Annotated in this window: 49 protein-coding genes and 1 pseudogene (2 of these 50 running past the window's edge); 31 read left to right on the plus strand and 19 right to left on the minus strand. The window is 72.4% G+C overall.

The window, feature by feature from the left end:
- A protein-coding gene (locus tag ACFVYF_RS25115) for an acyl-CoA dehydrogenase family protein (protein WP_389458778.1) crosses the window boundary here: on the minus strand, positions 1 to 11 show its start. It extends 1,624 nt beyond the left edge of the window; 11 of the gene's 1,635 nt are visible here — the first part of the coding sequence; the start codon lies at positions 9 to 11; its stop codon lies off the left edge, out of view.
- A 17-nt stretch (positions 12 to 28) separates the two neighbouring features.
- On the opposite strand from ACFVYF_RS25115, the gene ACFVYF_RS25120 reads away from it, so the two are divergent.
- Positions 29 to 1,198: a YihY/virulence factor BrkB family protein gene (locus ACFVYF_RS25120; RefSeq protein ID WP_389458780.1), complete on the plus strand. Its 1,170-nt coding sequence runs from the start codon at positions 29 to 31 to the stop codon at positions 1,196 to 1,198.
- Positions 1,199 to 1,214: 16 nt separating this feature from the next.
- On the opposite strand, the gene ACFVYF_RS25125 is transcribed toward ACFVYF_RS25120, so the two are convergent.
- The gene (locus ACFVYF_RS25125; protein WP_389458782.1) at positions 1,215 to 2,057 is read right to left on the minus strand and encodes an NAD(P)H-binding protein; all 843 of its coding nucleotides are present in this window, start codon (positions 2,055 to 2,057) and stop codon (positions 1,215 to 1,217) included.
- A 103-nt stretch (positions 2,058 to 2,160) separates the two neighbouring features.
- On the opposite strand from ACFVYF_RS25125, the gene ACFVYF_RS25130 reads away from it, so the two are divergent.
- Together ACFVYF_RS25130 and ACFVYF_RS25135 are read left to right on the plus strand one after the other, a co-directional pair.
- A complete protein-coding gene (locus ACFVYF_RS25130; protein ID WP_389458784.1) occupies positions 2,161 to 3,096 on the plus strand; it encodes an AraC family transcriptional regulator in 936 nt (311 codons plus the stop codon).
- A 46-nt stretch (positions 3,097 to 3,142) separates the two neighbouring features.
- A complete protein-coding gene (locus ACFVYF_RS25135) occupies positions 3,143 to 3,865 on the plus strand; it encodes a helix-turn-helix domain-containing protein (RefSeq protein WP_389458997.1) in 723 nt (240 codons plus the stop codon).
- Here the strand turns inward: ACFVYF_RS25135 and ACFVYF_RS25140 are convergent.
- Positions 3,862 to 4,266, minus strand: coding sequence for a VOC family protein (locus tag ACFVYF_RS25140; RefSeq protein WP_389458786.1), 405 nt, complete (start codon positions 4,264 to 4,266; stop codon positions 3,862 to 3,864). The two genes, ACFVYF_RS25135 and ACFVYF_RS25140, sit on opposite strands and share 4 nt — an antisense overlap.
- A gap of 131 nt (positions 4,267 to 4,397) precedes the next feature.
- Here ACFVYF_RS25140 and ACFVYF_RS25145 point away from each other — a divergent pair, with 131 nt between their 5' ends.
- Positions 4,398 to 5,057: a ThuA domain-containing protein gene (locus ACFVYF_RS25145; RefSeq protein WP_389458788.1), complete on the plus strand. Its 660-nt coding sequence runs from the start codon at positions 4,398 to 4,400 to the stop codon at positions 5,055 to 5,057.
- On the opposite strand, the gene ACFVYF_RS25150 is transcribed toward ACFVYF_RS25145, so the two are convergent.
- Positions 5,049 to 6,815 (minus strand): sulfatase, encoded by a 1,767-nt coding sequence (locus ACFVYF_RS25150; protein WP_389458790.1) that lies wholly within the window; start codon positions 6,813 to 6,815, stop codon positions 5,049 to 5,051. The genes ACFVYF_RS25145 and ACFVYF_RS25150 overlap by 9 nt on opposite strands.
- Positions 6,816 to 7,142: 327 nt before the next feature.
- On the opposite strand from ACFVYF_RS25150, the gene ACFVYF_RS25155 reads away from it, so the two are divergent.
- Entirely contained in the window at positions 7,143 to 9,077 is a 1,935-nt protein-coding gene (locus tag ACFVYF_RS25155; protein ID WP_389458791.1) for a carboxylesterase/lipase family protein, read from the plus strand.
- Positions 9,078 to 9,141: 64 nt separating this feature from the next.
- Here ACFVYF_RS25155 and mmuM read toward each other — a convergent pair whose 3' ends face one another.
- Entirely contained in the window at positions 9,142 to 10,077 is a 936-nt protein-coding gene (mmuM, locus tag ACFVYF_RS25160) for a homocysteine S-methyltransferase (protein ID WP_389458793.1), read from the minus strand.
- A gap of 45 nt (positions 10,078 to 10,122) precedes the next feature.
- Entirely contained in the window at positions 10,123 to 10,248 is a 126-nt protein-coding gene (locus ACFVYF_RS25165) for a hypothetical protein (RefSeq protein ID WP_389458795.1), read from the minus strand.
- A 423-nt stretch (positions 10,249 to 10,671) separates the two neighbouring features.
- On the opposite strand from ACFVYF_RS25165, the gene ACFVYF_RS25170 reads away from it, so the two are divergent.
- Positions 10,672 to 11,454: an isocitrate lyase/phosphoenolpyruvate mutase family protein gene (locus tag ACFVYF_RS25170; RefSeq protein WP_389458796.1), complete on the plus strand. Its 783-nt coding sequence runs from the start codon at positions 10,672 to 10,674 to the stop codon at positions 11,452 to 11,454.
- Between the two features lie 132 nt (positions 11,455 to 11,586).
- Positions 11,587 to 12,009 (plus strand): NUDIX hydrolase, encoded by a 423-nt coding sequence (locus tag ACFVYF_RS25175; protein WP_389458798.1) that lies wholly within the window; start codon positions 11,587 to 11,589, stop codon positions 12,007 to 12,009.
- 52 nt (positions 12,010 to 12,061) lie between these two features.
- On the opposite strand, the gene ACFVYF_RS25180 is transcribed toward ACFVYF_RS25175, so the two are convergent.
- The 4 genes from ACFVYF_RS25180 to ACFVYF_RS25195 all read right to left on the minus strand — a co-directional run bounded on the left by ACFVYF_RS25180 (position 12,062) and on the right by ACFVYF_RS25195 (position 15,716).
- Complete coding sequence (locus ACFVYF_RS25180; RefSeq protein WP_389458800.1) at positions 12,062 to 12,787, minus strand: hypothetical protein; 726 nt, start codon at positions 12,785 to 12,787, stop codon at positions 12,062 to 12,064.
- A 69-nt stretch (positions 12,788 to 12,856) separates the two neighbouring features.
- Complete coding sequence (locus ACFVYF_RS25185) at positions 12,857 to 14,239, minus strand: hypothetical protein (protein WP_389458802.1); 1,383 nt, start codon at positions 14,237 to 14,239, stop codon at positions 12,857 to 12,859.
- Between the two features lie 60 nt (positions 14,240 to 14,299).
- Positions 14,300 to 15,139, minus strand: a complete 840-nt coding sequence (locus tag ACFVYF_RS25190) for an alpha/beta fold hydrolase (RefSeq protein ID WP_389458804.1) — start codon at positions 15,137 to 15,139, stop codon at positions 14,300 to 14,302.
- On the minus strand, positions 15,132 to 15,716 hold the full coding sequence (locus ACFVYF_RS25195) for a TetR/AcrR family transcriptional regulator (protein WP_389458999.1): 585 nt from the start codon (positions 15,714 to 15,716) through the stop codon (positions 15,132 to 15,134). The genes ACFVYF_RS25190 and ACFVYF_RS25195 overlap by 8 nt, the downstream gene beginning before the upstream one ends.
- A gap of 331 nt (positions 15,717 to 16,047) precedes the next feature.
- On the opposite strand from ACFVYF_RS25195, the gene ACFVYF_RS25200 reads away from it, so the two are divergent.
- Together ACFVYF_RS25200 and ACFVYF_RS25205 are read left to right on the plus strand one after the other, a co-directional pair.
- A complete protein-coding gene (locus tag ACFVYF_RS25200; RefSeq protein WP_389458805.1) occupies positions 16,048 to 17,757 on the plus strand; it encodes a PHP domain-containing protein in 1,710 nt (569 codons plus the stop codon).
- On the plus strand, positions 17,754 to 18,266 hold the full coding sequence (locus ACFVYF_RS25205; protein WP_389458807.1) for a hypothetical protein: 513 nt from the start codon (positions 17,754 to 17,756) through the stop codon (positions 18,264 to 18,266). The genes ACFVYF_RS25200 and ACFVYF_RS25205 overlap by 4 nt, the downstream gene beginning before the upstream one ends.
- Positions 18,267 to 18,357: 91 nt before the next feature.
- Here the strand turns inward: ACFVYF_RS25205 and ACFVYF_RS25210 are convergent, their stop codons facing one another.
- Entirely contained in the window at positions 18,358 to 19,629 is a 1,272-nt protein-coding gene (locus ACFVYF_RS25210) for an FAD-binding protein (RefSeq protein ID WP_389458809.1), read from the minus strand.
- A 220-nt stretch (positions 19,630 to 19,849) separates the two neighbouring features.
- Between ACFVYF_RS25210 and ACFVYF_RS25215 the strand changes: the two genes are divergently transcribed.
- The 9 genes and pseudogenes from ACFVYF_RS25215 to ACFVYF_RS25255 all read left to right on the plus strand — a co-directional run bounded on the left by ACFVYF_RS25215 (position 19,850) and on the right by ACFVYF_RS25255 (position 30,649).
- Complete coding sequence (locus ACFVYF_RS25215; RefSeq protein ID WP_389458811.1) at positions 19,850 to 20,203, plus strand: VOC family protein; 354 nt, start codon at positions 19,850 to 19,852, stop codon at positions 20,201 to 20,203.
- 151 nt (positions 20,204 to 20,354) lie between these two features.
- Positions 20,355 to 21,029: a pyridoxamine 5'-phosphate oxidase family protein gene (locus ACFVYF_RS25220; protein WP_389458813.1), complete on the plus strand. Its 675-nt coding sequence runs from the start codon at positions 20,355 to 20,357 to the stop codon at positions 21,027 to 21,029.
- A gap of 61 nt (positions 21,030 to 21,090) precedes the next feature.
- On the plus strand, positions 21,091 to 22,422 hold the full coding sequence (locus ACFVYF_RS25225; protein WP_389458815.1) for a radical SAM protein: 1,332 nt from the start codon (positions 21,091 to 21,093) through the stop codon (positions 22,420 to 22,422).
- Positions 22,423 to 22,548: 126 nt separating this feature from the next.
- Positions 22,549 to 24,030 carry a cellulose binding domain-containing protein gene (locus tag ACFVYF_RS25230; RefSeq protein WP_389458817.1) on the plus strand — a complete coding sequence of 494 codons (1,482 nt, stop codon included), beginning with the start codon at positions 22,549 to 22,551 and terminating at the stop codon, positions 24,028 to 24,030.
- A 640-nt stretch (positions 24,031 to 24,670) separates the two neighbouring features.
- On the plus strand, positions 24,671 to 25,786 hold the full coding sequence (gene rsgA, locus ACFVYF_RS25235) for a ribosome small subunit-dependent GTPase A (protein ID WP_389458819.1): 1,116 nt from the start codon (positions 24,671 to 24,673) through the stop codon (positions 25,784 to 25,786).
- Between the two features lie 45 nt (positions 25,787 to 25,831).
- Positions 25,832 to 26,764: pseudogene (locus ACFVYF_RS25240) on the plus strand (IS5 family transposase).
- Positions 26,765 to 26,910: 146 nt separating this feature from the next.
- Positions 26,911 to 28,242 carry a lanthionine synthetase LanC family protein gene (locus ACFVYF_RS25245; RefSeq protein WP_389458821.1) on the plus strand — a complete coding sequence of 444 codons (1,332 nt, stop codon included), beginning with the start codon at positions 26,911 to 26,913 and terminating at the stop codon, positions 28,240 to 28,242.
- A 287-nt stretch (positions 28,243 to 28,529) separates the two neighbouring features.
- The gene (locus tag ACFVYF_RS25250) at positions 28,530 to 30,134 is read left to right on the plus strand and encodes a DNA-3-methyladenine glycosylase 2 family protein (protein WP_389459001.1); all 1,605 of its coding nucleotides are present in this window, start codon (positions 28,530 to 28,532) and stop codon (positions 30,132 to 30,134) included.
- Between the two features lie 2 nt (positions 30,135 to 30,136).
- Positions 30,137 to 30,649, plus strand: coding sequence for a methylated-DNA--[protein]-cysteine S-methyltransferase (locus ACFVYF_RS25255; RefSeq protein ID WP_389458823.1), 513 nt, complete (start codon positions 30,137 to 30,139; stop codon positions 30,647 to 30,649).
- Here ACFVYF_RS25255 and ACFVYF_RS25260 read toward each other — a convergent pair whose 3' ends face one another.
- Positions 30,650 to 31,018: a PPOX class F420-dependent oxidoreductase gene (locus ACFVYF_RS25260; RefSeq protein ID WP_389458825.1), complete on the minus strand. Its 369-nt coding sequence runs from the start codon at positions 31,016 to 31,018 to the stop codon at positions 30,650 to 30,652.
- Positions 31,019 to 31,149: 131 nt separating this feature from the next.
- Here ACFVYF_RS25260 and ACFVYF_RS25265 point away from each other — a divergent pair, with 131 nt between their 5' ends.
- A complete protein-coding gene (locus tag ACFVYF_RS25265) occupies positions 31,150 to 32,595 on the plus strand; it encodes a GDSL-type esterase/lipase family protein (protein ID WP_389458827.1) in 1,446 nt (481 codons plus the stop codon).
- Between the two features lie 35 nt (positions 32,596 to 32,630).
- Here the strand turns inward: ACFVYF_RS25265 and ACFVYF_RS25270 are convergent, their stop codons facing one another.
- Together ACFVYF_RS25270 and ACFVYF_RS25275 are read right to left on the minus strand one after the other, a co-directional pair.
- Positions 32,631 to 33,113, minus strand: coding sequence for a DUF456 domain-containing protein (locus ACFVYF_RS25270; protein ID WP_389458829.1), 483 nt, complete (start codon positions 33,111 to 33,113; stop codon positions 32,631 to 32,633).
- A 36-nt stretch (positions 33,114 to 33,149) separates the two neighbouring features.
- Positions 33,150 to 34,139, minus strand: coding sequence for a winged helix-turn-helix transcriptional regulator (locus ACFVYF_RS25275; RefSeq protein ID WP_389458831.1), 990 nt, complete (start codon positions 34,137 to 34,139; stop codon positions 33,150 to 33,152).
- A gap of 284 nt (positions 34,140 to 34,423) precedes the next feature.
- Between ACFVYF_RS25275 and ACFVYF_RS25280 the strand changes: the two genes are divergently transcribed.
- The 4 genes from ACFVYF_RS25280 to ACFVYF_RS25295 all read left to right on the plus strand — a co-directional run bounded on the left by ACFVYF_RS25280 (position 34,424) and on the right by ACFVYF_RS25295 (position 40,419).
- Positions 34,424 to 34,861, plus strand: a complete 438-nt coding sequence (locus ACFVYF_RS25280) for a hypothetical protein (protein WP_389458833.1) — start codon at positions 34,424 to 34,426, stop codon at positions 34,859 to 34,861.
- A gap of 977 nt (positions 34,862 to 35,838) precedes the next feature.
- Entirely contained in the window at positions 35,839 to 37,590 is a 1,752-nt protein-coding gene (locus ACFVYF_RS25285; RefSeq protein ID WP_389459003.1) for a protein phosphatase 2C domain-containing protein, read from the plus strand.
- Between the two features lie 64 nt (positions 37,591 to 37,654).
- On the plus strand, positions 37,655 to 39,397 hold the full coding sequence (locus ACFVYF_RS25290) for a pyruvate dehydrogenase (RefSeq protein WP_389458835.1): 1,743 nt from the start codon (positions 37,655 to 37,657) through the stop codon (positions 39,395 to 39,397).
- Positions 39,398 to 39,996: 599 nt separating this feature from the next.
- Positions 39,997 to 40,419 (plus strand): ATP-binding protein, encoded by a 423-nt coding sequence (locus ACFVYF_RS25295; protein ID WP_389458837.1) that lies wholly within the window; start codon positions 39,997 to 39,999, stop codon positions 40,417 to 40,419.
- Positions 40,420 to 40,491: 72 nt separating this feature from the next.
- Here ACFVYF_RS25295 and ACFVYF_RS25300 read toward each other — a convergent pair whose 3' ends face one another.
- Together ACFVYF_RS25300 and ACFVYF_RS25305 are read right to left on the minus strand one after the other, a co-directional pair.
- Complete coding sequence (locus ACFVYF_RS25300) at positions 40,492 to 41,529, minus strand: DUF2637 domain-containing protein (protein ID WP_383285940.1); 1,038 nt, start codon at positions 41,527 to 41,529, stop codon at positions 40,492 to 40,494.
- Positions 41,530 to 41,844: 315 nt separating this feature from the next.
- A complete protein-coding gene (locus ACFVYF_RS25305) occupies positions 41,845 to 42,678 on the minus strand; it encodes a (2Fe-2S)-binding protein (protein ID WP_389459005.1) in 834 nt (277 codons plus the stop codon).
- A 228-nt stretch (positions 42,679 to 42,906) separates the two neighbouring features.
- On the opposite strand from ACFVYF_RS25305, the gene ACFVYF_RS25310 reads away from it, so the two are divergent.
- Complete coding sequence (locus ACFVYF_RS25310) at positions 42,907 to 43,746, plus strand: GntR family transcriptional regulator (protein WP_389458839.1); 840 nt, start codon at positions 42,907 to 42,909, stop codon at positions 43,744 to 43,746.
- 570 nt (positions 43,747 to 44,316) lie between these two features.
- Complete coding sequence (locus tag ACFVYF_RS25315; RefSeq protein ID WP_389458841.1) at positions 44,317 to 44,556, plus strand: hypothetical protein; 240 nt, start codon at positions 44,317 to 44,319, stop codon at positions 44,554 to 44,556.
- Positions 44,557 to 44,577: 21 nt separating this feature from the next.
- Here ACFVYF_RS25315 and ACFVYF_RS25320 read toward each other — a convergent pair whose 3' ends face one another.
- Both ACFVYF_RS25320 and ACFVYF_RS25325 read right to left on the minus strand, forming a co-directional pair.
- Positions 44,578 to 45,351, minus strand: coding sequence for a hypothetical protein (locus tag ACFVYF_RS25320; protein WP_389458843.1), 774 nt, complete (start codon positions 45,349 to 45,351; stop codon positions 44,578 to 44,580).
- A 149-nt stretch (positions 45,352 to 45,500) separates the two neighbouring features.
- Positions 45,501 to 47,174 (minus strand): PucR family transcriptional regulator, encoded by a 1,674-nt coding sequence (locus ACFVYF_RS25325; RefSeq protein WP_389458845.1) that lies wholly within the window; start codon positions 47,172 to 47,174, stop codon positions 45,501 to 45,503.
- A gap of 411 nt (positions 47,175 to 47,585) precedes the next feature.
- On the opposite strand from ACFVYF_RS25325, the gene ACFVYF_RS25330 reads away from it, so the two are divergent.
- The 5 genes from ACFVYF_RS25330 (at position 47,586) to ACFVYF_RS25350 (ending at position 54,481) form a co-directional block, all read left to right on the plus strand.
- Positions 47,586 to 48,476: an FAD binding domain-containing protein gene (locus ACFVYF_RS25330; protein WP_389458847.1), complete on the plus strand. Its 891-nt coding sequence runs from the start codon at positions 47,586 to 47,588 to the stop codon at positions 48,474 to 48,476.
- A complete protein-coding gene (locus ACFVYF_RS25335; protein WP_389458849.1) occupies positions 48,476 to 49,057 on the plus strand; it encodes a (2Fe-2S)-binding protein in 582 nt (193 codons plus the stop codon). The genes ACFVYF_RS25330 and ACFVYF_RS25335 overlap by 1 nt, the downstream gene beginning before the upstream one ends.
- A gap of 2 nt (positions 49,058 to 49,059) precedes the next feature.
- Positions 49,060 to 51,444 carry a xanthine dehydrogenase family protein molybdopterin-binding subunit gene (locus ACFVYF_RS25340; protein WP_389458851.1) on the plus strand — a complete coding sequence of 795 codons (2,385 nt, stop codon included), beginning with the start codon at positions 49,060 to 49,062 and terminating at the stop codon, positions 51,442 to 51,444.
- Between the two features lie 332 nt (positions 51,445 to 51,776).
- Positions 51,777 to 53,234 (plus strand): NCS2 family permease, encoded by a 1,458-nt coding sequence (locus tag ACFVYF_RS25345; protein ID WP_389458852.1) that lies wholly within the window; start codon positions 51,777 to 51,779, stop codon positions 53,232 to 53,234.
- 95 nt (positions 53,235 to 53,329) lie between these two features.
- Entirely contained in the window at positions 53,330 to 54,481 is a 1,152-nt protein-coding gene (locus tag ACFVYF_RS25350; RefSeq protein ID WP_389458854.1) for an XdhC family protein, read from the plus strand.
- A 236-nt stretch (positions 54,482 to 54,717) separates the two neighbouring features.
- On the opposite strand, the gene ACFVYF_RS25355 is transcribed toward ACFVYF_RS25350, so the two are convergent.
- Complete coding sequence (locus tag ACFVYF_RS25355; protein ID WP_389458856.1) at positions 54,718 to 55,164, minus strand: SRPBCC family protein; 447 nt, start codon at positions 55,162 to 55,164, stop codon at positions 54,718 to 54,720.
- A 389-nt stretch (positions 55,165 to 55,553) separates the two neighbouring features.
- Here ACFVYF_RS25355 and ACFVYF_RS25360 point away from each other — a divergent pair, with 389 nt between their 5' ends.
- Positions 55,554 to 56,458, plus strand: partial view of a cytochrome P450 gene (locus tag ACFVYF_RS25360; protein WP_389458857.1) — the 5' portion only. Its footprint extends 310 nt past the window's final position; only the first 905 of its 1,215 coding nucleotides appear in the window; the start codon lies at positions 55,554 to 55,556; its stop codon lies beyond the right edge, outside the window.

Genomic DNA, 56,458 nt, shown 5'->3' on the forward strand with positions numbered 1-56,458 from the left:
CTGGCTGCCATACGGATACGGTAAGGACGTGCACCAGGCAAAAGAAACACCTGAACGGCCTTCCCCGGGCCGTCTTCACCGCGCCCGCGCGCTGTACCGGAACGTGTCGAAGCGCAGGACCGCCTGGCTGCTGATCAAGGACACCGTCAACTCGTGCATGGAGTACCGGATCCTGGGACTGGCGGCGGAGGCGGCGTTCTTCACGCTGCTCTCCGTGCCTCCGCTGCTGCTGAGCATGATCGGACTGCTCGGCTATGTGGACGACTGGACCGGCGCCGACACCATCGCGAGCCTGGAGAACAACCTCCTGGAGGCGTCCCGCACGGTCCTGTCCGACAAGGGTGTCGCCCAGATCGCCCAGCCGATCCTCGACGACGTGATGAAGGGCGGCCGCCCCGACGTCATCTCCCTCGGCTTTCTGTTCGCCCTGTGGTCGGGCTCCCGCGCGGTGAACGTCTTCATCGACACCATCACCGTCATGTACGGCCTCGACGGCACCCGCGGGATCGTGAAGACCCGGGTGATGTCGTTCCTGCTGTTCGTCGTGGCGCTGCTGATCGGCTCGGTCGCGCTGCCGCTGATGGTGGCCGGGCCGGACGCGGTGGTGAAGATCGTGCCGTGGTCGACGACCGTCGTGCAGGTCCTGTACTGGCCCGTCGTCATCGTCCTGTCCATCATCTTCCTGACGACGCTCTACCACGTGTCCGTGCCGGTCCGCTCGCCCTGGATCGAGGACGTGCCGGGCGCCCTGGTGGCCCTCGCCATGTGGGTGCTCGGCAGCTTCCTGCTCCGCATCTATCTGACCAGCACCGTCGAGGGTCCGACGATCTACGGATCGCTCGCCGCGCCGGTCGCCGTCCTGCTGTGGATCGGTGTGTCCGCCTTCGCGGTGCTGGTCGGCGCCGCCGTCAACGCCGCCATCGACCGGGTCTGGCCGGCCGCCGCCACGGCCGCCGCCCGCGCCGCCAACGAGCGGCTGCGGGAGGCCCAGGTCGCCGAGTACATCGCCCGCGCCTCCGCGGCCCGCTCGACCGATCCCGACCCGGACCCGGGCGACCCGGACATGCCCTCCGAGTTCCCCGAGCGCTGGTCCCGCTTCCTGCCCCCGGAGGACGTGACGTCCCGGCTGCGGACGCACGCCAAGAACACCCACCACCACCCGCACCAGCGCGGGGACGAACAGCCCCCGGAACACTGAGCCGCCGAGCGCCCCTTCACCCCTTCCAGACCCCCGCCTCCGCGGTCTCCCGCACGAAGTCCGAGAACTCCCGCGGCTCGCGGCCCAGGATCTGCTGGACACCGTGGGACAGGTAGGCGTTGCGCCCGTCGAGCAGGCTCTCGAAGAGCTCGACGAGGAACTCGGTCTCCTCGGGCGGCACCCCGAACCCGGCCAGGGTGGACCCGTACTGACGTGCCGTCACCGGCGTGTACGTCAGCTTGTTGCCCGTCGCCTCCGCGATCTCCGCGACCGCCGTACGGAAGGACAGCAGACGCGACCCGGAGACGGCGAGTTCCTGCCCCACATACCGGTCGCCCGCCGTCAGCGCGGCCACCACGACATCCGCGATGTCCCGCACGTCGATGAACGGCTCCTCCACCTCACCGGCCGGGAACACCAGCTCCCCGTGACGCAGCCCCTCCACGAGCGGACCCTCGCTGAAGTTCTGCGCGAACCACGCGGCCCGGACGATCGTCCAGTCGGCGCCCGACGCCCTGAGCGCCTCCTCGGCCGGCCGGGCCCGCTCCTCACCGCGCGACGACAGCAGCACCAACCGCCGTACGCCGAGTGCGACCGCCTCCCGGGCGAGCGCGCCGACCGCATCGGCGGCGGACGGGGCACCCACGTCCGAGGGATAGACGAGATAGGCCGCGTCGGCGCCGCGCAGCGCGTCCGCCCACGTCGTCCGGTCGTCCCAGTCGAAGCCGTGCGCGCGGGACGCGGCCCGCACCGTGAGACCCGCCGCCCGCGCGGCCTGGGCGACCCGGCTGCCGGTGCGCCCCGAGGCCCCCGTCACCAACACCGTCATGTCCCGCGTACGTGCCGTGTTCTGTGTCATGCGGCCAGTCAACTGCCGTGCCCCCACAGGGACCATCGCTGAACGGCTCATTCCCATAAGCGGACGTCTACGGCAGTTCCCCCGGGGCGTCTACGCTGACGCCATGGACGCACTCGCAGGCCTGCTGGAAGGCCCACGCGCGCGTGGCGCCTTCCTGATCCGCGCGTGCTTCGACCCGCCCTGGTGCGTGCGGATCGAGGACCGTGCCCCGCTGACGATCATGCTGGTGGTCCGCGGCGAGGCCCGGATCATGCCGGACGACGGGGAGCCGCTGGTCCTGCGGGCCGGGGACCTGGCCATCGCGCGCGGCCCGGATCCGTACAGCTGCGCCGACGCGCCGGGGACCGCGCCGCAGGCGGTGATCCTGCCGGGCGGCGAGTGCACCTATCCCGACGGGCGATCCCTCAAGGGCCACTGGGACCTCGGGGTGCGCAGCTGGGGCGACCGGCTGGACGGCTCCACGGTGCTGCTGATCGGCACGTACATGATGCAGGGCGAGGTCAGCGCACGGCTGCTGGACGCCCTGCCGCCACTGCTGTCGCTGACGTCCGACGACTGGGAGTGCTCGCTGCTGCCGATCCTCGCCGAGGAGATCGTGCGGGACGAGCCCGGCCAGGAGGTGGTGCTCGACCGGCTGCTCGACCTGCTGGTCATCGCCGCGCTGCGGGCCTGGTTCTCGCGTCCCGAGGCCGAGGCCCCCGCCTGGTACCAGGCGCTCGCGGACCCCGTCGTGGGCCGGGTGCTCCGGCTGGTCCAGGACGACCCGGCGCACCCCTGGTCGGTGGCCACGCTCGCCGCCAAGGCCGGGGTCTCACGGGCCGCGCTGGCCCGCCGCTTCAGCGAACTCGTCGGCGAACCCCCGATGACGTATCTGACCGGCTGGCGGCTCGCCCTCGCCGCCGACCGGCTGCGGGACACCGAGGAGACCATCGGGGCGATCGCCCGCCAGGTCGGCTACGGCAGCGCGTTCGCGCTGTCCAGCGCCTTCAAGCGGGTCTACGGCGTCAGTCCGCAGGAGCATCGGACGCGGGCGGCGTAGCGTGACACGCGTGGTTGTCGAGCGTTCCGCAACGGCTCCGGGATACATGGAACGGGCCTCCCGGCTGGCCGGCGCGGTCGTGTGGTCCCGCCGGCCGTCCGGCGCCGGGGCCACGCCTGTGCTGCCCGACGGCTGCATGGACCTCCTCTGGCACGAGGGCCGGCTGCTCGTCGCCGGACCCGACACCCGCGCGTACGTCCCCGCCGGACCGTCCGGCCGCTGGGCCGGCGTGCGCTTCTTCCCCGGTACGGCACCCGCCCTCCTCGGCGTACCGGCGCATGAACTGCGCGACCGGCGCCCGGAGTTGGCGGACCTGTGGCCCGCCGCCGAGGTGCGGCGCCTGACCGCGCGGGTCGACGCGGCGGCCGACCCCGTGACCGCGCTGGAAGACATCGCCCTGGAGCGGGCGGCCGGCACACCGCCCGCCGATCCGCTGCTGAGGGCACTCGTGGCGGCTCTGGACGCGGGCCGCCCGGTCGCCGCGACCGCCGACGAACTCGGCCTCGGCGCACGCCAGTTGCACCGCCGCTCCCTCGCCGCGTTCGGCTACGGACCGAAGACGCTGGCCCGCGTTCTGCGACTGCAACGCGCCCTCGCGCTGGCCCGGAACGGGGTGCCCTTCGCCGACACCGCGGCCAGGTCCGGGTACGCGGACCAGGCCCATCTGGCGCGGGACGTAAGGGAGTTGGCCGGCATGCCGCTCAGCGAACTGCTCGGACGCGAGGGTCCGAGCGGCACCCCTGGTCAGCTGCCGAACGATACCTCCTAGCCGGCGTCCGGAAGCGGTGCGAACAGGTCCACTCCGTTGCCGTCGGGGTCGTGGACGACCGCGTACCGCATCCCCCAGAAGGCGTCCCACGGCTTGAGCTCGCCGTGGTGTCCCGCGCCGACCAGCTCCCCGAACACGGAGTCGACCTCGGCCGGGTCGTCGCAGCGGAAGGCGAGGCCGACCCGGCCCCCGGCACGGGCCGGCGGCTGCCAGTCGGCGTGGAAGGACCGGATGGTCGCCTCGGTGTCGAGCGCCAGCCGGAGCCCGCCGGGCAGCTCCGCCTCGACATGCGGCTGGTCCTCGGAGCCCTCGGGGAAGACCAGACCGAGCCGGCGGTAGAAGGCAAGGGTGGCGGCCATGTCGGAGACGACGAGGCCGATCACATCGAATCGTGGAGTCATGCGGACACGGTAGGCAGGCCGCGGGCGCCGGGTCTTGAACGAATCGGACACCGGCGGGGCGGTAAACCCCTGGGCGACTGACTGATCCATCCGGCACCCCGTACCCCGTACCCGGCGCCTAGGCTCGGCGCATGGCCTTCAGCGTCCTCGTGTACACCCGCACCACGGACTACCGGCACGACTCCATCCCGGACGCGGTCGCCGCCGTGCGCTGTCTCGGGGCCGCGCGCGGTTTCGGCGTCCACGCGAGCGAGGACCCCGGTGTCTTCGAGGCGCCTCTCGACGCGTACGCGGCGGTCGTCTTCCTCTCCACCAGCGGGGAGGTGCTGACCCCGGAGGGGCGGCTGCGCCTCACGGCGTACGTCGAGTCGGGCGGCGGTTTCGCCGGCGTGCACGCGGCGGCCTGTACCGAGTACGACTGGCCGTACTACGGCGAACTGCTCGGGACCCGGTTCGCCCGCCACCCCGACCACCAGCCGGGCAAGGCCGTCGTCGAGGACCACACGCACCCGGCGACCCGGCACCTGCCGCCCGTCTGGGAGTTCACGGACGAGTGGTACGACTTCCGCAGCAGTCCGCGCAGTTCGGTGCGCGTTCTCGCCTCCGCCGACGAATCCTCGTACACCGGAGGCGGGATGGGCGCGGACCATCCGCTCGTGTGGTGCCGGCGGCAGGGCGCGGGCCGGGTCTTCTACACCGCGCTCGGACACGCCGCGGAGGCGTACGAGGACCCGGACTTCCGCGCCCATCTGCTCGGCGGGATCAGCTGGGCGGCCGGCGTCTCACGATGACGGCGTCGAGCCGTACGCCGTCAGGAAGCGGTCGCGGAAGGAGCTCATCTTCCAGACCGGGGCGTCGTGCTTCGGCTGCAGTCCGTCCGTCCAGCCCCAGTCGGCGATCTTGTCCAGCACCTTCGGGTCGTGGGCGACGATCGCGCACGGCACATCACGGCTGGCCTGGTTGCCGCTGACCTTGGCCATCGGCTGGTGGTCGCCGAGGAAGACCAGAACGGTGTTCTTGTTGCCGTACTTGACCACGTAGTCGATGAGGCTGTTCACCGAGTACTGGATGGACTTGCCGTACTCCTGCTTCACCTTGGTGGAGTCGTAGAAGACGTCGGCGGGCTTCTTGCCGGCCTTCTGGATGGCGTTGTAGACCGAGCCGTCCCCGACCTGGTCCTGGGGGATCGTCTTGGGGATCGGGGCCCAGGGCTGGTGGCTGGAGGTCAGGATGATCTCGGACATCAGCGGCTTGTCGTGCTTCTTGCCGTGCTCCAGCCGCTCGAAGGCGGTCAGGGCGTACTGGTCGGGCATGGTCGACCAGCTGAACTTTGGTCCCTGGTAGCCGAGTTCGCGTGAGTCGTAGAGGTGGTCGAGGCCGTAGAACTTGGCCTCCGGCCAGTTCTTCTGTACGCCGGGCATGATGCCGACCGTGCGCCAGTCACCGGTCTTCTTGAAGGCGCTGGTCAGGGTCAGATGGTCGCCCGCCGTGACCGTGCGGTAACGCTGCTGGTTGTCGATCCACAGGCCCGACAGGAACGTGGAGTGACCGAGCCAGCTGCTGCCGCCGTACGTCGCGGAGGTGAGCCAGCCGCTCTTCGCCGAGTAGCCGGCCTTGCCGAGCTTCGCCGTCGCGGAGGTGAGCGTCGCGTCGACGCCCGGCGCCATGACCGGGTCCTCCACCGCGCTGCGGCCGTAGCTCTCGATGAAGGTGAAGATCATGTCCTTGCCCCGCAGCCCCGTCAGCAACTGGTCCGGCGGGGTGCTGCCGAAGGTGTCCGTCTTGGCCACCTTGGCGAACTCGGCCTCGTCGCGCAGGGTGGCCCGCACCCGCTTCGCCCGGTCCTTGACGGATGAGGCGGTGTGCTCGGAGGCGACCGGCACACCGGAGTACTGGGCGCCGGTGGCCATGCAGAGCACCCATACGGTCCCCAGCGCCAGGATCGAGCGGGTCGCCACGGCGCTGTGCCCGGCCATCAGATGGGCGAGCCGGACCACCGAGAGCGTCATGAGGACGAGTACCGCGAGGACGAGGACCACGGCCAGCACAGCGGCACCGATCGCGCCCGTCGGCCCGAGGGAGTCCTTGAGGTAGGCCTGGGCGTCACTGAACAGGGCCCAGTCGAGGACGACGTTGAACCCCCGGCCCAGGAATTCGTTGAACCCCATGTCCAGCAGGTTCAGGACCGTCAGCGCGCCGAGGCTCAGCCCGGCCAGCACCGCCACCACGAGCCGGGGCCTGCGCGGCAGGACGATCAGCACGGCCGCGCCGAAGACCGCTTCGACCGGGATGCGTACGAACTCGGCCGGCCGCAGGTTGGCCAGGTTGTTCGGCAGCAGCAGGGCGACGACCACGAACGCGAGCGCCAGCGCGCTGGTGCCCCAGGCCACGGCCCGTGCCGGCATGGGGTACCTGGCGCGCCATCCGTGGCTGCCGGTACCCGGGTCCGCCTCGGCGGCCGTATCGGCGCCCGAATCCGCGTCCGCGCCCTCGTGCTGCGTTGCCTTGTCCGGGGCAGGGGACCGCTGTGAGCGCGTGAAGAGAGACAACCCGACGTTCCTTCCGTGCAAAGCCCGGTGATGGGCGGCGGACCAGGCTCGGCAGGTCCCGCCTTACTCCGTACGGTCGGCCGGCGGGTTCTGTTCAATCACCGGGTCCACTCACAGGAAAGCCGCCGTGACCAGGGGCGCGCCGTCCCGGAGCCTCGTGCGGTCCGCGCCGGGGAAGCGCGGTGCGGGCCGTTCGGGCTGCGGCTCGCGGGAGTGATGTGATGCGCTGGTGGGGCAGCTCCGCGCACAGCCCGCCCGGCGGGAGGAGAGGACGGCGACGAAAGCGGGCAGTGGCAAGGGAGAGGACAGCGGTGAGGAGAGGGACGCATGGGACGCAGCGTCGATCCGTCCGAGGGTCCGGTGGTCACCACTCCGTACGGCGCCGTCCGCGGCCGGCACGAGAAGGGCGTCGCCGTCTTCCGCGGCATCCCCTTTGCCGCGCCGCCCTTCGGCCCGCACCGTTTCCGCCGGCCCGTCCCGCCCGAGCGGTGGGACGGCGTGCGCGACGCGGGCACGTTCGGACCGACCCCGCCGAAGCCGCCGTACTCCGAGGCGTTCGCACGGCTTCTGTCGGACCCGGTCGTGGCGGGCGACGACTGCCTCAACCTCAATGTGTGGACGCCCGATCCGGCGCCCGGTGCCCGGCTCCCGGTCATGGTGTGGGTCCACGGCGGGGCCCTGACCCGGGGCTCGTCCGCCGTCCCCGTCTACGACGGCAGCAGCTTCGCGCGCGACGGCGTCGTGCTGGTCACCTTCAACTACCGCCTGGGCCTTGAGGGTTATGGCCTCTTCCCGGACGCGCCACCGAATCTCGGGCTGCACGACCAGCTCGCCGCCCTGGAATGGGTGCACGACGCGATCGCCGGATTCGGCGGCGACCCGGACCGGGTGACCGTCTTCGGCGAATCCGCCGGCGCGATCAGCATCGGTGCGCTGCTGGCGAGCCCGCGCGCCGCGGGACTGTTCCGGCGGGCGGTGCTGCAGAGCGGGCCGCCGGAGGCCACGGAGCGGGAGAAGGTACGGCGCCTGGTGCGGCGGATGGCGACCCGGCTGCGGATCCCGGCGACCGCCGCGGCCTTCGCCGCCGTCGACCGGCCCCTCCTCGCGGAGGTCCAGGCCGAGGTCGGCCGCCGCGCCAGCCCCATCCTCGGCGGGCCGGCCTTCGGCATCGTCGTCGACGGCGACCTGGTGCCACGCGATCCGCTGGCGGCGCTGCTGGACGGTGCCGCCCGGGACGTCGACCTGATGATGGGCTGGACCAGCGAGGAGTACCGGCTGTGGCTCGCGCCCACCGGGCTGGTCGAGCGCATCGACCGGCTCGGGCCTGTCGCCCTCGCCGGCGCGATGGCGCGCTGCCACTGCGGCCCCGAGCTTCCCCGCGGTTACCGGGCCGCCCACCCCGGCGCGGGCACCGCCGACCTGGTCGGCCAGCTGGTCACGGACCATCTCCTTCGCGTACCGCTGCACCGGCTCGCGGACGCCCGGCTGCACCCGGTCTCCCCGGCGCACGACACCGCCGGACCGCCGCCGGAGTCCCTCACCTACGGCGGCGACGGGCAGCAACCCGGCATGTACGGCGTCGACGGCGGACGGCCGGGCACCGGCAGGTACGACGGTGCGGGGCGGCCACCGGGCTCCGCGGCGCACGGCGTTGACGGGCAGTGGCCGGGCTCCGCGGCGCACGGCGTCGACGGGCAGTGGCCGGGCTCTGCGGCGCACGGCGTCGACGGGCATCCGCCCGCCGGTGGCTCCCACCCCACCGCGACGAGCGGCAATGGCTCCCACGGCACCGGAACGACCGGCGCCGGAACCCAGGGTCCCGGGGCCCCCGGGCCCGCCGCCCCCTCGTACGTCTACGAGTTCGCCTGGCCCTCCAACGTCCCCGGTCTCGGCGCCTGTCACGCCCTGGAGCTCGGCTTCGTCTTCGACACGGCCCACGTACCGGAGTCGACGAGTCTCGCGGGGGAAGGTGCCCCGCAGGAACTCGCCGACGCGATGCACGGGGCGTGGGTGCGCTTCGCGGTGGACGGCGATCCGGGCTGGCCCGCCTGGGACGCGTCGCACCCCGTGCGGATCTTCGGCGCCGAGCCGGAGCTCGTGCACGGCCCCCGGGACCATGAAATGGCCCTGTGGCAGGCCGAGTACCAGCGGCAGAAAGCGGCCCCCGCATCGGCTCCGGCCAACGGCTCGCCCGCCCGCGCCGCGGCATCGCTCGCGGCGGTACGGCGCCTGCGTCACCCCGGAGGCGTCCGCCGCACCTGACGGCACCGGCCCCGCCGGTTCGCTTGCGCCGGCCCGTTTCGTACGTCGGCGGCCGCGGCCGGAGTTACCCGGCGGACGTGCCCCGGAGCGCCTGCGAGATCCCCGTGATCGCGGTGGGCCCCACCCGGCAGCAGCCGCCGATCAGCCGGGCCCCCGCCCGCCGCCAGCCGGTCACCTGCTCGGACGTGAAGGTGGGGCGGCCGTCCCAGGCGCGCGCGTGCGCGTTCCAGGTCTCGCCGCTGTTCGGGTAGACCACGACGGGTTTGCCGGTCACCCGCGCGGCCGTCTCCACGGCGGCGTCCACGTCCGCCGGGGCGCAGCAGTTCACGCCCACCGCGATCACCTCGTCGGCGTCCGCGGCCAGGGCGAAGGCGTCCTCCAGCGGCTGCCCGGCCCGCGTGCGGTCGCCGTCGACGGAGTACGACAGCCAGGCCCGTACGCCCAGTCCGCGCACCGCACGCAGCAGCGCCCGGGCCTCGTCCGTGTCCGGCACGGTCTCCAGGGCGAGCACGTCGGGCGCGGCGGCGGCCAGCACCTCCAGGCGCGGGCGGTGGAAGCGCTCCAGCTCGTCGACGCTCAGCCCGTACCGGCCCCGGTACTCGGAGCCGTCCGCGAGCATCGCCCCGTACGGACCGGCCGACGCGGCCACCCACAACGGCCGGGTGACGCCCCCGGTGCGCGCGCGCCGGGCGGCCTCGCGCGCCAACTCGACACTGAGGCCGATCAGTTCGGCGGCGCGCTCGGGCGGGACCCCTCGCTTGGCGAAGCCCTCGAAGGTGGCCTGATAGCTGGAGGTGATCGCCAGGTCCGCACCGGCCGCGAAGTAGGCGAGGTGCGCCTCGGTGATCGCCTCAGGGCGTTCGGCGAGCAGCCGCGCCGACCACAGCTCGTCGTTCAGGTCGTGGCCCGCCGATGCGAGCTGGTTGGACATGCCGCCGTCCAGGACGACCGTGCCGTTGGCCAGGGCGTCGGCGAGGGTGCGGGAGGTGTCGCTGGTCATGCCACGACGCTAGTCGATGCGCGGTGGGGTACCTGGGCCTGTCCGTCAGGTGAGCGGCACGTCCAGCACGTGGGACACGCGGGTGGGACGCGGGCGGGCGTTGGCGGCGGAATCGGTCATCGTCGCCTCCAACCGCTCGAAACGCCAACCAGCCGTGTATTCAAGGGACATGAGATGACGTCAGATATCACGGCAAGGCACACACTTCGCCCAGTTCCGCCGCGGAACCATCGTCCCGGACTCTGGTGCCGACGGCTTCGGTGAGATGAAGTGGACCCCTGGGGCGCTCCGACCGGAACCGGGGCGTCCCAGGCCCGTGCTGGAGACCGGGCACCGTTCGGCCGTCGCCGAACCGTCGCGCCCCTAGCGTTGGCGTATGACAGGAACCCGGCAGCAGACACCGGCGGAAGCCGTCGTACGTATCGTCGATCACGTGCTCGCGGTGGCCGCGACCCGGACCGGTCGGGGCGGGGAGCCTGTCCGGGTGGACGGGTGGGTGTACACCCCGTACAGGGCGATCCGGAGGGTTGCCGATCACCTCGTGGACCACCTCAAGGGCTCGGCGTGCCGCGCCGACGCGCTGGGGCGGCCGGCATGACCGTCTTCCACGACCTCCACCACGCCGACGTACCCCTTCTCCTGCCCAACGCCTGGGACCACGCCTCCGCCGCGGGTCTCGCCGCCCGGGGGTTCGCGGCGATCGGCACCACCAGCCTGGGAGTCGCCGCGGCCGCCGGTCTGCCGGACGGCGCCGCCGCGACCCGAGAACTGACGGTGCAACTCGCCCGGCAGCTCGGCCGGGGGATGTATCTGCTCTCCGTCGACGCCGAGGACGGGTTCGGCCAGGACCCGGACGACGTGGCCGAGTTGGCGTGCGAGCTCGCCGACGCGGGGGCGGCCGGCATCAACCTGGAGGACGGTCTCGGGTCCGCACGGCTGCACGCCGCGAAGATCGCCGCCGTCAAGGCCGCCGTACCCGGTCTCTTCGTGAACGCCCGCACCGACACGCACTGGCTCGGCGACGGCGGTCACTCCGAGACGTGCCGCCGTCTCGACGCCTACCAACAGGCGGGCGCCGACGGCGTGTTCGTACCGGGCCTGAGCGACCCGGCGCGGATCGCCGAGCTGGTGAAGACGCTCGACGTGCCCCTCAACATCCTCTACTCGCCGCTGGGTCCGACCGTCGCCCACCTCGGCGACCTCGGCGTATGCCGGGTCAGTCTCGGCTCGCTGCTGTACCGGCGCGCGCTGGGTGCGGCCCTCGACACGGCCGCCGGCATCCGGGCGGGACGGCCGCCGCACGGCGCGCTGCCGACCTACGTGGAGGTGCAGGCCTTGAGCGGCGAGGGTCCCGGCGGCCGGCGCCCCGGTCCATGACCTGGGACGGCAGCGTCACCAAGGGCGGAACCCGCTTGGCGCCCGGCCTTGGTTCGGGGGATCCTGGTACGGTTGACACTTTCGCGGGTATCAGACCCAGTGGACTCCCAACCGGCGAGGGACCGAGGAACCATGGACATGGACATCCCCGGCGACAAGCGACTGGCGGCCGCCGTCGTGATGCACAAAGGCCGTGTGCTGCTCGTCCGTCGCAGTGAGACCGAGCGGTTCCTGCCCCGGGTGTGGGGCGTGCCCTGCGGAAAGCTCGAACCCGAAGAGAGCCCCCGGGACGGCGTCCTGCGGGAGTTGAAGGAAGAGACCGGGCTGCTGGGCGAGGTCGTCCGCAAGATCGGTGAGTCGTCCTTCGTAAGCGAGTACCGCGGGCACGAGGTCAAGAACTGGCAGGACAACTTCCTGGTCAGGCCCCTCTCCCGGCACATCACACTCCCCGAGGCGGATCAGGCGTACACCTGGCTGACGCCCGCCGAGCTGTCCACCGTCGACATCGACGAGTACAACCTGGACGTCGTACGGCAGGCGCTCAGGCACCGCTGAGGCATCTCCCGGGGCGGCACCGATCGGCCCCGCGCCCTCCGGGCCGGTCCCCTCACGCCGTCCTGAGCAGCTCGGACAGCGCCTCCAGCTCCCCCAGATAGTCCTTCACATCCAGCGGTACCTTCGACACCGCCCCGGCGTGCGGTCCCGCCGCCGTGAACACGTCGGTGTGGCGCCGCCGTTCGCCGCCCGTCTCCAGGAAGAGCGTCACCGTCGGCCCGGCCGTGTCGCTCCACGCGCGGTGCAGGGTGTGCGCCGGCAACGCGTAGGAGCTGCCCGCCGCGTACTCCGCCACCTGGGTCAGGCGCAGCCGTGCGGGACCGGCCGGCTCCAGGAGCCAGTCGGCCGTCCCGGCGGACAGGGACTCCTGATAGCGGGCCGCGGAGACCCCGCCGTCGCCGCGTGGCTCGTACAGCTCCATGGCCAGCCGGCCCCGTACGACATAGGAGGCCAGCGGGGAGCGGTGGTTGTGGATGTCCTCCTTGCCGGCCGTGCTGCCGCCGGCGTGCCAGAGGTGGGCGCGCAGCTTGTGCCGGGGGCCGCCGTCGATCAGCAGCAGCTTGTCGAAGCCGAGGACATGGCGGTACGACAGCAGGGCGCACGCCGCGGGGTCGCCCTCACCGGAAGCGAGTTCGCAGACCAGCTCCAACAGCCGGTCCGGTGAGCCCAGTTCGGCCACCACGGCACGAGCCGCGGACATCACCTCGTGTTCGGGCCGTTCGTCGTCCAGCGTCTCGGTCAGCAGACGTCGCGCCGCCAGGACCTGCCGACCGCCCATGCACACCCCTCTGTAGTCCGCTCAACGCCGTAACCTGCCCCGTCCCGGGGCCCGTTCGGTGAATCCCGCTCACCCGGCCTGATACATCCATACGGCATGGGCCCGCAGCGCCGAAAGGCCTTGATAGGTCATCCACATGGGGCTGTCGTCGCGGCCCCAGGACCAGATGCCGTCCGTCTGCCCCGCCCATACCGCGGCCATCGCGCCGTCCAGCCGCTCGCGCCAGCCGTCCTCGACACCGTCCTCGCGGGCGATCTCGAGGGCGCCGGCCGTGAGCAGGGCCCGCACGACCCAGGAAGCGGTGAAGTGCCGTACGTTCAGCACCTCGTGGCGAGAGGGGTCGTCGGTGCGCGGCCTGCGCACCTGCTCCCACATGTTCTCCAGGTCGAGGCAGCCGTTGTGCGGCGCGTCCGGACAGGCCAGCAGCCAGCGGACGCCGTCCTCGCGGGCGGCGCGGGCATTGGCGCTCTCGCCGAGCACACGGGCCGCGCGGTCGAGAGCGACCACGGCCTGGGCGGTGTGCAGCGGGGAGGGCCGGCCGTGGTCCGTGGTGAGGCGGTGGCCCCAGCAGCGGCGGTGGTCGCGCCGCGGATCGGTGATCGCGCCGTCGACGAGTGCCTCGCGGAGCAGGGGGAGAGCCGTCGACCGGGGCGCGGCGCGCAGCAGCCCGCGCAGCACCGTCGTCACGACATGCGTCAACTGCCGCCCGGAACGGTCCAGTTCGAGGGTGAAGCCCGCCTCGCACAGCGCGGCCTCCACCGCCAGCCGCTCCGGCGAAGCCCCGGCCCGGGCCAGCGCCCCCAGCACATGGGCGGTGACCTCCGGGCGGGGCTCCGACCCTTGCGACCGGGCCGACCAGCCGCCGTCCGGCAGGCGCAGCCGCCACAGCGTGTCCACCAGCGCGCCCGTGCTCAACCGGCCTTCCGGCACGCCGAGTTCGAGCACCGCGTGCAGACCGTACGCCGTACCGACCGAGGTGGGGCGCACCGGTGCGCTCTCGCCCGGGTCCTCGTCCAGGGCGTGCGACCAGCCGATGAGCCGCCCGCGGACCGGGTCGTCGACCACACTGATCTGGTCCAGGAGCGAGTCGTACGCGCTCGCGAAGACCTGGGGGAGCGGGCCGGGGCCGGACAGCGGTGCCGGCGCGGGGGCCAGCGCCCCGGCCCGGGTGTGCTCGGCCGCGCGTGCCCGCACCAGCGCCGCCGACAGCCAGGCCGCGGCGGCCGTACCGAATCCGCTGACCCCGGCGATCACATACCGGGCCGGCTGCCCGTCGATGCCGTTGGGCAGCACCGAGAACAGGAACTGGAAGACCCCGTAACCGGCGGCCAGACAGCTGAAGCCGCCCAGCCACCCCACCAGCCGCCGCACCGGCGTGCCCGGCTCGGGCCCGGGACCCGACGGCGCGAGCCCGCGTCGCAACGGACCTCGGCCCAGCTGCTGTTGAGACAAGGCGCGTTCCCTCCCCCCAGGGCGGCACCTGGCAACCGACGAAGTTTTCAGTCTATGTGGTCACCGGTACGCCTGGGGTGGCGACTGTGTCAGCGCCTCGGTGAGCCGCTCCGCGAACTCCCCCGGGTGCTGCACGACGCCTACGTGGCCTCCGGGGAACTCCGCGAAGCCGGCACCAGTGAGTTCGGCGGTCAACGCGGCCGTACGGTGCAGGAGTTGACCGCGGGAATCGGTTCCGGCGGCGAGGACGAGCCGCGGCGCCTCGGCTTGCAGGGCCGCCAAGTCCGGCGGGTACGCGGTGAACTGACGCAGCACCCGGGTAAGGAAGACAGCCATGGGGCTGGACAACTCCTCGTCCGGGGACGGGGGGTGGACGTCCGCGGCCTCGTGCCGCTCCTCCGGCGCTCCCTGGCTGCCGGTCAGCCCGGCGAGCAGCCGGGCTCCCGCGGCACCCGGGCCGGCGGCACGGTAGGTGTCGTACACCTCGGTGAACATGGCCCGGTGGCGTGCCGCGTCCGGCAGGACCGCCACGCTTGGCGGCTCGTGCGCCACCACGCGCCGCAGTCGCCGCGGATACCGGGTGAGCAGGTCCAGCGCCGCGATGCCGCCGGAGCTGGTGCCGAAGACGTACGCGCTCTCACCGGCCGGCAGCACCTCGTCGAGCACCCGGTGGGCGTCCTCGCTCCACGACCGCACCCGCTGGTCCTCGACGGGGGAGCCGAGCCGGCCGTGGGCCAGGCCGAGCGGGTCGTACGTCACCACGGTGAACCGGTCGGCGAGCCGGTCCGTCAGCCCGTCGAGCCCCATCGGGTGGCCGGCCCCGCCCGGGATGACCAGCAGCACGGGCCCTCTGCCGCACACCTCGTAGTGAAGTGCCGTGCGGGGGTCCCTCTCACTCATCGCCCGTCTCCTCGCGCGGCCAGTGCTCCAGCAGTACGTGCAGGGCGTCGACCATGCGGTCCCAGGACGCCTGTACGGTGCGGGGCGCACCGAAGCCGCCGGTGGCCTCGAGGCCGCAGAATCCGTGGAAGGTGCTGCGCAGCAGGCGTACGGCGTCGGTGAGGTCGGGCTCGTCGAGGCCGTAGGCACGCAGCATCCCGTACGTGATCTCGGCGGTCCGGCGGAGGGCGCGGGTGCCGGCGACGACGTCCTGATCGATCTGGATCTGGGTGGCCGCGTACCGTCCCGGCCGCTCCAGGGCGAACTCCCGGTAGGCGCCCGCGAAAGCGGCCAGCGCGTCCTTGCCGGCCCGCCCGGCCACCGCGCCGGCGATCCGGTCGATCATCTCCTCGCCGGCCAGCAGGGCGACCCGGACACGCAGGTCCTGCACGTTCTTGACGTGCGAGTACAGACTCGCGTCCTTCACGCCGAAGTGGCGGGCCAGCGCGGAGAGGGTGACGTGCTCGAAGCCGACCTCGTCCGCGAGGTCGGCCGCGGCCACCACCAGCCGATCGACCGTCAGTCCGGCCCGGACCATGGGCGACCACCGCCTCTGCACACTCCTGAACCTAGACCCTCTAGGTGGCGGCCTAATATACACAGGCGAGCGGCTCGAAGCCCGGGGTTTCCCGGCGCATCGCGCGGACGGCCCGCTGCCTGCCTCCAGTGCGGACCACCTCACCTTGACGCGCGGCTGACGCATTAACACGACCCGGTACAAGGGGGTTTGGGGGAGAGGCGGGCGCCACGGAGGTGAGCTGTCGCCCCCGAGTCGCCCGGTGATCATGCGAAGGTCGGTCAATATTCATGTTTCACGTCGAGTCTCCTTGCGCGCGGCCGTATGGCGCCGCCCGACTCAGGAGACCGACATGGGGCACGGACACGCACACGGGCACGGACATCACCACCACCATCACGAGGCCGATGCCACCGCCCTGCCCGCTGCCTTCGACACCTCCGTGCCCGACGAGGAGCTGACCGCGGACCAGCGGTCGCGACGCTCGCTGCTGCGCCGCGCGGGCCTGCTCGGAGCCGGGCTCGCCGCGGGCAGCGTTCTCGCGCAGGGCGCCGCCGCTCCGGCGTACGCCTCGCCGAGCCGTCGTGGAAGCGGCGGTCCGGGCGGCTTCCTCTGGCTGTCCGGCGACCATCACATCCACACCCAGTACAGCGACGACGGCAAGTACCGCGTGGGCGACCAGGTCCGTCAGGGCGCCCGGCACGGCCTGGACTGGCTGGTCATCACCGACCACGGCAACGAGACGCACGCCAGGATCGGTGTGGAGAAGGTCAACCCGGACATCAAGGAGGCCCGGGACACGTACGACGACACGCTCGTCTTCCAGGGCCTGGAGTGGAACATCCCGGGCGCTGAGCACGCCACGGTCTTCGTGCACCCCGGCAAGAACGAGGTCGCCGTCCTCAAGGAGTTCGAGACCTCCTACGACGGCCGGGTGAAGAACGCCAACGACTCGACGCCCGCCAACGAGGCGCTCGCCGTCGCGGGCCTTCAGTTCCTTTCCGAGCAGGTCCAGCGGCGCAAGGTCAAGGACGCCCTGATGCTCGCCAACCACCCGGCGCGGCGCGGCATCGACTCGCCGCACGAGATCCGCGGCTGGCGCGACGCGACCCCCGCGAGCCACCGGATCGCCGTCGGCTTCGAGGGCGCGCCCGGCCACCAGGCCTCCGGCATCCCCACGCCGATGGGCGTCGGCCGGGCTCGCGGCATCTACGACAACAACCCGAGCGCCAACTCCTTCGCCGGTTACCCGCTGGAGAGTTACCGCACCTGGGGCGGCTTCGACTGGATGACCGCCACGGTCGGCGGGCTCTGGGACAGCCTGCTCGCCGAGGGCAAGCCGTGGTGGATCACCGCCAACTCCGACTCGCACCAGGTGTACACGGACACCACCGTCCGCGGCGGCCCGGACAGTGACTTCACCGCCAACGGCAAGCACACGGACCCCGTCTACAGCGGCAAGGTCGACCTCGCGCAGAGCGACTACTGGCCCGGCCAGTACAGCCGGACCCACGTCGGTGCCGAGGACTTCTCGTACGCGGCCGTCATGGACGGCATCCGGGCCGGACGCATCTGGGTCGACCACGGGCAGCTCATCAGCGGCCTCGACGTACGGCTGGCGGGCGGCAGCCGGTGGGCGACCCTCGGTGGCGCCCTGCACGTCAAGAAGGGCACCAAGGTCACGCTGACGGCCGACGTCTCCCTGGCCGGCGGCCCCAACTGGGCTGGTTTCGTGCCGAAGGTGGCCCGGGTCGACGTCATCCAGGGCGATGTCACCGGCGCGGTCTCCGACCGGGACACGTTCACCGCGCCGACCGCGCGGGTCGTCCAGTCGTACGAGGTCGGAAAGTCCACCGGCACCGTCCGGCTGACGTACGACCTCGGCACGGTCGACCGCCCGCTGTACGTCCGGCTGCGCGGCTCGGACGGCAATCGATCCGCGACCGGCCTGATGGGTGCGGCGGTCGACCCGAACGGGCCCGCGCTGGACGTCGTCGGCGACGCCGACCCGTGGCGCGACCTGTGGTTCTACTCCAACCCGGTCTGGGTGCTCCCCTCGTGAGCTCGCACGTCATCGGCCTCGACGCGGGGACGTCCAGCCTGCGCGAGGCCGATCACCTGCTCGTCACGCTGGCGGCCGAACTCGCCCTCCCCGAGGGCGTGTTCGGCTGCACGCACCTGGTGCGCGGTGACCGGCCGCGGGTCGCTCTGTCCTTCACGCTGCCGTCGGAGGCGACGCTGAACGCGGCCCGCGAGGGACTCATGGCGCTGGGGTACGAGGCGACGGACGGGGCGCCGGACGCGGTGGGCCGCGCGGTGTTGTACCCCGGAGTCCCGTCTCTCACCGGCACAGTGACGGTGGGTCAGCTGCTGGCGGACTCCGCGATCGACCGGGTCACCGTCCTCGGTGCGCCCGGAGTGCCCGCGGCGGACCTGCCGTTGATCACCCGGGACCATGTGCGGCCCGTGTGGCAGGGCCCGGAACTGGTCCTCGCGGCAGTGCCCGCCGCACGCGGCACCCTGGTCCCCTTCGAGGTGCCGGACCCGACGCCGTGCTGCGCGGACCACTGAGCGTGGTGGGGTAAGCCCCTCACGACCGGCCGGATGGTGGGCCGGCCGGATGGTGGGTGGTCCGGCATCCGGTGCGGGAGGCATCGGTCTCCTACTGCCGGAACGGGACCTCCTCCGCCTGGACGTCGAGCACGTCTCGTACGAAGGCGTTGCGGAACGTGCCCTTCGGGTCCAGCTCGTCGGCGAGCGCCCGGAAGGCGGCCAGACGCGGGTAGCGCCCGCGCAGCACGACCGGCGGCATGGTGAACACCTTGCCCCAGTGCGGCCGCGGATCGAAGGGGGCGAGGGCCGCCTCGACCCGCCGCACCACGGGCAGTACGGCCTCGGTGTCCTCGATCCAGGTGAAGTGCAGAGCCACGGTGTCCCGCCCATGGGCGGGACTCAGCCACTGACTGTCCGCGGCGACGGTCCGCACCTCGCACACCTGGAGCACGGGCGCGACAGCCGCACGGATCGCGTCGAGGGCGTGCAGTGCGGCCAGGGCGTCCGCGCGGGGCAGCAGGTACTCGGACTGCAGCTCGGCGCCGCTGCTCGGCGTGAACTCGGCCCGGAAATGCGGGAGTCGCTCGTGCCACGGCCCCGGGACACCGAGCTGCCGGGTGCAGTTCCCGGTGGGCATGCCCGGCACCGGGTGCATCGCCTCGGTGGCGGGCGCGGCCCACGGGACATCGGGCATCGGCTGGTCGGTGCGCCGCTTGAGCCACAGCTGCCGGAACCCCGGCCGCCCCCAGTCGGTGAAGAGACTGACGCTGTACGCCGACGCCGCCACCGCCTCGAAGTCCAGCCCCGCCAGCGGCAGTTCGGTGAAGACGTGCTGGCTCACCTCGAAGTCCGGCTCCAGGTCGAGGGTGAGCGCGGTGACGACACCGAGGGCGCCCAGGGAGGTGACGGCACCGTCGAAGCGCCGGTCGCCGCGGCGGATCAGCGCGGCCGAGCCGTCGGCCGTGATCAGCTCGACCTCGCGGACGGCGGAGGCCAGCGAGCCGTTCGTGACGCCCGAGCCATGGGTGCCGGTCGCCACCGAGCCGGCCACGGAGATGTGCGGGAGCGACGCCATGTTGGCCAGCGCGAGGCCCTGCTGGTGCACACGGCGGGCGAGTTCGGCGTAGCGGACGCCGCCCGCGACCCGTACCGTACGGGCCGCCGTGTCGACGTCCACCGTCGGCGGCAGAGCCGTCAGCGAGACGAGTACGCCGTCGTCGCCGGGGTCGGCGATCGTGTTGAAGGAGTGCCCGCTGCCCAGCACCCGGACCCTCGCGCTCCGGGCGACCAGCGCCGCGAGCGCGTCCAGCGAGGGCGGGCGGTGCAACTCCTCGGCGGTGTACGTGATGTTGCCCGCCCAGTTGGTCAGGGTCCGTGTCATCCCCGTTGTTCCTCCCCGGAAGTCACCGTCCGCGGCCGGTGTCGCGGCCACCGCTGGAAACTACCTCGACGGGCGGCCGCCTCGTCTCCATCCGGCCCGGCGGTCCGATCGCGGGTCCTCCGCGTCACGGGACCTGTCTCTCGAAGCGCACGCAGGTCTGAGCGCTTGCAGGTGTCCAAGCCCTGGCGGGGCTGACCCCTGGCAGGGCTAAGCTCCGCGGATGACCTTGGAATGGGAACAGGTAGTCGTTCACTCGGTGGATCCGGCGGCCTTGGGACAGTGGTGGGCCGAGGCTCTCGGCTGGGTCGTGGTCCACACCTCGGATGACGAGTTCGAGATCCGCCAGGAGCCGGATCGACTGCCGGGGCTGGACTTCGTCCGGCTCGATGAGCGCAAGAAGGTCAAGAGCCGGCTGCATCTCGACTTCAGGCCGGATGACCAGGACGCCGAGGTGGCTCGTCTGGTGGCGCACGGCGCACAGCGTGTCGACATCGGTCAGGGCGATCAGCCGTGGGTCGTACTGGCGGACCCCGAAGGCAACGAGTTCTGTGTTCTTGGCCCACGGCGCCAGTAAGGCTCACCACGCCGGAGCCGGGTGCGTCGCCGCCCTTGCATGGGCCCTAGGGGGAGAGCGGCGTGATGCGGATTTCGTTGTCTTTCGCTTCCAGAGAGACTGATTCGGCAGAATCATGGCCATGTGTGGGCGATATCGATAGCGTCCACGCATGACGCGCCACCCGCTTCCCGCTGCCCTCCCGCAGACCGACCTGACCCGCCACCGCCGCCTTCGCGAGCAGGGCAGCCTGGACCGGGCCGACCTGGACGCCGTCCTCGACGCCGGGTTCATCTGCCATCTCGGCGTGATCATCGACGGGCGGCCGCTGGTGGTGCCGACGGCGTACGGACGGGACGCGGACCAGCTGTACGTGCACGGCTCGGTCGCCAGCCGCAGCCTCGCGGCGGACAGCCCGGTCTGCGTCACCGTCACACACGTCGACGGGCTCGTGCTCGCCCGTTCCGTCTTCGAGCACGGCGTGAACTACCGCAGTGCGATCATCCACGGCGTACCGCGCAGGATCACCGAACCCGAGGAGAAGGCCGAGGGCCTGCGACGGCTCACCGAGCACGCCGCGCCCGGCCAGTGGGACTACGCCCGCCGGCCCAGCCGCAAGGAGCTGGCGGCCACCACCCTCCTCGCCCTCTCCCTCGAAGAAGCCTCGGTCAAGATCCGTACCGGCGCCCCGGACGACGGCGAAGGGCCCGACGCCGAGCTCGGTCTGTGGGCCGGCACCCTGCCGCTCGTCTCGACCTGGGGCGCACCCGAGCCCGCCCCGCTGCTGCCGCCGGACATCGCCACCCCGGAGCACGTCTTCGGGCGCGAGGGGACCCGGCACGGCTGACCCACGGGCCGGGGCATACCGTGAGGAGTCGAGCACTTTCGCCGGGAGCGAGGAGAACGGAATGGGCAGCCGGACCGCGCTGGTCGAGGATCTGATGGAGCGGTTCCCGCACGTACCGCGGGAAGCCGTCTTCAAGGAGGACCTGCTCCGCGGGGGAGTCGCCTTCGACGCCTCGGCGCTCAGCGACAACGAGGGCGGCGACGTCAAGCCGAAGTCGTACTTCATCTTCTCCTTCGACCACGGCACCCTGCCCGAGCTGGGCGAGGCGGCGCTCCGCCGTCCGCCCGAGGAGATCATCCTCACCGGCGGCCCGTACGACCTGCGGCGGACCGTGGTGTCCGTGCGCGTGAACCCGGCCTCGCCGTACCGGGTGGCCGCCGACGAGGAGGGGATCCTCGGGCTCTATCTCGACGGGAAGCGGATCTCGGACGTCGGCGTGCCGCCGATGCCCGAGTACTACAAGCACAAGCTCTCCAACGGGAAGTCCGTGATGGAGGTGGCCCCGACCATTCAGTGGGGGTACCTGATCTACCTCACCGTCTTCCGGGTCTGCCAGTACTTCGGCGCCAAGGAGGAGTGCCAGTACTGCGACATCAACCACAACTGGCGCCAGCACAAGGCGGCCGGCCGCCCGTACACCGGTGTGAAGGACGTCGAGGAGGTCCTCGAAGCGCTGGAGATCATCGACCGGTACGACACCGCGAAGACCTCCACCGCGTACACGCTGACCGGTGGCGCGATCACCAAGACGGTCGCCGGACGCGACGAGGCCGACTTCTACGGCCACTACGCCAAGGCCATCGAGGAGCGCTTCCCGGGACGCTGGATCGGCAAGGTCGTGGCGCAGGCGCTGCCGCGGGACGACGTACAGCGCTTCAAGGACTACGGCGTGCAGATCTACCACCCCAACTACGAGGTGTGGGACCAGCGACTGTTCGAGCTGTACTGCCCCGGCAAGGAGCGCTACGTCGGCCGCGACGAGTGGCACAAGCGCATCCTCGACTCGGCGGAGATCTTCGGCGCGCGCAATGTGATCCCCAACTTCGTGGCGGGCGTGGAGATGGCCGAGCCCTTCGGCTTCACCACGGTCGACGAGGCCATCGCCTCCACGACCGAGGGCCTGCGCTTCTTCATGTCGCAGGGCATCACGCCCCGGTTCACCACCTGGTGCCCGGAGCCGACCACCCCGCTCGGCAAGGCCAACCCGCAGGGCGCGCCGCTGGAGTACCACATCCGCCTGCTGGAGGCCTACCGCTCCACGATGGAGGACTTCGGTCTCTCCTCGCCCCCCGGATACGGTCCGCCCGGCCCCGGCCGCGCCGTCTTCTCGGTGAGCTCCTTCATGGACAGTCTTCCCGCCCGGGAGCCGGAGGCGGAGCCCTCGCGTATGTGAATAGGCTGCTTGTCAGTTGTGTGGGAGCCGTGAAAGGCTCGGTGCTGTCGCGAGACAAAACTCAACTCCCCAGCACAGAGGGCGAGTTGACGTATCTTGTGGATGCACTGGACGCAGGAGCTCCCCATGCCCGACCTGCCGGCCCCTCAGGACGCCACCGAAGCCGCCCTGTTCCCGGAATGCTGGGACGCGGTCCTCTCGTACGCCGATCTCTGCACGTCGGACTCGGGGGCCGCCGGCCGGCTGGCCACCGAGGCGTTCACGCACGGCATCCGTGAGGCGCGCGCGGGCGAGTCCGGCGGGAAGAGCGGCGGCCTCCGGGCGTCGCGGCTGCCCCGCGTTCCTCTGCTGCTGACCTCGGTGCGGACCACCGCCGCCGCCTGGGACGCGCAGGGGCAGGGACACCGGCTCGATCCCGATCTGCGGCTGTGGCTCAACTCCCCCAAGGCCGCCCGCTACACCGGGCCGCCGCTGCACCGCCCGCTCGCGCTGCGCGGCCTCAGGGACATGCAGGAATCCGACGGCGCGCTGCTGTGGCTCGCCGAGGTGGAGGCGCGCCCGCTGCCCGCCGTGGCCCGCCGGCTCGGCCTCGACCCGGCGTCCGCCGCCGAGGAACTCGCCCAGGTACGTGCGCTGTTCCGGGACCGCTGCCACCGCAACCACCTCGACACCCCGATGGACGCGCACTGCCGCAGCTATGCGCGGCTCCTCGACGCGGTCACCCGCTCGCCCGGCGCCGACATCCCCGAGGACCTCTCGCGGCACCTGGCCCGCTGTGTGGAGTGCGCCGAGGCCGCCGCCTGTCTGCGACTGCACGGTGGAGGGCTGCCCGCGGCACTGGCCGGCGGAGTGCTCGGCTGGGGCGGCCTCGCGTATCTGGAACGCCGGCGCCGGGCCGCCGAGTCGGGCCCGGACGACGGGCGTTCGGACGCGGACAGCGGCATCGCCGAAGCCGGGGCGGCCGGACCCCGGATCGGCCGCGCCGGCATCCTGGGGGCGGCCCTCGTCTTCTCCGCGCTGGCGCTCGCGGTCTCGCTGATGCCCTTCGACGGCTCCGGAAGCGGGGGCACGGTGGCGCGCGACGCGTCCGGGGCAGGTCAGCCGGTGGCCGACCCGGGGCCCTCCTTCCCCACAGCGGGCCCTCTCCCGTCGAGCCCGACCGCCTCGACCCGCCCGTCCGCCACCAGCACCCGGTCCGCGACGAGACCCGATCCCGGAACCCAGGACAAGTCCTCGGCCCCCGCCCGCAGGACCCCACGCCCGGCCGTCCCCGCCAAGAGCCCGGCCGCCGCCACCTGCCGCGTGACGTACAAGATCGCCGGCCAGTGGCCGGACGGCTTCGAGGCCGCCGTCACCGTCACCTCCGACCAGGCCCTCGACACCTGGCGCCTCGGCTGGACCTACCGGGACGGCCAGCGCATCACCCAGATGTGGGACGCCACCTACGTCCAGCGCGGCTCCCACGTCACCGCCACCGCCAGGGATTACAACAATTCCGTCTCCGCGGGCGGCACCTTCAGCTTCGGATTCCTCGGCTCCTGGCACGACGGCAACTCGGCGGCGCGGGACTTCACGGTGAACGGGCGCAGCTGTACGACGGGGGGTTGAGCGGGGGAGAGCGGAGCTGAGCACGACGCGGACGCGGACGGGGGCTCGCCGGGAGTGCGCGTGTTGTCCAAACGACGGCAGTCGCGTCTCACGCCGCCGCGTGCGCGCCCTGCTGGGGGCGGCCGTCCGCGTTCCAGCGAAGCCGGCCCGTTCGTCCAGCAGGGCGAGCGCCTCCGGCGAGCGTTCCGCGCAGGTGCCGGTGGTGAGGTGCTGGGGATACGAGGGGCGCAACCCGATCAGTCGTCCCGCCGGAGCGAGCGCCCCGAACAGCAGTCGCTGGGCGGAAGCAGATCAACGCGTGAGGGCTTGGCTGCGCCCTGAGGCCGCCCAAGCTGCGCCCTGAGGCCGCCCAAGCTGCGCCCTGAGACCGCCCAAGCTGCGCCCTGAGACCGCCCAAGCGGAAAAGGGTTGGCCTCCCTGTGGAGCCCATGGCTAGGATTTCCATCGATCCGTTGGCGGCTGGTGGCCGCCATTGTCGGCTGAGTGCGTTCGGGAGGTGTGACCGATGGCTGTCGTTGAGATGGGCGCTGCCCGCATCCGGAAGTTCATCAAGTCCACTTCCGTGGCCTCCGGCTGACCTCTCTGCTTTTCCTGCGCTTGTGAGCGCGGTGCCGGGGCCACCCTTGTGAAGGGTCACCCCTTGTCTTTCTCTTCTCTCCCGGGCTCGTTCTCGTCTTCTAGCTCGTATCCCCTCGTGCCGTACGGCTGGGATGGGGACTGGGAGGCCGAGTTCGCCCCGTATGCCGAGCAGGGTCTCCTGCCCGGCCGTGTCGTGCGGGTCGACCGCGGTCAGTGCGACGTGGTCACCGCCGACGGGCTCATGCGCGCGGACACCGCGTTCGTGACGCCGAACGATCCGCTGCGGGTTGTCTGCACCGGTGACTGGGTCGCCGTCGAACCCGCGGGCAACCCGCGCTACGTACGGACGTATCTGCCGCGCCGTACCGCCTTCGTGCGCTCCACCTCCTCCAAGCGTTCCGAGGGGCAGATCCTCGCCGCGAACGTCGACCACGCGGTCGTCGCCGTGTCGCTCGCCGTCGAACTCGACCTCGGCCGCATCGAACGCTTCCTGGCGCTGGCCTGGGAGTCGGGCGCGCAGCCGGTGGTCGTGCTCACCAAGTCCGACCTGGTGGTGGACCCGGTGACGCTCGGGCACCTCGTCCAGGACGTGGAGACCGCGGCGCCCGGAGTGCCGGTGCTGCCCGTCAGCGCGGCCGCCGGGGACGGCCTCGACACCCTGACGGCCGTCCTGTCGGGCGGTACGACGGTCCTGCTCGGGCAGTCCGGTGCCGGCAAGTCGACCCTCGCCAACGCACTGCTCGGCGAGGACGTCATGGACGTGCAGGCCACCCGCGACATGGACGGCAAGGGGCGGCACACCACGACGACCCGCAACCTGCTCGCCCTGCCCGGCGGGGGCGTGCTCATCGACACCCCGGGACTGCGGGGAGTCGGCCTCTGGGACGCCGAGAGCGGGGTCGGCCAGGTCTTCTCCGAGATCGAGGAACTCGCCGCCGACTGCCGTTTCCAGGACTGCGCGCACATCGCCGAGCCGGGGTGTGCGGTCCTCGACGCGGTCGAGTCCGGGGTCCTTCCCGAACGGCGCCTCGACAGCTATCGCAAGCTGTTGCGCGAGAACCAGCGGATCGTCGCCAAGACGGATGCGCGGGTACGGGCGGAGCTCCGCAAGGACTGGAAGCGGCGGGGGGCCGAGGGGAAGGCGGCGATGGAGGCGAAGCGGGGGCGTTGGCACTAGGCCGTGTGTCGAAAGTGGATCTTGGACTGTGAATGATCACGGTTCATGGGGCGGGGAGATCTCACGGACGAGCAGTGGGCGGTGTTGGAGCCGCTGTTGCCGAAGGGCACGAAGGCCGGGCGGCCGCCGGTCTGGCCTCGGCGGCGGGCTGATCGACGGCATACGGTTCCCGGTCCGGACCGGTGTGCCATGGCGGGACGTGCCCGTCGAGTACGGGCCGTGGGGTCGGGTCTACGATCTGTTCCGCCGGTGGCGGCGGAACGGCACCTGGCACCGGATCCTCACCCGGCTCGAGGCTCTGGCCGACGCGAAGGAACGATCACGTGGGACCTGAGGGTCGACTCCACGGTCTGTCGTGCCCATCAGCATGCGGCAGGGGCCCGCAGGCGGAGTGACCTGCAGAAGGAACCGCCGGGCGGTGTGTTCACCGAGCCCGGAGATCATGGGCTGGGACGCTCGCGCGGCGGGTTCACCACCAAGCTGCACCTGGCCGTCGAGCAGGGCCAGAAACCCGTGGCGATCGTGATCACGACCGGGCAGCGAGGGGACTCGCCGCAGTTTGAGCCCGTGCTGGAAAAGGTCCGCGTGCCCCGCATCGGACTGGGCCGGCCACACGTCCGCCCCGATCGCGTGCGGGCCGACAAGGCGTACGCCTCGCGCAAAAACCGCGCCTACCTGCGCCGCCGCGGAATCCGCTGCACCATTCCGGATAAGGCCGACCAGTCACGCAACCGCCAGAAGCGCGGCTCCCGCGGCGGGCGGCCGGATAAGGCCGACCAGTCACGCAACCGCCAGAAGCGCGGCTCCCGCGGCGGGCGGCCGCCGCGCTTCGACCCGGTCGACTACCGCCAGCGTCATGCGGTCGAGTGCGGGATCAACCGGCTCAAGAGGCACCGTGCTGTCGCCACGCGACACAACAAGCTCGCCGTCCGCTACGAGGCGACCGTGCTGATCGCAGCTATCAACGAGTGGCTGTGATCGGCACCCGTCGCGCGACGGCCTCGAAGCAGGGCTGCGTGACCTGAAGGCGGACGCGGAAGCCGGTACCCAGGACCGCCGGAACCAACAGACCGGCGACACCCCGCCGAACGGGCTGCTCATCCGGGGGGTTGTAGCGTGACCGGATGAGGAGCGACGTATATCGGGACGTGGGCGAGGCCGCCTGGTCGTGGGTGCTGGACCACGTGCGCGAGGCCGAGGGCCCATGGCTCGTGCAGGCGGTGGTGGAGGGCGGTCCGGAAACCGTGTCGCCGCCACAGGACCGCGATTCGCTGTACGCGGGGATCGCCGGCTTGGCCCCGGTGCTGGCCGAGATCGCGCAGTACCGGGAGCTGAGCGCGCGGGAAGCGGCACTGGCGACCGGCATCGTGACCAGGCTGTCGGCACAGGCCGGGCAGCGAACGGAACCCTCGCTGTACGACGGCCTCGCAGGCGACGCGACGGCGCTCAGACTGCTCGCCCCGGGCGAGGAAGCGGTGGCACTGCGGCGGCTGGCCGCCCTGGCGACCGGCGACGGGTGGAAGACCACCCTCGATTTCGAACCGGGCTCCGACGCGCCCCTCACCGACGTCATCATGGGGACCGCGGGCGTCGTGATGACGGCGGTCTGGGCGAAGAGCGAGTTCGCAGAGGCGATCGCGACGACGGGAGGCGAGGCGCTGCTGCGGGCGGCGGACCGTACGGAAGCGGGCCTCGACTGGGGCATGACGCCGGGGAGGCCGTCGAGGGCACCGAACTACTCGCACGGAACCGCCGGCATCGCGGCCGCACTGGCGGTCGCGGGCACCGCCCTGGACCGTCAGGACTTCATCGAGGCCGCGGTGGAAGGCGCCCGGCACGTCCTCTCGGTGGGGTCCTTGGAGGACGCCGGTTTCGTCGTCCCGCACACGATCCCGCCGTCGAAACGGGAGGTGGAACCGGTGACGTACACGTGGTGCCACGGCCCGGCGGGCACCTCGCACCTGTTCACCGCACTGGCGCACGCTGGGGTCGCCGACGTGGCGGGCCATGACGTCGACGAACTGCGGCACCGCTGTATGACCTCGATCCTCACCTCGGGCCTGCCGCAACGCCTCCGTCCCGGCTTCTGGGACAACGACGGCCGCTGCTGCGGAACGGCAGGCGTCGGAGACGTCCTGCTGGACGCCGCCCAGGACTGCCGGGCGCCGCAGTGGAGGCAGACCCTGCTGCGGGCCGCGCACCGGATGGGCGATGCGCTGGTCGATCGGGTCATCAGAGATGATGCGGGCGCCCGTTGGCGCTTTGTGGAACACCGCGAGGACCCGCCGCTGCTGCCGCCCCAGACGACGTGGATGCAGGGCGCGGCAGGCATCGCGGCCTACCTTCTGCGCCTAGCTCGGTACGGCGAGAGCGGCCCCGACGCCCCGGTCGTGGACCGCCCGGACCAGTGGTGGGCCGTGCCGGCGCACCTGCGGAGTACTCGCACGGACTCATAAGCGCGTGGTGGCCTCATTCGAGACAAGTAATCCATAACGATCTCGGCCCAGGTCTTGTGCGATGCGTGGGCCGCCCTAGGCCAAGAGCGGAACGGTGCAGGACCGGGTCGAGTTGACGACAGCCCCTGGGCGCCACCGGGGGCTTGCCGGTCCCGCGCCGATGCGCGGCGCCGCCGGCAAGTCTCCTCGCCTCCTGGCCTCCTCGCCGCCCGGCCACCCCGGTCGGAAACGTCGTGTCCGATTTCCGCCAGCGGGTGGTACGGCGATGGCCGAGACTGGGGTACGTGATCGATGAAGAGACCAGGTACGAGGCGGTGCGCAGTCGGGATGCCCGGTTCGACGGGGAGTTCTTCTTCGCCGTCGAGACGACCGGGATCTACTGTCGGCCCAGCTGCCCGGCGGTGACGCCGAAACGACGGAACGTCCGCTACTACCCGACGGCCGCCGCCGCCCAGGGCTCCGGCTTCCGGGCCTGTCGCCGGTGCCGCCCCGACGCGGTACCGGGATCGGCCGAGTGGAACGTACGCGCCGACGTCGTCGGCCGCGCCATGCGCATGATCGGCGACGGCGTCGTCGACCGGGAAGGCGTCGCGGGCCTCGCCGTACGCCTCGGATACAGCGCCCGCCAGGTGCAGCGACAGCTCACCGCGGAGCTCGGCGCCGGGCCCGTCGCGCTGGCCCGCGCCCAGCGCGCCCACACCGCGCGGGTCCTCCTGCAGACCACAGGACTCCCGGTCACGGAGATCGCGTTCGCCGCCGGGTTCGCCAGCGTGCGGCAGTTCAACGACACGATCCGGGCGGTGTACGCGTCCACCCCCAGCGAGCTGCGCGCCACCGCGCCCCGCCGAGGTTCCGGCCGGCGCGCGGCGACCCCTTCCGCGGGGATCCCCCTGCGTCTCGCGCACCGCGGCCGCTACCAGTCCGCCGCCGTGTTCGACCTCCTCGCCGACGAGGCCGTCACCGGGGTCGAGGAAGTGAGCGGCACCCGCGGACGCCGTACGTACCGGCGCACCCTGCGCCTCCCGTACGGCACCGGCATCGTCGCGGTCGACGAGCGCCCGGGCGGCCCACGACGACCGGCGGCCGGGACGGCGACCGAGCCCGCCGTCGGCGGCGCGGAAAGAGCGCGCCTCGACAAGGAGCCGTCCGGGGTCACGGCGGACAGCGCGCCCCTCGCCGGCGAGGCGTCCGGGGGCACGGTGGACCGCGCGCTCCTCGACGCGGAAGCGGGCGGAGTCGTACCGGAGGGCGGGTCGGCGGACGGAGGCGTTCCGCAGGTGCCGGCCCGCCCCGGTGGCTGGCTCGACGCCCGGCTGCACCTCACCGATCTGCGTGACCTCACCACGGCCGTACAGCGGCTGCGCCTGCTGTTCGACCTCGATGCGGACCCGTACGCCGTGGACGAGCGCCTCGGTGCCGATCCGCGGCTGGCTCCGCTGGTCGCCGCCCGTCCGGGGCTGCGTTCGCCGGGCACCGCCGATCCGGACGAGCTGGCCGTGCGCGCGCTCGTCGGGCGGGCCGGGTCCGAGCGGCTCGTGGAGCGGTACGGGAAGGCCCTGGACGCCCCCTGCGGCACGCTCACGCATCTCTTCCCCGAGGCCGCCGTCCTGGCGCAGGCCGAACCGGCAGGCACCCTCGGTGCTCTGACCGCCGCCCTCGCCGACGGGGTCCTGCGGCTCGACGCGGGCGCCGACCGGGACGACGCGCAGGAGGCGCTGCTCGCGCTGCCGGGGATGGACGCACGGACCGTCGCCGTCATCCGCGCCCGTGCCCTCGGCGACCCGGACGCGGCGCCGGAGGGCGACGACGTCCCCGACACCTGGCGCCCCTGGCGCTCCTACGCCCTGCGGCACCTCGCGGCCGCCTCCGAGCCCGGACGGGAAACCCACTGACCATGACGGACCACAGCCCCGCCCGCGTCACCTACTGCACGACCCTGGACAGCCCGGTCGGCGAGCTGCTCCTCACCGCCGACGACTCCGGCGCCCTGACCTCGCTGTCCGTCCCGGGCCAGAAGGGCGGCCGTACGCGTCTGCCGGAGTGGCGTGACGCGCCGGACCTCTTCCGGGCGGCCGAGGAGCAGCTCGCCGCCTACTTCGCCGGTGAACTCAAGGATTTCCAGCTGGAGTTCAGCACCCGGGGGAGCGTATTCCGGGAGGAGGTCTGGGCCGCCCTCGACTCCGTGCCGTACGGGCAGACCACGACGTACGGCGCCATCGCCGCCGGCATCGGTGCCCCGCGTGCCGCCGTCCGTGCCGTCGGAGGCGCGATCGGCGCCAACCCGTTGCTGATCGTCCGCCCCTGTCATCGCGTCATCGGCGCGAACGGGTCCCTGACCGGCTACGCGGGCGGCCTTGAACGCAAGCAGCAACTGCTCGGCCTGGAGGGGTACTTGACCGTCGGATAGTCAGTCCTCCAGCCCCCAGCTGTGGATCCGGCCCGGGTGGATGCGGATCAGCTCCTCGCTGAAGTGCGGCCCCAACTCGTGCGGGCCGGTGAGCAGTTCGGCCTCCCCGCGGATGTCGATACCGCGCACCTTCCACGGGTTGAGGCTGACGATGTCGTCGACGACGAGAGCCACCTTCGGGTTCTTCTGGAGGTTGCGCCACTTCTTGGTGGTCCCCATCGCGTATCCGCCGATGAGGATCGTCCCGTCGTCCTGCGGGAAGAAGCCGACGGGGTTGGCCTGCGGCTGCCCGTGGGCGTCCACGGTGGCCAGCCGTCCCAGCCGCTGCGACGAGAGGTAGGTGCGCTCGGCCTCGCTGAATTCGGTCATGACAGCAGCCAAACACCTCACCGGCGTGGTCCGCATCGGGTCTTGGGCCTAGGGCCGAGGCAGGAGGGCAGGTGCGGCCAAGAGGGTGAGGGTGCGTTGCGGGGGCCGGGGGCCAGGGAATCCATGGCCCCATGACCCGAGCGATCAAGGTCCGTCATCTCGTCGCAGCCCTGGTGACAGCCCTGGCGCTCGCTCCGCCGGCGGCCGGCGCGGACGTGGATCCGGGGCCTCTCCCGGGCAGCGACGCCACCTCGGCCGCGGACGCGCTGCGTCCCGGTGGACTCGCCGCGGACGCCCTCGCTTCCGGTGCTCTCCTCGCCGACCCGGGTGCCGACCCCTCCTCCTCCGCCGACCCGGGTGCCGACCCCTTCTCCTCCGCCGATCCGGGTGCCGACCCCTTCTCCTCCGCCGGCCCGGGCGTCGCTCCCTTCGTCTCCGGTGCCGCGGGCCCCGGCGGTCCGGACTGGACCGGCACCTGGGAAGCCGCCCCCTCCGGAACCGTCCCCGGGCTGCCGGGCGCCTCCCTCCGCAACGTCGTGCACACGAGCGTCGGCGGCAGCGCCCTGCGGGTCCGGATCTCCAACCGTCTCGGCACCGCGCCGCTCCAACTCGGCTCCCTCACCGTCGCGTTGCAGAGGCCGGGCGCGCCCGCGAGCCCGGACGCCGTCGCGGGCTCCGTGCGCACCGCCACCTTCGGCGGTGCCACGTCCGTCCGTATCCCGGCAGGGAAGGACCTGGTCACCGATCCGGTCCTGCTCACGGTGCCCGCCGACGCCAACCTGCTGATCTCGGCGCACACCCCGGCCGACTCGGGCCCGGCGACGTACCACCGCTCGGCCCTCCAGACCAACTTCCTTGCCCGGCAAGGCGATCACACGCGAGATGTGGACGGCGCCGCGTACACGGTCACCCTGGGCAACTGGTACTACGTGACCGGCGTCGATGTGCTGGGCGCGCCCGCCGCGGGCAGCGTCGTCGCCCTCGGTGACTCCCTGACGGACGGCTCCGGTTCGACGTTCGGGGCCAACCGGCGCTGGCCCGACCGGCTCGCCGAACGGCTGCGCGGCGAGCCGCAGCGCCGCCGTCTCGGCGTCCTCAACGCGGGCATCGCCGGGAACCGTGTGCTACGCGACGGGGTCGGCCCCAGCGCCCTCGCCCGGCTCGATGCGGACGTCCTCTCCCGCACCGGCGTGCGCGCGGTGATCGTCATGGAAGGCATCAACGACATCAAGGGAACGCCGGAAGAGACGCATCCCGAGGCCCTCGAGGACGCGTTCCGCCGCCTCGTGAGCCGCGCCCACGCCCGCGGTGTCCGGGTCATCGGCGCCACGATCACCCCGTACGGCGGTCACGTCGCCTACACGGAGACCCGCGAGGCCGTTCGCCTCGCGGTCAACGCCGTCATCCGCTCCGGCGGCCTCTTCGACGAGGTCGTGGACTTCGACGCCGTGGTCCGCGACCCCGCCCGGCCGCACCGCATCCTCCCGGCCTACGACCCCGGTGACCATCTGCACTTCAACGACGCGGGCATGCGGGCGCTGGCCGACGCGGTCGATCCCGCCTCGCTCACGCCGTGAGGAATCTGAGGAATCCGGACGGCTGAACGGCCCGCTCAGCCCCAGATCGCCGCGCCCAGCCAGGCCCCCATGATCAGCAGGCAGGCGAAGAACTCCGTCAGCACGCTCCAGCCCCCCGACCGCATCGCCGTCCGCAGGGCCGTCACCGCCTCCCCGTGCCGCCCCAGGCGCAACCGCTCCGAGAGATAGATCCCGGCCATGAACCCGGGCAGCGCGCCGAGCACCGGGATCACCAGGAAACCGAGCACCCCGCCGACCCCGGCGTACACCGCCATTCGGGGGGTGGCGCCGCTCTCGCGCAGCCGTCGCGCGGGCAGTCCCCAGCGGATCGCCTGGGACAGCAGGAGGACCACGGTCGCGCCGACGAGCACCTCCCAGGACAGGGGGCGCGGGTCCTCCAGGGCCCACCAAAGGACCGCGGCCCATACGAGCCACGACCCCGGCACACCGGGCACCAGTACTCCCAGCAGGCCGAGCAGTATCACCACGCCGACCATCAGGAGTTGCCACGCTCCCATCTGCCCAGGGTGCAGGAGGACGGGCGAAACCGCAGGTCAGTCCAGTGGCTCCCGGGCCACCCAGGCCCGCTCGTACGCGTGCCAGCCCAGCTGCAGCCGGGTCGTCACGCCGGTCAGCTCCATCAGCCGCTTCACCCGGCGCTGCACGGTCCGCAGCCCCAGGTCGAGCTGCTTGGCGACGCTCGCGTCGGTCAGACCGGCGAGCAGCAGGGAGAGGATCTCCAGGTCGGTGCCGTCCGGGCCGTCCGGCTCCTGTTCGGTCACGCCCCGGCTGCCGAGCCGCAGGGGCAGTGCCTCCCGCCAGACCGACTCGAAGAGCCCCGACAGCAGCTCCAGGAGGCCGCTGGCGTGCACCACCAGCGCGGCCGGCTCCGCGGTGTGCGAGGTGAGCGGCACCATCGCGAGCGTCCGGTCGGCGACCACCAGCTTCGTCGGCACCGTGTCCACGACCCGCACCCGCTCGTCCCGGCCGAGTGCGGCGGTCAGCTCGGTGATCCCGGTGGGCTGGTCGAGGACGGCCCGCTCGACCACCACCCGGTAGCGGACACCCCGGTCGGCGGCCTGCTCCTCGGCGTCGTTGTCCATCCCGGAGACCACGACCGGATTCCCGGTGACCAGCGCGCACACCTCCTCGCTCGCGCCGAGCTGGAGCTGGAGGAAGCGCTGCGAGACCGCGGCCGCGCCGATCACCACCTCGACCAGGTCGTGCACGGCCGGCTCGGCGGCCTGCGCGCGGTACTCCTCGGCGAGCAGCGCCGCCGCCAGCTCCGCCTTCTCCAGCTCGTGCCGCTGCTGGGTGAGCAGCGCGCCGAGAGCGACCCCGGGCGGCGCCGCGACCCAGCGGCCGGGCCGCGCCGACGACTGGGCCGCCAGGCCGTGGTGCTCCAGCCGGCGCAGCGCGCGCTCCGTGTCGTACTCGCCGAGTGTGAGCCGCCGCGCGAGATCCGGCACGTCGGCGGCGCCCACGGACACCAGCGCCCGGTACGCCGACTCGTGAGTGTCGTCCAGTCCAATCGCTCCCAGCATGCGGCGATGTCCCTCCCCGAGGATCTGTTCCGGTCCGGCCATGGCGGAAACCGGCCACGGCGCAAACCCGCCTGGGCACATCATGGCCGTACCACCCGTATCTCTGCCAAGGTGACGCCACCGCAGCATCAATTGCCGTCCCCAATGCCCGGCTTGGGACGGATTGGCCTGCGCGAATGCGGGCCGCGCCGGCTCGTGGGGCAGCGCCGGCCGGTCCGGGGGACGCGGCCGGAGCGATCTTGGGGAGTGGAATCTTGGCCAGTGGGACGTGGGAAGGAGTGGCCGTGGGGACGGCGTCGGCGGTGGGGATCGCCGCCGTCCTGGCCGCCACCCCAGCCGTGCCCGCGGGGGTCGCGCGACCGGCAGCGGCCGCCGACGGGCTGCCGGAGGACGGCTTCAAGACGCGTGCGGCCAAGGCCGGACGGCGGATCTCACCGACCGCGACGGGTGAGGCCGGCCGGGTACCGGCCCGGCGCGCTCACCGCGGTGAAGCTGTCGTCCTCGTACGACGGTGGCGAGACGGTGGTGGCGAGACGACGGTGGCCAGACCTGGGACCGCCGCGAAGACGGGCCGCCGCAACGGGGAAGGGGCGGCGACCGTGCATCACAGGCGAGCTTCAGGGAACCAGGTGACACTCAAGGCCGACATGACCGACGACCGGGGCAACTCGGTCACCCAGACTGTGACCCGGGCCTACGACGTGCGCTACGACGTGCGCTAGGCCCAGGTCACTCCGGCGCCGCCGGGCGGTTCTCCCGTGGGGGGTGGGACCGCCCGGCGGTTTCTTCATACCGGTGTTCGACGCGTCGTCCGACACGCCGTTCGACCGCCAGTCTCCTGGCCGGTTTTTCCGGATGCCCCGTTTTCATCCGGCTCCCGCGGTGGACAATTACGGGCATGAGCCAGCAGGGGGAGAAGCCCACCGGTCACGAGGACGACTGGTGGGGTCAGTTGTACGACGACTCCACCGGGGACACGGGGCCTGCGGCCGCGGCTGATTCCCTCGACGACCGGTTCGCGTCGGCCGCCGACGCGGTGCGGCGGGGCCCCGCCGGGCCCCGGCCGGGGGAGGCGCCGGCGGTCCCCGAGCAGCGGAGCGGCGGTTCCTGGCCTCGCCCGCCCGACCCACCGGCCGACACCACGGCGGGACCCCGCGGCGCCGCACCGCCCGAACCGGGGAACGGCCCCGCCACTCCCGGGCCGCCGCCGGAAGTGCCGCGGCCCTGGGCCCCTCCGGCTCCGCAGGGCCGGACCGCGCCGGCTGCCGGTCCCGGGCGGGGTGATTCCTCGTGGCAGGACCCGGAGTCGGCGCCTTGGGACGCGGGTCCTGGACCGGGTGTAGGTCCCGCCTCGCGGGGTGGCTCCTCCGAGCAGGGTCCGGAATCGACGGGATCGGATGCGGGGCCCGAGCCCGGTGTGGGTCCGGCTTGGCGGGACGGCGGCCCCGGGCGGGGCGGTGCGCCGGCGTGGTGGGACGACGGTCCCCGGCGGGGCGCGGAGTCCGCGCGGCGGGATGCGCTTTCCGGCCCGAACCCGGCCCCCGAACCCATGCGTTGGGACGACGGACCCGGCCGGGGTGCGGGAGCCGCGCGCGGTGACGACGGCTACGGCGATGACGGCTACAGCGATGACGGCTACGGCGCCGATGGCTCCGGCGAAGCCGGGCGTGATGACGACATCGGGCGGGGGCCGGAGCCGGTGCGGCACCATGCGGCTCCCGCGGCTGCGCCGGACACGGAGCGGCGGGATCCCGGCCCTGGAGAGGGCCCGGAGCAGGATCTGGGCCCTGGGCAGGGGGCGGCCCCCGCGCGGGGTGTCGGGCCTGGGCAGGGGGCGGATGGTGCGGGGGATCTCGGTCCTGTGCATGCGGCGGAAGGTGCGCGGGATCTGGGCGCTGGGCAGGGGGCGGCTTCCACGCGGGGACTAGGGCCTGGGCAGGGGGCGGCCTCCGCGCGGGGACTCGGGCCTGGGCAGGGGGCGGCTTCCACGCGGGGTGTCGGGCCTGGGCAGGGGGCGGATGGCGTGCGGGATCTCGGTCCTGGGCAGGGAGCGCAAGATGCGCGGGATCTGGGCCCTGGGCGCGGGGCGGCCTCCGCGCGGGGTGTCGGCCCTGGGCCAGGGCCGGACGCGGCGCGGCGGGATGGTGGCTCCGGGGCGCGTCCGGAGCCGTTGTGGCGCCGGGGGCTGGGACGGCGGACCGCGCCGTGGGAGCCGCCGTCCGCCGAGTCGCCGGCGCCCGTGAGCTTCCCGCCGGGGCCCAGGCCGCCCGGCTTCCAGCCGGAGGTGGACACGGCGCCTTCGGACGGAGCCCGCGCCGACGTGAGCGGCCGGAGCGGGACCGACGCCCCGGAGGACGCCGTACCCACGACTTCCGGTGACTCGCCACCACCCCCCAACCCCCAGCCGCCCCCCGTGCCCCCCGCCCCGCCAGTCCCCCCGTCCTCTCCACCCCCCGCACCCGGTCCGGTGCTCGCGTCGGCGCCCCTCTACGTCGATCACGTCGGCTCCGGGCCGCCCACGTATGACGCGGAGCCGACCGCGCTGCCGGCGGCGGATCCTGATGGGCTCGACGAGCTGGTGGCGGACGCGGTGCTGGACGGGGCGCGGTACGGGGCGTGGACGGTGCGGGCCGTTTCCGTGCGCGGGGACTCCGCGCGATACCGGGGGGAGCCCCGCCGGGACTCCCTGCTGACCGCCCGCTTCGGGACGGGGGACCAGGCCCTGGTGCTGGTCGCCATGGCGACCGGCGCGCGGGCCACCCCGGGCGCGCACCGGGCGGCCGCCGAGGCGTGCCGGTGGATCGGGCGGGCCGTGGGACGCAGTCATGCCCGGCTGGCCGAGGACATCCGGGCCGGCCGGCGAGGTGACCTGAAGTCGGGGCTGCACCGGCTCACCGACCGCAGCCTCGGCAAGCTGCGGGCGAGCGCGGCCGAGCAGGGCGTCGGACCGGAGGAGTACACGGCAGGGCTGCGGTGCCTTCTGCTGCCGGCCGACCCGGAGTGCCGTACGCGGGTCTTCTTCGGTGTCGGCGCCGGCGGCCTGTTCCGGCTGCGGGACGGCGAGTGGCAGGACATCGAGCCACGGGTCGCGGACGCCACCGGCGAAGCCGTCGTCGGCTTCGGATCGCTGCCCCACGAGACCCCCGAGGGTGACCGGCTCACCATGGACCTGGGGATCACGACGCCGCCGAGCCCGTACGAACCGGCCCCCGCCCCGCCCCGCGCCCCCTTCCGGTTCCGCGCCTCCGTCGCCCGGCCGGGTGACACGCTGCTGCTCTGCACCGGCGGCCTGGCGGAACCCCTGCGCGGTGAACCCGAGCTGGCCCGGCATCTGACGGCCCGCTGGTCGGCCGCCGAACCCCCCGGGCTCGCGGCGTTCTTCGCGGACAGTCAGGTCAGGGTCAAGGGCTACGCCGACGACAGGACAGCCGCGGCGGTCTGGGAGGCGTAACACCCGGCCGTGTGAATTCATGGAACCCGAAGGGATCTCCGGAGACCGAAGGGCATGTGAAGTCATGGCCAAGCAGAACGTCGCCGAGCAGTTCGTCGACATCCTCGCCCGCGCGGGCGTCAAGCGCATGTACGGGGTCGTCGGCGACAGCCTCAACCCCGTCGTGGACGCCATCCGGCGCAACTCGGCCATCGACTGGATCCACGTCCGGCACGAGGAGACCGCTGCCTTCGCCGCGGGCGCGGAAGCGCAGATCACCGGAGACCTGGCGGCCTGCGCCGGCTCCTGCGGCCCCGGCAACCTGCACCTCATCAACGGCCTCTACGACGCCCACCGCTCCATGGCCCCCGTGCTCGCCCTCGCCTCGCACATCCCCTCCAGCGAGATCGGGCTGGGGTTCTTCCAGGAGACCCACCCGGACCAGCTGTTCCGCGAGTGCAGCCACTACAGCGAGATGATCTCCAGCCCCCAGCAGATGCCCCGGCTGCTCCAGACGGCGATCCAGCACGCCGTCGGGCAGAGCGGCGTGAGTGTCGTGACGCTGCCGGGCGACGTCGCGGACCGGCCCGCGCCGGAGAAGGCCGTCGAGACCGCACTCGTCACCTCCCGGCCCACCGTCCGGCCCGGTGACGCCGAGATCGACAAACTGGTCGCGCTGATCGACGAGGCCGACCGGGTCACCCTGTTCTGCGGCAGCGGCACGGCGGGCGCGCACGCCGAGGTGATGGAGTTCGCCGAGAAGATCAAGTCCCCGGTCGGACACGCGCTGCGGGGCAAGGAATGGATCCAGTACGACAACCCGTACGACGTCGGCATGAGCGGTCTGCTCGGCTACGGCGCCGCTTACGAGGCCACCCATGAGTGCGACCTCCTCATCCTGCTGGGCACCGACTTCCCGTACAACGCGTTCCTCCCCACCGATGTGAAGATCGCCCAGGTCGACGTCCGGCCCGAGCACCTGGGCCGTCGCTCCAAGCTCGACCTGGCCGTGTGGGGCGATGTGCGCGAGACCCTGCGGTGTCTGACCCCGCGGGTGAGGACCAAGGAGAACCGGCGCTTCCTCGACAAGATGCTGAAGAAACACGCGGACGCGCTGGAAGGCGTGGTCAAGGCGTACACCCGGAAGGTCGAGAAGCACGTCCCGATCCATCCCGAGTACGTGGCCGCGGTCGTCGACGAACTCGCCGCCGAGGACGCGGTGTTCACCGTGGACACCGGTATGTGCAACGTCTGGGCGGCCCGCTACATCTCACCCAACGGCCGTCGCCGCGTGATCGGTTCGTTCTCCCACGGCTCGATGGCCAATGCCCTGCCGATGGCCATCGGCGCCCAGTTCACCGACCGCAACCGCCAGGTCGTCTCGATGTCCGGCGACGGCGGATTCAGCATGCTGATGGGCGACTTCCTCACCCTCGTCCAGTACGACCTGCCGGTGAAGGTCGTCCTCTTCAACAACTCCTCATTGGGCATGGTCGAGTTGGAGATGATGGTCGCCGGCCTGCCCTCGTACGGCACGGCGAACAAGAACCCCGACTTCGCCGCCGTCGCCCGGGCGTGCGGGGCCTACGGCGTCCGGGTCGAGAAGCCCAAGCAGCTCGCCGGTGCGCTCAAGGACGCCTTCAAGCACAAGGGGCCGGCCCTGGTCGACATCGTCACCGACCCCAACGCCCTCTCGATCCCGCCGAAGATCAGCGCCGAGATGGTCACGGGCTTCGCCCTCTCCGCCTCGAAGATCGTCCTGGACGGCGGTGTCGGCCGCATGCTCCAGATGGCCCGCTCCAACCTGCGCAACGTGCCGCGGCCGTAAGCCGGTTGACCGCCTCACCACCCGCACCGCAGGGGCGCGCACGGAAGCTCCGGCACCGCGCGGACGTCGAGCCCCAGGAGACACTCGTCCTTCTCTCGTACGGCCGGATCGTCAGTCGCGTCTCCGTAGATGAATCGACCGTCCGCGGTCACGGCGCCCCCACCGGCGTAGCCCCGGAGCCGTGCGAGGTCGCCGGGCCGGCCCCCGCGGACCAGCGGCAGATGCACCGGCCCGTCCGGTCCGCGCGGGCCGGGACCGACCGGGACCGTCCGGCCCACGCGCCGTGACCCGCGCACGAAGGGCCTTCGCGCGACGCTCCGGTCGCCCCTCCACCAGCGCTCGTTCACCGGGGGCGGCGGCGCGGCCGGGTTCCACCGGCTCAACCGGGGATCGAGCCGACGGGTACGGCCGGGCATTCCCGTGCGCGTACGAGCGGTGGTTGACGATTCAGCATGACTGTCGCCTTCCGGAGGAGGGCATGGTTCCTCGTGAAGGTGTTCGAGCAGGAGGGGAAACCGACATCAGTGCGGGCGGGGGCCATGAAAAGGCAGGCACGAAGGGGCGGTCCGGTGGCAAGGGGGGCGTCCTCGGCGAAAGCGATGAAGGACACGGCCGAGAGCACGACGGAGCAAGCGGGCGCGGCGCAGTTGCGGCGCCGGCTCGGACGGGGGGACCTGCGGGCGGTGCCGGATGCCCGCAGAGCGCTGCGCGAACTCTTACGGCACTGGGGGAGGCCGGGACGATCCGAGGTGGCCGAGCTGCTGACCAGCGAGCTCGTCACCAACGCCCTGATACACACCGACCACGACGCGGTGCTGACGGCGACCGTCTCGCCGCACGGACTGCACGTGGAGGTCCGTGACTTCGTGGGACACAGGCCACGGCTTCGGGCACCGCGCGCCGACGACGGTACGCACGGCAGAGGCCTGGTCCTGGTGCAGTCCCTCGCGGACACCTGGGGCGTACGGGCACACGGGGTGGGCAAGGCGGTGTGGTTCGAACTGGACGGCGGCGTGGTGTGAGCACACCACGCCGCCGTCCAGTGAAGCGTCCGGTTCCGCCCGGACATCGCGTCCGGGCCTGGGGCCGGGGCCCTAACCGAACTGCTGCTCAAGGTCCTTGAGCTTGCGTTCCAGTGAGTCCAGCCGGGGCAGCGCCATCGTGTCGTCCTCCGCGGTGAGGTCGATGACCGGCTCAGTGCCGCTGCCGCGGACGGGCTGCAGGGAGGGACGGGTGCGCACGGGCAGCTGCTCCGGCGCCGATATGGCAGGGTCCGCGGTGGCCTGCGCGGGGGCCCGCTCCACGGTCGTCTCCAGCTCGCGTGAGCCGCCGCGGCCGACCAGGCCCCGGTGACCGCGGCTGAGCGCCTTGAGGTGCGCCCGCTCGACCCGCTCCTGTTCCCGGCGGCGCAGCCGGGTCTGCTCCTTCTGGCGCCGGTCCTCGCGCACCTCGTCCACGGCCTCGTCGAGGGTGCGGACGTTCTCGAGCAGCATCAACGACCAGGCGCTGTACGTCTCACGGGGCGCGCGCATCCAGCGGACGATCCGGATCTGCGGCAGCGGGCGCGGGACCAGGCCCTGCTCCCGCAGCGCCGCCCGGCGGGTCTGCTTCAGCGCGCGGTCGAAGAGCACCGCGGCCGACATCGACATGCCGGCGAAGAACTGCGGAGCGCCCGCGTGGTCGATGCCCCGCGGCGCGTGCACCCAGTTGAACCAGGCCGCCGCACCCGCGAAGGTCCACACCAGTATGCGCGAGCCGAGTGCCGCGTCACCGTGGCTGGCCTCGCGCACCGCGAGCACGGAGCAGAACATGGCCGCGCCGTCCAGGCCGAAGGGGACGAGGTACTCCCAGCCGTTGGAGAGGCCGAGGTTCTGCACGCCGAAGCCGACCAGGCCGTGGAAGGAGAGCGCCGCGGCGACCGCGGCACAGCAGAAGAGCAGCACGTAGGAGGCGGTGCCGTAGAGGGCTTCCTTGCGCCGGCGTCGCTCCTCGCTGCGCTCCCACGAGTCATCGGTGTGCGCGCTCTCCCCGGACCGCTTGCCACGCGCGAGCACCGCCACCGCCGCCAGCATGCCCAAGAGCAGAACGGCGCCCGGAAGCAGCCAGTTCAGCGATATGTCGGTCAGTCTCATCAGGGGTCCCTTGCATTGGGATAGGGCGTAACGCCCGCCATAGTGGCCCAAACCAGTCGGCGCCCAGGGGGTTTCGGGGCAAGAGGCCGCAAGGGCCCGCACAGGGCGGCATTCGTCTCGAACTGCCGCGCGAGGAACGGAAGTTGGGTGCGATTAGATTGACCCGTACGGGTGGTTCGGCGGAAAGTTCCTGCGACAGGTGGGGGAGTCGTGAAACGCCTGTCGGCCGCGGGGCGCCCCGCGGCGGACCGGGGCGGATGCCCGCAGCGGGACTTGATCTCCGGGGGCGGCGGGTCCTCGGACAGCCGTGACGGCTCAACGAGCCCCGGTGGCAGTCAACTTGGTGACGCGGTCCGCGTCACAGGTGCGCGGACAGGTGGTGCACGTGTCCGCGGGACGCAAGGTGTAGAAGAGGCAGCAGCTCACCCGGTCCCGGGTGGGCAGCGCTTCACCGTCCGGCCCCGTCAGCTCGCGGAACGCGGCGCTGCCGGCGTACGGCTGGGTCGCCCCGGGCAGCAGGCGCTCCAGTTCGCCCATGGCCCGCTGCTCCTCGCCGAGCAGATGGGCCACGTACCAGAGCCCCTCGACGATCTCGTCGGTCGCCATGCCCCACAGGGCGCGGCCGCGCCGCCGCATCCGCGGGCCGAAGCCGCCGAGGACCGGCTCCAGGTGCTCGGCGACGGCCGCCCGCACCTCGGCCGCCAGTGCCTCCTCGTCCGCCACCACCCGGGCGCCGGGCCGGCCGGCGGCCGGATCGTCCGGCAGGCAGGCGAACTCGTCGACCCGTACGGCCAGACGTCCCAGGGTGCGCTGGAATGTGACGTGCTCCACAGGGAAGCGCGGCACTCTGCGCAGCAGGAACCACGGGACGGTGATCAGCAGGCAGGCCGGCCAGGCGTAGCGGTGGAGCCCGAAGCCGGCTACGACGTCCGGTCGCGCCCGCTCGCCGTAGTCCCGCAGCACCTGCTCCTCGTCCCAGGCGAGAAACGCGTCGAGGTCGGCCCCGCCCTCCGCGAGCCGGGCCGCGTGGGCCCAGCCGTCGCCGCGGGGAGCCGCCTGCCCGGGGGCCAGCTCCGTCACGGTCAGCGCCGGGAAGACCTCGGTCAGCCGGGCGTAGGCGTCCGTGAGGACCGAGCGGGCCGGGTGCATGGCGTGAGCGGGGGTGTCCGCGCCGGGAGCGTGCGCGGCCGGGGCGTCGGTGGGCGGAGCGGGAGCGGACATACGGGGGCCACCCCTCCCGGTCGATTAAAGGTAAGCCTTACCTTACCCGAAGGGGTGGAGGTTTGAACTGGGGCCGGGTGCGCCTATGGTGCTTGACGGACGGGTAACAACCGCCGCAATGACCCCCAAGTACCACCAAGCCCGGAGGAGGACCCCGTGGAGCAGACCGGCTCGCGCGATGTGCTCGGCTTCGCTGTCACGGGGGCACCGGACGTCCGGGGGGCCACCGTGCGCGTCCCTCCGCAGCCGCGGGCGGCGGACGTGGACCGGGAGCGCGGTGTCGCCCCCGGTCCCGCGGCGGCCGGCGGCACGGCTCGTGGCGAGCACACGCACAGCGAGACGCCCATCCCGCAGCCCCGCGTCGAAGGGCGTCACGTCGTCCAGCGGTCCTCCGTCCGCGGACAGATCCTCGCCGCCCTGCGCACCGCGCTGGTCTCGGGCGAGCTGGCCCCCGGTGAGGTGTACTCGGCACCCGTGCTCGGCGAACGCTTCGGGGTCTCCGCGACGCCCGTCCGGGAGGCGATGCAGCAGCTCGCGCTGGAGGGCGCCGTCGAGGTCGTACCGAACCGCGGCTTCCGGGTCGTCGAGCGGTGCGCCCGCGAACTGGCCGAACTCGCCGAGATCCGGGCCCTGATCGAGGTCCCCGTCATGCTGCGCCTGGCGCGCATGGTGCCCGCCGCGCGCTGGGCGGAACTGCGCCCGCTGGCCGAGGCGACGGCACGCGCCGCGGCCTCGGGGTGCCGCGCGACCTACGCCGAGTCCGACCGCGCCTTCCACCGCGCGGTCCTGACCCTCGCCGGCAACGAGCAGTTGCTGCGCATCGCCGACGACCTGCACCGCCGCGCCCAGTGGCCCCTCGTCGGCATCCCCGTCTCCCGCGCCCGTGCCCATCTGGTCGCCGACGCGGCCGAGCACGCGGCCCTGCTGGAGGCGCTGATCGCCCAGGACCTCACGGTGGTGCAGTCGCTGGTGCGCGAGCACTTCACCGGCGCGTAGGCCCTGCGCCGGGCCCGGCTGCGTTCCCCCGGCCGGGCTGCGTCTCCGGCGTGTGCGTCCCGGTCCGGCTCCGGCCCGTGTGTCCCGGTCCGGCTCCGGCGTGTGCGCCCCTGGCCCGGGTCCGGCGTGTGCGTCCCGGTCCGGGTCCGGCGTGTGTGTCCCTGGCCCGGCTCCGGCCCGTGTGTCCCGGCCCGGGTCCGGCGTATGTGTCCCGGTCCGGCTCCGGCGTGTGCGCCCCTGGCCCGGCTCCGGCGTGTGTGTCCCGGTCCGGGTCCGGCCCGTGTGTCCCTGGCCCGTGTGCGTCGCCGTCATGGCTCCGGCCGTTCGCGTCGCCGCCTCGTCTGCGCCCCCGGCCCGTCTCCGGCTCGGCAGGGGCCAGGTTCGGCAGGGGCCGGCTCGGCCTCAGGGCCCTGCCCGCGCCGCCCCCCGGCTTTGTCCCCGGCGCGTCCCCATCCCCTCGCCCTCGTCACGGATCCGTGGCCTCCGCGCAACGACTTGCCCGCGCGGGCAACCCACGGCCGTCCGGCCGCGTGCTCCCCGGCACACGCACGACCGACTCCAGGGGTGAGCATGATGTTTCCCGACCCCGCCTGGCAGGCGCAGCAGCGGCAGCACGAGCAGCGCCGCTTCCGCGAGATGAACGAGGCGAGCGCCCGGCGCCGCCGGTCCCGTTCGGGGACGGGCCTCGGCGGACTGCTGAAGTTCCTGCTCCTCGTGGCCGCCGTCGTCCTGCTGGTCAAGAACCCCGAACTGCGCACCGAGGCCTGGACGTTCGTCCAGCACTTCTGGACGGACGTCCAGAACGCCTAGCACCTCTCGGGTACCCCGGACCTAGGCCGTGGCCGCCGGTGGCGTCAACTGGTGGGCCAGCCAGGTGGGTACGCCGCCCAGCAGCCGGAACAGCCGGCCGGCCTCCGCGCGCAGCCGGGACGCCTCGGGTTCGATCTCGGCGTCCGCGAGCGAGGCCAGCGCCGGCGCCGTACCGACCAGGTAGCCCAACTCCTCGCGGATCCGCAGGGATTCGGCGAAGCCGTGCCGGGCCTCCGCCAACTCGCCCTCCCGCAGCGCGAGTCCGGCGAGATGGCGCCAGGTGCACGAGAGCAGCAGCGGGTCGCCGAGGGCGGTGGCGCCCGCGTGCGCACGGCGGTACGCGGCACGGGCCGCCTGCGGTGAATGGGCGAGGTTCTCGGCGATGAGGCCGCGCCGGAAGTCGAGCGCGGCCCGGCCCGGCGCGCCCGGTGCCAGCAGTGCGGCGGCCCGGCCGAGCGCCGCCCGTGCCTCGTCCGCCCGGTCCCGGACGCCGAGCAGGGTGGACGCGTACGCGAGCTGCCCGCGCTCACAGGCCGCCGCGCCCCGTTCGTCGTCGCTCTGGGCCAGGGCCTCCGCCGTCCGCAGGGCGTCCTCGGCCTCGGCCCAGCCCTGTTCCGTGTACAGACACCGCTCGACGAGCAGGGACGCTCTCTGCAGGGCCGCCGCGGCGGTGTGCGGTTGGAGGAGAGCGGCCGCGTCGGCCCAGCAGGCGCGCGAGCGCAGCCGCCATACCGCGGTCTGGAGTGGATCGTCCCCTGCAGTCGTTCCGGAACCAGACATGGCGGTATGCGCCACGTTGCCCTCCCCGAGCACACCATTGAGCTGTTGAGTGGTGGCATCTCAGCACGGATCGGCGCGCCCGGCCAAGGGGGTGGGTGAAGGATTTCACAAAGTCGTGGGACGGCGGCGGCACTTGGGACCGCGCGGCTCGCACGCCCGCGACCTCAGCTCATGCGCAACGCCAGGAAGAAATCGAGCTTGTCCTCCAGCCGCGAGAGGTCCCGGCCCGTCAACTGCTCGATACGGCCCACCCGGTAACGCAGTGTGTTGACGTGCAGGTGGAGACGGGTCGCGCAGCGCGTCCAGGAGCCGTCGCAGTCGAGGAAGGCCTCCAGGGTGGGAATCAGCTCGGCCCGGTGCCTGCGGTCGTAGTCGCGCAGCGGGTCGAGCAGCCGGGCGGTGAAGGCACGGCGGACGTCGTCCGGCACGAACGGCAGCAGCAGCACGTGCGAGGCCAGCTCCTGGTGGCCGGCCGCGCAGACCCGGCCGGGACGCGCCGCGGCCACCCGGCGGGCGTGCCGTGCCTCCTCCAGCGCGCCGCGCAGCCCCTCCGCCGAGTGCACGGCGGCGCTCACCCCGAGCGTCAGCCGCCCGTCGTCGTTCAGGCCCGCCGACAGCGGATCCCGTACGGCCTCCAGGAGCGAGTCGGCCAGCAGCCCGGACTCGGAACCGTCGTGCTCGGACGACACCGCCGGAAGGGGTACGAGGGCGATCGCTTCGTCACCCGTGTGGGCGACGGCGATGCGGTCGGAGTGCTCGGGGCCCGTCGATAGCGGGTCGACGAGGATCTCCTCCAGGAGCGACTGGGCGACCGGGCCGCCCTCGATGTCGCCGCCGTCCCACTCGACGCGGGCCACCACCACCTGCCAGTGCGGAGCCGCCCCGAGGCCGGGCAGCAGCACCGGAGCGGCCACCCGCAGCCTCGCGGCGATCTCGGCGGGCGCCGCGCCCGTCTGCACGAGCTCCAGAACCTCCTGGGCGAGCCGGCGGCGCACCGAGCGCGCCGCGTCCCGCCGGTCCCGCTCGACCGAGATCAGCTGGGTGACGCCCTGGAGCAGGTCGAGCCGCTCCTCCGGCCAGTCCCCGGCGTCCGCCTCGACCGCCAGCAGCCAGTCGGACAGCACCGTCTCCCGCACGTCCCGGGACGCGGCCGCGGCGCGGCCGGACGAGCGGATCGGGAACAGCGAGTACGTCGTCGGGCCCACCGCCACCCGGTGCGGCCCGCGCCGGCCCGTGCGGGACGCCGCCAGATGCTCGGCGGCCAGCTTCGCGCACACGCCGGCGGGCAGCCCGGGGCCGTTGCGTTCGGCGCCCGCGACGGGCCGGCCGGTGGGGGAGAGCACCCAGGCCCGCAGGTCCAGGTCGGAGCCGAGCAGATCGAGCACCACGTCGGGGCCGCCGCCCGCCGGACCGGACGTCATCATCCGCCGGTGCCGGTCCACGACGGCCGCCAGGTCACCGGCCCGCTCGCCCGACACCTGCCGTACGACGTGCTCGGTGATCGTCGCGAAGGCCACCGACTCGTTGACGGCGAAGAGCGGCAGCCGGTGCCGGGTGCAGGCCAGGACCAGGTCGTCCGGGATGTCGCCCTGCTCCGCCTCACCGGCGGCGAGGGCCGCCACACCGGCCCCCGCGAGGATGCGGACGAAGGGCTCGGAGTCCCCCGAGTCGTGCCGCCAGGCGAGGCCCGTGAGGACCAGCTCGCCGCCCGAGAGATAGCGGCTGGGGTCCTTGAGGTCCGTCGTCATCACACCGCGCACGGTGCGATCCAGTTCGTCCTCGCCGCCGAGCAGCCGCAGGCCCAGCGCGTCGGTGTCCAGCAGTGCGCGCAGCCGCATGTCTCGTCGCCGCCGTTCTTTGTCTCGAAATCTACGATGGATCCGGTAGGAGGCCCCGGCGAGCGGGTTCCCGGTCCCCGCGGAGCGGTCACCGGTCCCGCGGACGGTGGTCTCGGGCCCCTGCGAGGCCGTGTGCTGGGCTTTCGCGAGCTGCGCTCACTGTTTCCCAGGCTGTGCCGGATGTTTCCCGGGGAAAGCGGAGAGGTTACTGATGACCTCCGTTCATACGAATCTACAAGATGCGCGCGCTGGCCAGCCAACTCCTTCATGGTTTCGGTGACTGACCCCAGTGGAGGACAGGGCTGTGTACTGACGTCAATCCGCGTTAACAGCACATGAACGAGCCGGGCCCGCCGCACACGATCTGGCTTGATCGGTACGACCCTCGATTACGAATGAAGAGAGCCACTCATGGACTTCCTTCGCCCCGCCAGCTGGGAGGAGGCGCTCGCCGCCAAGGCCGAGCACCCCACGGCTGTGCCGATTGCGGGAGGCACCGATGTGATGGTCGAGATCAACTTCGACCACCGTCGGCCCGAGTACCTCCTCGACCTGAACCGCATCGGTGAGCTGAGCGAGTGGGAGGCCGGCGAGGAGAGCGTGCGCCTGGGCGCCTCCGTTCCGTACTCCACGATCATGGAGCAGCTGCGCGGCGAGCTGCCCGGCCTGGCCCTCGCCTCGCACACGGTCGCCTCCCCGCAGATCCGCAACCGCGGCGGTGTCGGCGGCAACCTCGGCACCGCCTCCCCGGCCGGCGACGCCCACCCGGCGCTGCTCGCCGCGGGCGCCGAGGTCGAGGTCGAGTCCGTGCGCGGCTCGCGCCTGATCCCGATCGACGAGTTCTACACCGGCGTGAAGCGCAACGCGCTCGCCGCCGACGAGCTCATCAGGGCCGTCCACATCAAGAAGGCCGACGGCCCGCAGCAGTACTCCAAGGTCGGCACCCGCAACGCGATGGTCATCGCCGTCTGCGCCTTCGGCCTCGCGCTGCACCCCGGGACCCGCACGGTCCGCACCGGCATCGGCTCGGCCGCGCCCACCCCGGTCCGTGCCAGGACCGCCGAGGAGTTCCTGAACGCGGCGCTCGACGAGGGCGGCTTCTGGGACAACGGAAAGATCATCACCCCGTCGGTCGCCAAGCAGTTCGCGGACCTCTGCTCCGCCGCCTGCAACCCGATCGACGACGTCCGGGGCACCGCGAGCTACCGCCGCCACGCGGTGGGCATCATGGCCCGCCGGACGCTCACCTGGGCCTGGGAGTCGTACCGCGGCACCGCCGCAAGCACGGAGGGAGTCGCGTAATGCGCGTCAATTTCACGGTCAACGGCCGTCAGCAGGAAGCCGACGACGTCTGGGAGGGCGAGAGCCTGCTCTACGTCCTGCGCGAGCGCATGGGCCTGCCCGGCTCCAAGAACGCCTGTGAGCAGGGCGAGTGCGGCTCCTGCACGGTCCGCCTCGACGGCGTACCGGTGTGTGCGTGTCTCGTCGCGGCCGGCCAGGTCGAGGGGCGCGAGGTCGTCACGGTGGAGGGGCTCGCGGAGTTCGCGAAGCAGCGCTCCTGCGGGACGGGCGCCTGCGGTACGCCGGGCACGTCGCTCCAGGACGCCCAGCAGTGGAACTCCAGGCCCCAGGACTCCCACACCGGCGAAGGCGGTGAACTCGCCCCCATCCAACAGGCGTTCATCGACGCGGGCGCCGTCCAGTGCGGCTTCTGCACCCCCGGCCTGCTCGTCGCGGCCGACGAGATGCTGGAGCGCAACCCGACCCCGACCGACGCGGACATCCGCGAGGCGCTCTCGGGCAACCTGTGCCGCTGCACCGGTTACGAGAAGATCATGGACGCGGTCCGCCTGGCGGCCGCCCGGCAGTCTGAGGCGGTCTGACCATGGGAACGACTGGTACGCCCACCAATCTCACGCAGGGCTCCAAGACCAAGGGTGGCATCGGCGAGTCGACGCTCCGCCCGGACGGCACCCTCAAGGTCACCGGCGAGTTCGCGTACTCGTCCGACATGTGGCACGAGGACATGCTCTGGGGCCAGATCCTGCGCTCCACGGTGGCCCACGCGGAGATCGTGTCGATCGACACGGCCGAGGCGCTGAAGACCCCCGGCGTCTACGCCGTCATGACGTACGACGACCTGCCGACCGAGGTGAAGAACTACGGCCTGGAGATCCAGGACACCCCGGTCCTCGCGCACGGCAAGGTACGCCACCACGGCGAGCCGGTCGCGATCGTCGCCGCCGACCATCCGGAGACCGCGCGCCGCGCCGCCGCCAAGATCAAGGTCGAGTACCGCGAACTGCCGGTCATCACGGACGAGGCGTCCGCTACCGCGCCCGACGCGATCCTGATCCACGAGAACCGCGACGACCACCACATCGGCCACGTCCCGCACCCGAACATCGTGCACCGCCAGCCGATCATCCGCGGCGACGCCGACGAGGCCGCCAAGAAGGCCGACTTCGTCGTCAGGGGCGAGTACACCTTCGGCATGCAGGACCAGGCCTTCCTCGGCCCCGAGTCCGGCCTCGCCGTGCCCTCCGAGGACGGCGGTGTCGAGCTCTACATCGCCACCCAGTGGCTGCACTCGGACCTCAAGCAGATCGCGCCCGTCCTCGGCCTGCCCGAGGACAAGGTCCGTATGACGCTCTCCGGCGTCGGCGGCGCCTTCGGTGGCCGCGAGGACCTGTCGATGCAGATCCACGCCTGCCTGCTCGCGCTGCGCACCGGCAAGCCCGTCAAGATCGTCTACAACCGCTTCGAGTCCTTCTTCGGGCATGTGCACCGCCACCCGGCGAAGCTCTCCTACGAGCACGGCGCCACCAAGGACGGCAAGCTCACGCACATGAAGTGCAGGATCGTCCTGGACGGCGGCGCCTACGCGTCGGCCTCCCCGGCGGTCGTCGGCAACGCCTCCTCGCTGAGCGTCGGCCCGTACGTCATCGACGACGTCGACATCGAGGCCATCGCGCTCTACAGCAACAACCCGCCCTGCGGCGCCATGCGCGGCTTCGGCGCGGTCCAGGCGTGCTTCGCCTACGAGGCCCAGATGGACAAGCTCGCCGACAAGGTGGGCATGGACCGGGTCGAGTTCCGTCAGCTCAACGCGATGGAGCAGGGCACGCTCCTGCCGACCGGACAGCCGGTCGACTCGCCGGCCCCGGTCGCCGAGATCCTGCGCCGCGTCAAGGCGATGCCGCTGCCGCCCGAGCGCCAGTGGGAGAGCTCCGAGGGCGCCGACGTACGCCAGCTGCCCGGCGGACTGTCCAACACCACGCACGGCGAGAGTGTCGTCCGCGGAGTCGGCTACGCGGTCGGCATCAAGAACGTCGGCTTCTCCGAGGGGTTCGACGACTACTCAACTGCCAAGGTACGCATGGAGGTTGTCGGCGGCGAGCCCGTCGCGACCGTGCACACCGCGATGGCGGAGGTCGGCCAGGGCGGTGTCACCGTCCACGCGCAGATCGCCCGCACCGAGCTGGGCGTCACCCAGGTGACCATCCACCCGGCCGACACCCAGGTGGGCAGCGCCGGTTCGACGTCCGCGTCCCGTCAGACGTACGTCACCGGCGGCGCCGTCAAGAACTCCTGCGAGCTCGTCCGCGAGAAGGTCCTGGAGCTCGGCCGCCGCAAGCTCGGCACGTACCACCCGGCGTGGGCGACGGCGGAACTGCTCCTGGAGGGCGGCAAGGTCGTCACCGACGGCGGCGAGGTCCTCGCCGACCTGGTGGACGTGCTGGAGGGCGAGTCCGTCGAGGTCGAGGCCGAGTGGCGGCACCGTCCGACCGAGCCCTTCGACCTGCGCACCGGCCAGGGCAACGGCCATGTCCAGTACTCGTTCGCCGCGCACCGCGCCGTCGTCGAGGTGGACACCGAGCTCGGCCTGGTCAAGGTCATCGAACTGGCCTGCGCCCAGGACGTCGGCAAGGCGCTCAACCCGCTCTCCGTGATCGGCCAGATCCAGGGCGGCACCATCCAGGGCATGGGCATCGCGGTGATGGAGGAGATCGTCGTCGATCCCAAGACCGCGAAGGTCAGGAACCCCTCCTTCACGGACTACCTGCTCCCCACCATCCTCGACACGCCGACCATCCCCGTCGACGTGCTCGAACTCGCCGACGACCACGCCCCGTACGGGCTCCGTGGCATCGGCGAGGCCCCGACCCTGTCGTCCACCCCGGCCGTCCTCGCGGCGATCCGGAACGCGACGGGTCTCGAGCTCAACCGGACGCCGGTACGTCCTGAGCACCTCACCGGCACCGCCTGAGCGACCTGAGCCCTCCGGGCGGTGCGTGCCTCCCAGGAACGTCACACTTCCGGCCGGGAACGTCACACGTCCCGCCGCCCGCGCCGCCCGGAGAAACCAAGTACCGCACCGCTCGCGGAACTTGCCGCACCAGTCAGTACCCAGTCAGTACCAGCAACAGATCCAGTCAGTACCCAGTCAGTACCAGCAACAGATCCTGATCGTTCGTCTCGGGCCGTCCCCCGGGTCGTGCGGCCGAAGCATTTCCCAAATCCCGCAACCGCGCTCGCGGTCGGACCAGCCGTCAGAGCGGCTGGGGCGGGTGCCCCTTTGAACCTTGGGAGTAGGCCCACATGACCCAGCAGTCACTCGAGCCGAAGACCACCGCGGAGGACGCGGGCACGGGCAGCCGTGTCCCGGCCGGCCGGTCTTGGCTCGACCGGTACTTCCACATATCCCACAGAGGATCGTCGGTCGCGCGTGAGGTGCGCGGCGGTGTCACCACCTTCATGGCGATGGCGTACATCCTGCTGCTCAACCCGCTCATCCTGTCCGGCAAGGACGCGGCCGGGGACACCCTCGGCCAGCAGGCGCTGATCACCGCGACCGCGTTCGCGGCCGCCTTCAGCACGCTGCTCATGGGCTTCTTCGGCAAGGTGCCGCTGGCCCTCGCCGCCGGCCTCTCCGTCTCGGGTGTGCTCTCCTCGCAGGTCGCCCCGCAGATGACCTGGCCGCAGGCCATGGGTATGTGCGTGATGTACGGCGTCGTGATCATGCTCCTGGTCGTCACCGGGCTGCGCGAGATGATCATGAACGCGATCCCGCTGGCGCTGAAGCACGCCATCACGATGGGCATCGGCCTGTTCGTCGCGCTGATCGGCTTCTACAAGGCCGGCTTCGTGCACCAGGGCAAGGCCACGCCGGTCACCCTCGGCCCGGCCGGTGAACTCGCCGGCTGGCCGGTCCTGCTCTTCGCGGCGACCCTGCTGCTCATCTTCATGCTCCAGGCCCGGGGCATCCCCGGCGCGATCCTGATCGGCATCCTCTCGGGCACGGTCATCGCCGTGATCCTCAACGCCGCGGGCGTCATCGACCCCAAGGAGTGGGCGAGCGGCGCTCCCGAACTGCACGGCAGCGCGGTCTCGATGCCGGACTTCTCGCTCTTCGGCAACGTCGAGTTCGGCGGCTGGGGCGAGGTCGGCGCGATGACGGTCGGCATGATCGTCTTCACCCTCGTGCTCGCCGGGTTCTTCGACGCGATGGCCACCATCATCGGCGTCGGCACGGAGGCCAAGCTGGCCGACGCGCAGGGCCGGATGCCGGGCCTGTCCAAGGCGCTGTTCATCGACGGCGCGGGCGGTGCGGTCGGCGGAGTCGCCGGTGCCTCCGGGCAGACGGTGTTCGTCGAGTCCGCGACCGGCGTCGGCGAGGGCGCCCGTACGGGTCTGTCCTCCGTCGTCACCGGCCTGTTCTTCGCGGCCTGCCTCTTCTTCACCCCGCTCACCGCGATCGTCCCCGGCGAGGTCGCCGCCGCCGCGCTCGTCGTCATCGGCGCCATGATGATGATGAACGCCCGGCACGTGGACTGGGCCGACCGCGCCACCGCGATCCCGGTCTTCCTGACCGTCGTGATCATGCCGTTCACGTACTCCATCACCGCGGGCGTCGCGGCCGGGGTCCTGTCGTACGTCGCCATCAAGACCGCCCAGGGCAAGGCCAGGGAGATCGGGGCGTTCATGTGGGGGCTGACGGTGATCTTCCTCGTCTTCTTCGCCCTCAACCCGATCGAGAGCTGGATGGGCGTCCACTGACGCTCCGGGTCCCGTGCTCGGGCCGGCGCCCGCCTCGCGCCGCCGGCCCGGCCGGGGGACCCACCCTCCACCACCGTCGTTAAGGAGACCGAGAGATGCTGGACATCGCCGAAGAGCTGCACCGGTGGGTCGAGCAGGGACGCGACTTCGCCGTGGCCACCGTGGTGGCCGTCGGCGGCAGCGCACCCCGCCAGCCGGGCGCCGCACTGGCCGTCGACTCCGACGGCACGGCGATCGGCTCGGTCTCCGGCGGCTGCGTGGAGGGCGCGGTCTACGAACTGTGCCAACAGGCGCTGGCGGACGGCGAGACCGTCCTGGAACGCTTCGGGTACAGCGACGAGGACGCCTTCGCCGTGGGGCTGACCTGCGGCGGCATCATCGACATCCTCGTGACACCGGTCCGGGCCACCTCGCCGACGCGCGAGGTGTTCGCCGCAGCGCTGGCCGCCGCCGCCCGTGGGGAGGCGGCGGCGGTCGCCCGGATCGTCGCCGGTCCCGCCGACCTGATGGGCCGCGCGCTCGTCGTACGGCCCGACGGATCGTACGAGGGCGGCTTCGGCGCCCATCCCGAGCTGGACCGCACGGTGGTGGGCGAGGCGGGGGCCTTCCTGGACGCCGGCCGCACCGGCACGCTGGAGATCGGAGAGCAGGGCTCTCGTTGCGGAGCACCGCTCACGGTTCTCGTCGAGTCGTCGGTCCCGCCGCCCCGGATGATCGTCTTCGGCGCCATCGACTTCGCCTCGGCACTGGTCCGCATCGGCAAGTTCCTGAACTATCACGTGACGGTGTGCGACGCCCGCCCGGTGTTCGCCACGGCCACCCGCTTCCCGGACGCCGACGAGATCGTCGTCGAGTGGCCGCACCAATACCTCGAACGCACGGACGTCGACTCCCGGACCGTCCTGTGCGTCCTCACCCATGACGCCAAGTTCGATGTGCCCCTCCTGAAGCTCGCGCTGCGCCTGCCGGTCGCCTACGTCGGCGCGATGGGATCCCGGCGCACACATCTGGAACGCAACGAGCGCCTGCGCGAAGTCGGCGTCTCCGACTGGGAGTTGACCCGGCTCCGGTCGCCCATCGGCCTCGATCTGGGCGCCCGTACGCCCGAGGAGACAGCCCTGTCCATCGCCTCGGAGATCGTCGCCAACCGGCGTGGCGGCAGCGGGATCTCACTCACCGGGGCGCACACGCCGATCCACCACGACGCGACGTCGTTGCCGACGGGACGGATCGAGTCGGTGGCCTGAGCGGCGTACGGGGTCGTGGCCTGAGCGGCGCACCGGGCCGGTTGCCTGAGCATGGCCGGGCCGGGCCGGTGGCGGTCCGGGTGGTCAGCCGGGGGCCTGGGCGGGGGTGGGGGCGATTCCGCCGAGCCTTGAGGGCCGTGAGGCACCGTCCCGGCGAGAGATCGCTCCGCGGGTCCCTGTCCTGCGCGGCCCTGCCCGTCGGCACGCCGGCCTGCGGCGCGCGGCCCGTTGGCGCCCTATCCCCCGGCGCCCCGCAACAACCCGTCCACCGCCCGCCCGAACATCCGTCGGGCGACCCACGCCAGCGGCCGATCGCACAGGCGGGGCAGCCATCGCACCCGCAGTTCCTCCCGCCAGACGATCCGTGAACCCCCACGGTCGCTCGCGTGCACCTCGATCTCGGCCCACCCGGTGACGAAGGTGCCGCGCTTGGCCAGCCGGCACGTTCCCGGCCGGTCCTCCCGCGGAGGGTCCCAGGCGACGACCTCCATCGGATCGTCGAAGGCCAGCGGGCCCAGTCCCGACCGCGCCACGAAGACGGTGCCCTCGCACGTCGGCGGGGGAGTGACCACGGTGACCCGCGTCAGCGGGACCACGTCGGCATGCCGTTCCCACCGAGTGAGACACCGCCAGGCCTCGGAGGCGGAAGCGGGAGTAACGCGTTCCAGGACGAAAAGGACCACGGGACGATCGTATGCGGACGCTGGGGCGGCGGGCGGCGGAGCGGCGGGCGGCGGAGCGGCAGGACGGCAGGACGGCAGGACGGCAGGACAGCGGAGCAGCGGGCCGGTGGAAGGCGAACGCGGGACCGCCCGGGGGCGGACGCGGGACGGCGGGACGGCGGAACACGGCACGCGGGGCGCCGAGGGGGGCGGGGCGGTGTACGGAGTGGCTGTCCGGGATGTGAACGCCGGCGCGAGCAAATCTGCGTCGGCGTACCGCCGTTGACACGCCGAGTGTCTGCTCTGCGGCTCCCCGACGGTCACCCGGATACGCTGCGTCCAACCATGATCCACTGCTCAGCCGAGTCACTGCACCGCGTGCGGTGACCGACCAGGCGACAGGAGCCCCCTTGCCGGACCAGCCCTATGTCATCGACCCCGCAGGCGCCGACCTCCACGGTGAGGCGGACCGGCTCCGCGATCGCGGTGCCGCCGCGCTCATAGAACTCCCGGGTGGGATACGGGCCTGGGCCCCCACCCGGCACGACGTACTCAAAGGGCTCCTCGCCGACGACCGGGTCTCCAAGGACCCCAACCAGCACTGGCCCGCTTGGATCGACGGCGAGTACCGCGACAGCTGGATCAACCTCTGGGTCGGCGTGACCAACATGTTCACGGCGTACGGAGCCGACCACCGCAGGCTGCGCAAGCTCGTCTCCCCGGCGTTCACGAAACGCCGCACGGATGCCCTCGGGCCCCGCATCGAAGAACTCACCGCCGGCCTGCTCGACCGCATGGCCGAGGCCCCCGACGGACGGGCCGACCTCCGCTCCGCCTACGCGCACCCCCTCCCGATGCAGGTCATCTGCGAACTGTTCGGCCTGCCGGAGGACCAGCGGGCCGACACCGCGCGCCTCATCGAGGCCAACATGGACACCACGATCACTCCAGAGCAGGCCATGGCCACCTGGCGGGAAATCCACGAACTGCTCGCCGGACTGGTCGCGTTGAAGCGCGAGCAGCCCGGCGAAGACATGACCACCGCCCTGATCGCCGCCCGCGACGAGGAGGGGTCACAGCTCAGCGAGACGGAGCTGATCGACACGCTCCTGCTCGTCATCGGCGCGGGCCACGAGACGACGGTGAACCTGATCGGCAACGCCGTCCACGCCCTGCTCTCCCACCCGGACCAGCTGGCCCGCGTGCAGAACGGGGAGATCCCGTGGAACGACGTGATCGAGGAGACCCTCCGCTGGGCCCCCTCGATCGCCAACCTCCCGCTGCGGTACGCCGTCGAGGACATCGAGCTCTCCGA

It is taken from the genome of Streptomyces sp. NPDC058274 (assembly GCF_042881375.1).
In the GTDB taxonomy this organism is placed as follows: domain Bacteria; phylum Actinomycetota; class Actinomycetes; order Streptomycetales; family Streptomycetaceae; genus Streptomyces.

Excerpts from the sequence above, each read along its gene's own strand:
- ACFVYF_RS25125 (WP_389458782.1), bottom strand. The coding sequence starts at position 2,057 with ATGACACAGAACACGGCACGTACGCGGGACATGACGGTGTTGGTGACG.
- ACFVYF_RS25130 (WP_389458784.1), top strand. The coding sequence starts at position 2,161 with ATGGACGCACTCGCAGGCCTGCTGGAAGGCCCACGCGCGCGTGGCGCC.
- ACFVYF_RS25135 (WP_389458997.1), top strand. The coding sequence starts at position 3,143 with ATGGAACGGGCCTCCCGGCTGGCCGGCGCGGTCGTGTGGTCCCGCCGG.
- ACFVYF_RS25140 (WP_389458786.1), bottom strand. The coding sequence starts at position 4,266 with ATGACTCCACGATTCGATGTGATCGGCCTCGTCGTCTCCGACATGGCC.
- ACFVYF_RS25145 (WP_389458788.1), top strand. The coding sequence starts at position 4,398 with ATGGCCTTCAGCGTCCTCGTGTACACCCGCACCACGGACTACCGGCAC.
- ACFVYF_RS25155 (WP_389458791.1), top strand. The coding sequence starts at position 7,143 with ATGGGACGCAGCGTCGATCCGTCCGAGGGTCCGGTGGTCACCACTCCG.
- mmuM (WP_389458793.1), bottom strand. The coding sequence starts at position 10,077 with ATGACCAGCGACACCTCCCGCACCCTCGCCGACGCCCTGGCCAACGGC.
- ACFVYF_RS25165 (WP_389458795.1), bottom strand. The coding sequence starts at position 10,248 with ATGTCCCTTGAATACACGGCTGGTTGGCGTTTCGAGCGGTTGGAGGCG.
- ACFVYF_RS25170 (WP_389458796.1), top strand. The coding sequence starts at position 10,672 with ATGACCGTCTTCCACGACCTCCACCACGCCGACGTACCCCTTCTCCTG.
- ACFVYF_RS25175 (WP_389458798.1), top strand. The coding sequence starts at position 11,587 with ATGGACATGGACATCCCCGGCGACAAGCGACTGGCGGCCGCCGTCGTG.
- ACFVYF_RS25180 (WP_389458800.1), bottom strand. The coding sequence starts at position 12,787 with ATGGGCGGTCGGCAGGTCCTGGCGGCGCGACGTCTGCTGACCGAGACG.
- ACFVYF_RS25190 (WP_389458804.1), bottom strand. The coding sequence starts at position 15,139 with ATGAGTGAGAGGGACCCCCGCACGGCACTTCACTACGAGGTGTGCGGC.
- ACFVYF_RS25195 (WP_389458999.1), bottom strand. The coding sequence starts at position 15,716 with ATGGTCCGGGCCGGACTGACGGTCGATCGGCTGGTGGTGGCCGCGGCC.
- ACFVYF_RS25200 (WP_389458805.1), top strand. The coding sequence starts at position 16,048 with ATGGGGCACGGACACGCACACGGGCACGGACATCACCACCACCATCAC.
- ACFVYF_RS25210 (WP_389458809.1), bottom strand. The coding sequence starts at position 19,629 with ATGACACGGACCCTGACCAACTGGGCGGGCAACATCACGTACACCGCC.
- ACFVYF_RS25215 (WP_389458811.1), top strand. The coding sequence starts at position 19,850 with ATGACCTTGGAATGGGAACAGGTAGTCGTTCACTCGGTGGATCCGGCG.
- ACFVYF_RS25220 (WP_389458813.1), top strand. The coding sequence starts at position 20,355 with ATGACGCGCCACCCGCTTCCCGCTGCCCTCCCGCAGACCGACCTGACC.
- ACFVYF_RS25225 (WP_389458815.1), top strand. The coding sequence starts at position 21,091 with ATGGGCAGCCGGACCGCGCTGGTCGAGGATCTGATGGAGCGGTTCCCG.
- ACFVYF_RS25230 (WP_389458817.1), top strand. The coding sequence starts at position 22,549 with ATGCCCGACCTGCCGGCCCCTCAGGACGCCACCGAAGCCGCCCTGTTC.
- ACFVYF_RS25245 (WP_389458821.1), top strand. The coding sequence starts at position 26,911 with ATGAGGAGCGACGTATATCGGGACGTGGGCGAGGCCGCCTGGTCGTGG.
- ACFVYF_RS25255 (WP_389458823.1), top strand. The coding sequence starts at position 30,137 with ATGACGGACCACAGCCCCGCCCGCGTCACCTACTGCACGACCCTGGAC.
- ACFVYF_RS25260 (WP_389458825.1), bottom strand. The coding sequence starts at position 31,018 with ATGACCGAATTCAGCGAGGCCGAGCGCACCTACCTCTCGTCGCAGCGG.
- ACFVYF_RS25265 (WP_389458827.1), top strand. The coding sequence starts at position 31,150 with ATGACCCGAGCGATCAAGGTCCGTCATCTCGTCGCAGCCCTGGTGACA.
- ACFVYF_RS25270 (WP_389458829.1), bottom strand. The coding sequence starts at position 33,113 with ATGGGAGCGTGGCAACTCCTGATGGTCGGCGTGGTGATACTGCTCGGC.
- ACFVYF_RS25275 (WP_389458831.1), bottom strand. The coding sequence starts at position 34,139 with ATGCTGGGAGCGATTGGACTGGACGACACTCACGAGTCGGCGTACCGG.
- ACFVYF_RS25290 (WP_389458835.1), top strand. The coding sequence starts at position 37,655 with ATGGCCAAGCAGAACGTCGCCGAGCAGTTCGTCGACATCCTCGCCCGC.
- ACFVYF_RS25295 (WP_389458837.1), top strand. The coding sequence starts at position 39,997 with ATGAAGGACACGGCCGAGAGCACGACGGAGCAAGCGGGCGCGGCGCAG.
- ACFVYF_RS25300 (WP_383285940.1), bottom strand. The coding sequence starts at position 41,529 with ATGAGACTGACCGACATATCGCTGAACTGGCTGCTTCCGGGCGCCGTT.
- ACFVYF_RS25305 (WP_389459005.1), bottom strand. The coding sequence starts at position 42,678 with ATGCACCCGGCCCGCTCGGTCCTCACGGACGCCTACGCCCGGCTGACC.
- ACFVYF_RS25315 (WP_389458841.1), top strand. The coding sequence starts at position 44,317 with ATGATGTTTCCCGACCCCGCCTGGCAGGCGCAGCAGCGGCAGCACGAG.
- ACFVYF_RS25325 (WP_389458845.1), bottom strand. The coding sequence starts at position 47,174 with ATGCGGCTGCGCGCACTGCTGGACACCGACGCGCTGGGCCTGCGGCTG.
- ACFVYF_RS25330 (WP_389458847.1), top strand. The coding sequence starts at position 47,586 with ATGGACTTCCTTCGCCCCGCCAGCTGGGAGGAGGCGCTCGCCGCCAAG.
- ACFVYF_RS25335 (WP_389458849.1), top strand. The coding sequence starts at position 48,476 with ATGCGCGTCAATTTCACGGTCAACGGCCGTCAGCAGGAAGCCGACGAC.
- ACFVYF_RS25340 (WP_389458851.1), top strand. The coding sequence starts at position 49,060 with ATGGGAACGACTGGTACGCCCACCAATCTCACGCAGGGCTCCAAGACC.
- ACFVYF_RS25345 (WP_389458852.1), top strand. The coding sequence starts at position 51,777 with ATGACCCAGCAGTCACTCGAGCCGAAGACCACCGCGGAGGACGCGGGC.
- ACFVYF_RS25350 (WP_389458854.1), top strand. The coding sequence starts at position 53,330 with ATGCTGGACATCGCCGAAGAGCTGCACCGGTGGGTCGAGCAGGGACGC.